The sequence below is a fragment of the Aquimarina algiphila genome (assembly GCF_947494415.1).
Lineage (GTDB): Bacteria > Bacteroidota > Bacteroidia > Flavobacteriales > Flavobacteriaceae > Aquimarina > Aquimarina algiphila.
In genome coordinates, this window is record NZ_CANLVC010000013.1 from 1 (window position 1) to 57671 (window position 57671).

51 protein-coding genes and 1 tRNA gene (1 of these 52 running past the window's edge) are annotated in these 57671 nt (G+C 31.6%); 23 read left to right on the plus strand and 29 right to left on the minus strand.

Annotated features, from left to right (window positions below):
• The 8 genes from PQF96_RS26965 to PQF96_RS27000 form a co-directional block, all read left to right on the plus strand.
• Nucleotides 1-1598 (plus strand): DUF7507 domain-containing protein (locus PQF96_RS26965; RefSeq protein WP_271770069.1); only part of this gene is annotated, 1598 nt, incomplete at its 5' end.
• A 52-nt stretch (nt 1599-1650) separates the two neighbouring features.
• A complete protein-coding gene (locus PQF96_RS26970; RefSeq protein ID WP_271770071.1) occupies nt 1651-2607 on the plus strand; it encodes a PorP/SprF family type IX secretion system membrane protein in 957 nt (318 codons plus the stop codon).
• A 27-nt stretch (nt 2608-2634) separates the two neighbouring features.
• A complete protein-coding gene (locus PQF96_RS26975; protein ID WP_271770073.1) occupies nt 2635-4596 on the plus strand; it encodes an OmpA family protein in 1962 nt (653 codons plus the stop codon).
• Nucleotides 4597-4748: 152 nt separating this feature from the next.
• Nucleotides 4749-5267, plus strand: coding sequence for an isopentenyl-diphosphate Delta-isomerase (gene idi / locus PQF96_RS26980; RefSeq protein ID WP_271770075.1), 519 nt, complete (start codon nt 4749-4751; stop codon nt 5265-5267).
• Nucleotides 5264-5674, plus strand: a complete 411-nt coding sequence (locus PQF96_RS26985; RefSeq protein WP_109437967.1) for a 6-pyruvoyl trahydropterin synthase family protein — start codon at nt 5264-5266, stop codon at nt 5672-5674. Before idi ends, PQF96_RS26985 begins: the two co-directional genes overlap by 4 nt.
• 2 nt (nt 5675-5676) lie before the next feature.
• A complete protein-coding gene (locus PQF96_RS26990; RefSeq protein WP_271770077.1) occupies nt 5677-6138 on the plus strand; it encodes a peroxiredoxin in 462 nt (153 codons plus the stop codon).
• Nucleotides 6139-6227: 89 nt separating this feature from the next.
• Nucleotides 6228-6494, plus strand: a complete 267-nt coding sequence (locus tag PQF96_RS26995) for a hypothetical protein (RefSeq protein WP_109437969.1) — start codon at nt 6228-6230, stop codon at nt 6492-6494.
• A 59-nt stretch (nt 6495-6553) separates the two neighbouring features.
• Nucleotides 6554-6627, plus strand: a tRNA-Thr gene (locus PQF96_RS27000).
• A gap of 207 nt (nt 6628-6834) precedes the next feature.
• Here PQF96_RS27000 and PQF96_RS27005 read toward each other — a convergent pair.
• The 6 genes from PQF96_RS27005 to PQF96_RS27030 form a co-directional block, all read right to left on the minus strand.
• Nucleotides 6835-7050, minus strand: a complete 216-nt coding sequence (locus PQF96_RS27005; RefSeq protein ID WP_109437970.1) for a hypothetical protein — start codon at nt 7048-7050, stop codon at nt 6835-6837.
• A gap of 137 nt (nt 7051-7187) precedes the next feature.
• Nucleotides 7188-7928, minus strand: coding sequence for a DUF4369 domain-containing protein (locus tag PQF96_RS27010; RefSeq protein ID WP_109437971.1), 741 nt, complete (start codon nt 7926-7928; stop codon nt 7188-7190).
• Between the two features lie 59 nt (nt 7929-7987).
• Nucleotides 7988-9292: a DUF819 family protein gene (locus tag PQF96_RS27015; RefSeq protein WP_271770079.1), complete on the minus strand. Its 1305-nt coding sequence runs from the start codon at nt 9290-9292 to the stop codon at nt 7988-7990.
• 63 nt (nt 9293-9355) lie between these two features.
• Nucleotides 9356-11260, minus strand: a complete 1905-nt coding sequence (locus PQF96_RS27020; protein ID WP_271770081.1) for a M61 family metallopeptidase — start codon at nt 11258-11260, stop codon at nt 9356-9358.
• A gap of 2 nt (nt 11261-11262) precedes the next feature.
• A complete protein-coding gene (locus PQF96_RS27025; protein ID WP_271770083.1) occupies nt 11263-12069 on the minus strand; it encodes a Cof-type HAD-IIB family hydrolase in 807 nt (268 codons plus the stop codon).
• 39 nt (nt 12070-12108) lie between these two features.
• Nucleotides 12109-13035, minus strand: coding sequence for an alpha/beta hydrolase (locus PQF96_RS27030; protein ID WP_109437975.1), 927 nt, complete (start codon nt 13033-13035; stop codon nt 12109-12111).
• 295 nt (nt 13036-13330) lie between these two features.
• Between PQF96_RS27030 and PQF96_RS27035 the strand changes: the two genes are divergently transcribed.
• A complete protein-coding gene (locus PQF96_RS27035; protein ID WP_271770085.1) occupies nt 13331-14113 on the plus strand; it encodes a S1/P1 nuclease in 783 nt (260 codons plus the stop codon).
• 38 nt (nt 14114-14151) lie between these two features.
• Here PQF96_RS27035 and PQF96_RS27040 read toward each other — a convergent pair whose 3' ends face one another.
• On the minus strand, nt 14152-15009 hold the full coding sequence (locus PQF96_RS27040) for a helix-turn-helix domain-containing protein (protein WP_109437977.1): 858 nt from the start codon (nt 15007-15009) through the stop codon (nt 14152-14154).
• 205 nt (nt 15010-15214) lie between these two features.
• Between PQF96_RS27040 and PQF96_RS27045 the strand changes: the two genes are divergently transcribed.
• The gene (locus tag PQF96_RS27045; protein ID WP_109437978.1) at nt 15215-15631 is read left to right on the plus strand and encodes a hypothetical protein; all 417 of its coding nucleotides are present in this window, start codon (nt 15215-15217) and stop codon (nt 15629-15631) included.
• 88 nt (nt 15632-15719) lie between these two features.
• Here PQF96_RS27045 and PQF96_RS27050 read toward each other — a convergent pair whose 3' ends face one another.
• Genes PQF96_RS27050 through PQF96_RS27060 form a run of 3 tightly spaced genes read right to left on the minus strand, consistent with a single transcriptional unit; the run spans nt 15720 to nt 17158 of the window.
• Nucleotides 15720-16331 carry an alpha-ketoglutarate-dependent dioxygenase AlkB family protein gene (locus PQF96_RS27050; protein WP_271770087.1) on the minus strand — a complete coding sequence of 204 codons (612 nt, stop codon included), beginning with the start codon at nt 16329-16331 and terminating at the stop codon, nt 15720-15722.
• Nucleotides 16332-16349: 18 nt separating this feature from the next.
• Nucleotides 16350-16697: a DoxX family protein gene (locus tag PQF96_RS27055; protein WP_271770089.1), complete on the minus strand. Its 348-nt coding sequence runs from the start codon at nt 16695-16697 to the stop codon at nt 16350-16352.
• On the minus strand, nt 16697-17158 hold the full coding sequence (locus PQF96_RS27060; protein WP_271770091.1) for a hypothetical protein: 462 nt from the start codon (nt 17156-17158) through the stop codon (nt 16697-16699). The genes PQF96_RS27055 and PQF96_RS27060 overlap by 1 nt, the downstream gene beginning before the upstream one ends.
• A 280-nt stretch (nt 17159-17438) precedes the next feature.
• Between PQF96_RS27060 and PQF96_RS27065 the strand changes: the two genes are divergently transcribed.
• Complete coding sequence (locus PQF96_RS27065) at nt 17439-18503, plus strand: M12 family metallopeptidase (protein WP_271770093.1); 1065 nt, start codon at nt 17439-17441, stop codon at nt 18501-18503.
• 100 nt (nt 18504-18603) lie between these two features.
• On the opposite strand, the gene PQF96_RS27070 is transcribed toward PQF96_RS27065, so the two are convergent.
• From PQF96_RS27070 to htpG, 5 genes are all read right to left on the minus strand, one after another.
• Nucleotides 18604-19458 (minus strand): DUF6503 family protein, encoded by an 855-nt coding sequence (locus PQF96_RS27070; protein WP_271770095.1) that lies wholly within the window; start codon nt 19456-19458, stop codon nt 18604-18606.
• 142 nt (nt 19459-19600) lie between these two features.
• On the minus strand, nt 19601-21259 hold the full coding sequence (locus PQF96_RS27075) for a serine hydrolase (RefSeq protein ID WP_271770097.1): 1659 nt from the start codon (nt 21257-21259) through the stop codon (nt 19601-19603).
• A 130-nt stretch (nt 21260-21389) separates the two neighbouring features.
• The gene (locus PQF96_RS27080) at nt 21390-24650 is read right to left on the minus strand and encodes a DUF2723 domain-containing protein (RefSeq protein ID WP_271770099.1); all 3261 of its coding nucleotides are present in this window, start codon (nt 24648-24650) and stop codon (nt 21390-21392) included.
• A 98-nt stretch (nt 24651-24748) separates the two neighbouring features.
• Nucleotides 24749-25738, minus strand: a complete 990-nt coding sequence (locus PQF96_RS27085; RefSeq protein WP_271770101.1) for a helix-turn-helix domain-containing protein — start codon at nt 25736-25738, stop codon at nt 24749-24751.
• A 133-nt stretch (nt 25739-25871) separates the two neighbouring features.
• Nucleotides 25872-27761 carry a molecular chaperone HtpG gene (gene htpG / locus PQF96_RS27090; protein WP_271770103.1) on the minus strand — a complete coding sequence of 630 codons (1890 nt, stop codon included), beginning with the start codon at nt 27759-27761 and terminating at the stop codon, nt 25872-25874.
• A 258-nt stretch (nt 27762-28019) separates the two neighbouring features.
• On the opposite strand from htpG, the gene PQF96_RS27095 reads away from it, so the two are divergent.
• The 6 genes from PQF96_RS27095 to PQF96_RS27120 all read left to right on the plus strand — a co-directional run bounded on the left by PQF96_RS27095 (nt 28020) and on the right by PQF96_RS27120 (nt 34783).
• Complete coding sequence (locus tag PQF96_RS27095; protein ID WP_271770105.1) at nt 28020-28682, plus strand: TetR family transcriptional regulator C-terminal domain-containing protein; 663 nt, start codon at nt 28020-28022, stop codon at nt 28680-28682.
• A gap of 24 nt (nt 28683-28706) precedes the next feature.
• Nucleotides 28707-30014 carry an ABC1 kinase family protein gene (locus PQF96_RS27100; protein WP_109437989.1) on the plus strand — a complete coding sequence of 436 codons (1308 nt, stop codon included), beginning with the start codon at nt 28707-28709 and terminating at the stop codon, nt 30012-30014.
• 365 nt (nt 30015-30379) lie between these two features.
• A complete protein-coding gene (locus PQF96_RS27105; protein ID WP_271770107.1) occupies nt 30380-32434 on the plus strand; it encodes a tetratricopeptide repeat-containing sensor histidine kinase in 2055 nt (684 codons plus the stop codon).
• Nucleotides 32427-33059: a response regulator gene (locus PQF96_RS27110; protein WP_109437991.1), complete on the plus strand. Its 633-nt coding sequence runs from the start codon at nt 32427-32429 to the stop codon at nt 33057-33059. The genes PQF96_RS27105 and PQF96_RS27110 overlap by 8 nt, the downstream gene beginning before the upstream one ends.
• A gap of 111 nt (nt 33060-33170) precedes the next feature.
• Complete coding sequence (locus PQF96_RS27115; protein WP_271770110.1) at nt 33171-33443, plus strand: T9SS type A sorting domain-containing protein; 273 nt, start codon at nt 33171-33173, stop codon at nt 33441-33443.
• 332 nt (nt 33444-33775) lie between these two features.
• A complete protein-coding gene (locus PQF96_RS27120; protein WP_109437993.1) occupies nt 33776-34783 on the plus strand; it encodes a 3-oxoacyl-ACP synthase III family protein in 1008 nt (335 codons plus the stop codon).
• A gap of 291 nt (nt 34784-35074) precedes the next feature.
• Here the strand turns inward: PQF96_RS27120 and PQF96_RS27125 are convergent, their stop codons facing one another.
• Nucleotides 35075-37444 carry a TonB-dependent receptor domain-containing protein gene (locus PQF96_RS27125; RefSeq protein WP_271770112.1) on the minus strand — a complete coding sequence of 790 codons (2370 nt, stop codon included), beginning with the start codon at nt 37442-37444 and terminating at the stop codon, nt 35075-35077.
• A 439-nt stretch (nt 37445-37883) separates the two neighbouring features.
• On the opposite strand from PQF96_RS27125, the gene PQF96_RS27130 reads away from it, so the two are divergent.
• Nucleotides 37884-38246: a CoA-binding protein gene (locus PQF96_RS27130; RefSeq protein WP_271770114.1), complete on the plus strand. Its 363-nt coding sequence runs from the start codon at nt 37884-37886 to the stop codon at nt 38244-38246.
• On the opposite strand, the gene PQF96_RS27135 is transcribed toward PQF96_RS27130, so the two are convergent.
• Nucleotides 38223-39680, minus strand: coding sequence for a sodium:solute symporter (locus PQF96_RS27135; protein ID WP_271770116.1), 1458 nt, complete (start codon nt 39678-39680; stop codon nt 38223-38225). The genes PQF96_RS27130 and PQF96_RS27135 overlap by 24 nt on opposite strands.
• Nucleotides 39681-39746: 66 nt before the next feature.
• Nucleotides 39747-40433 carry an ABC transporter ATP-binding protein gene (locus PQF96_RS27140; RefSeq protein WP_109437997.1) on the minus strand — a complete coding sequence of 229 codons (687 nt, stop codon included), beginning with the start codon at nt 40431-40433 and terminating at the stop codon, nt 39747-39749.
• Nucleotides 40434-40676: 243 nt separating this feature from the next.
• Between PQF96_RS27140 and PQF96_RS27145 the strand changes: the two genes are divergently transcribed.
• A complete protein-coding gene (locus PQF96_RS27145) occupies nt 40677-41273 on the plus strand; it encodes a PAS domain-containing protein (protein ID WP_271770118.1) in 597 nt (198 codons plus the stop codon).
• A 127-nt stretch (nt 41274-41400) separates the two neighbouring features.
• On the opposite strand, the gene PQF96_RS27150 is transcribed toward PQF96_RS27145, so the two are convergent.
• The 4 genes from PQF96_RS27150 to PQF96_RS27165 form a co-directional block, all read right to left on the minus strand.
• Nucleotides 41401-42525: a nuclear transport factor 2 family protein gene (locus tag PQF96_RS27150; RefSeq protein ID WP_271770120.1), complete on the minus strand. Its 1125-nt coding sequence runs from the start codon at nt 42523-42525 to the stop codon at nt 41401-41403.
• Between the two features lie 131 nt (nt 42526-42656).
• Nucleotides 42657-43703 (minus strand): helix-turn-helix domain-containing protein, encoded by a 1047-nt coding sequence (locus PQF96_RS27155; protein WP_271770122.1) that lies wholly within the window; start codon nt 43701-43703, stop codon nt 42657-42659.
• A 103-nt stretch (nt 43704-43806) separates the two neighbouring features.
• Entirely contained in the window at nt 43807-44316 is a 510-nt protein-coding gene (locus PQF96_RS27160) for a hypothetical protein (protein ID WP_271770124.1), read from the minus strand.
• 103 nt (nt 44317-44419) lie between these two features.
• Nucleotides 44420-46288, minus strand: a complete 1869-nt coding sequence (locus PQF96_RS27165) for an ABC-F family ATP-binding cassette domain-containing protein (protein ID WP_143917422.1) — start codon at nt 46286-46288, stop codon at nt 44420-44422.
• 167 nt (nt 46289-46455) lie between these two features.
• Here PQF96_RS27165 and PQF96_RS27170 point away from each other — a divergent pair, with 167 nt between their 5' ends.
• Nucleotides 46456-47916, plus strand: a complete 1461-nt coding sequence (locus tag PQF96_RS27170; protein ID WP_271770126.1) for a C-type lectin-like domain-containing protein — start codon at nt 46456-46458, stop codon at nt 47914-47916.
• Between the two features lie 93 nt (nt 47917-48009).
• Here PQF96_RS27170 and lnt read toward each other — a convergent pair whose 3' ends face one another.
• Nucleotides 48010-49590 carry an apolipoprotein N-acyltransferase gene (gene lnt / locus PQF96_RS27175; protein WP_271770128.1) on the minus strand — a complete coding sequence of 527 codons (1581 nt, stop codon included), beginning with the start codon at nt 49588-49590 and terminating at the stop codon, nt 48010-48012.
• Between the two features lie 154 nt (nt 49591-49744).
• Between lnt and PQF96_RS27180 the strand changes: the two genes are divergently transcribed.
• Nucleotides 49745-50506 carry a CDP-alcohol phosphatidyltransferase family protein gene (locus PQF96_RS27180; RefSeq protein ID WP_271770130.1) on the plus strand — a complete coding sequence of 254 codons (762 nt, stop codon included), beginning with the start codon at nt 49745-49747 and terminating at the stop codon, nt 50504-50506.
• A gap of 14 nt (nt 50507-50520) precedes the next feature.
• On the opposite strand, the gene lptB is transcribed toward PQF96_RS27180, so the two are convergent.
• From lptB to PQF96_RS27200, 4 genes are all read right to left on the minus strand, one after another.
• On the minus strand, nt 50521-51261 hold the full coding sequence (gene lptB / locus PQF96_RS27185; protein WP_109438005.1) for an LPS export ABC transporter ATP-binding protein: 741 nt from the start codon (nt 51259-51261) through the stop codon (nt 50521-50523).
• A gap of 80 nt (nt 51262-51341) precedes the next feature.
• Nucleotides 51342-51692 (minus strand): carboxymuconolactone decarboxylase family protein, encoded by a 351-nt coding sequence (locus PQF96_RS27190; protein WP_109438006.1) that lies wholly within the window; start codon nt 51690-51692, stop codon nt 51342-51344.
• Nucleotides 51693-52526, minus strand: a complete 834-nt coding sequence (gene tatC / locus PQF96_RS27195; protein ID WP_109438007.1) for a twin-arginine translocase subunit TatC — start codon at nt 52524-52526, stop codon at nt 51693-51695.
• Nucleotides 52526-53494, minus strand: coding sequence for a KpsF/GutQ family sugar-phosphate isomerase (locus PQF96_RS27200; protein WP_143917418.1), 969 nt, complete (start codon nt 53492-53494; stop codon nt 52526-52528). Before PQF96_RS27200 ends, tatC begins: the two co-directional genes overlap by 1 nt.
• A 235-nt stretch (nt 53495-53729) precedes the next feature.
• On the opposite strand from PQF96_RS27200, the gene PQF96_RS27205 reads away from it, so the two are divergent.
• Nucleotides 53730-55934: an ATP-dependent DNA helicase RecQ gene (locus tag PQF96_RS27205; protein ID WP_208746792.1), complete on the plus strand. Its 2205-nt coding sequence runs from the start codon at nt 53730-53732 to the stop codon at nt 55932-55934.
• Between the two features lie 65 nt (nt 55935-55999).
• Here the strand turns inward: PQF96_RS27205 and PQF96_RS27210 are convergent, their stop codons facing one another.
• Nucleotides 56000-56182 carry a hypothetical protein gene (locus PQF96_RS27210; protein WP_109438009.1) on the minus strand — a complete coding sequence of 61 codons (183 nt, stop codon included), beginning with the start codon at nt 56180-56182 and terminating at the stop codon, nt 56000-56002.
• A 420-nt stretch (nt 56183-56602) separates the two neighbouring features.
• A complete protein-coding gene (locus tag PQF96_RS27215; RefSeq protein WP_271770132.1) occupies nt 56603-56833 on the minus strand; it encodes a hypothetical protein in 231 nt (76 codons plus the stop codon).
• 331 nt (nt 56834-57164) lie between these two features.
• Between PQF96_RS27215 and PQF96_RS27220 the strand changes: the two genes are divergently transcribed.
• On the plus strand, nt 57165-57671 hold the 5' portion of the coding sequence (locus PQF96_RS27220; protein ID WP_271770133.1) for a peptidylprolyl isomerase. The gene runs 426 nt beyond the window's last position; only the first 507 of its 933 coding nucleotides appear in the window; its start codon is at nt 57165-57167; the stop codon falls past the right edge of the window.

Here is a 57671-nt window from a genome sequence, read left to right on the forward strand (position 1 = left end):
GAGATGGCGTTATTATCCCAGCCGGAGTAACGAGCTTTACAGTAACGAATGGCGGAGAAGAAGATACTATCGATGAGACTGATGAGACCTATACACTGAGTGTTGGCGGTACAACAGGTACCGGAACGATAGAAGATAATGATAACGCACCAACGATTGCCAGTGTGACTAGCGAATCAGAGACCGAAGGCACTGACTTAGTGCATACCGTTACCTTAAGTAATGGGAGTTCAAGTGTGACCAACTTCCCTTTTAGTATTACTGATGTTACAGCTACTGTGACTGCTGATTATGATACCCCACCTACTTTTAGTAATGGTGTAACACTCAATGTTGCCGGAGATGGCGTTATTATCCCAGCCGGAGTAACGAGCTTTACAGTAACGAATGGCGGAGAAGAAGATACTATCGATGAGGCAGATGAGACCTATACACTTAGTGTTGGCGGTACAACAGGTACCGGAACGATAATAGATAATGATGAAACATCTTCATTGTCTCTAATAAAAACAGCGATAACAGATGGGTTTTTAGCAGGGGATGTGATTACATATACATTTACTGTAAGAAATACCGGAAATACTATAATAAGTAATATAGTTATTGATGATGTTTTGACACAAAGTGTAAATCTGCCGGTTGTACCAAGTACATTAGCTCCTAATGAAACAGGAGTGGTAACCGCAACTTATGCAATTACTCAAGCTGATATTAATTTAGGAGAGGTAATTAATAGTGCCACGGTAATTGGACAAAACCCAAGTAATGATGATGTTGTAGATGTATCAGATAGTGGAGATGAAACTATTGATGAAGATGGGGATGGTGATCCGACAAATGATCCAACAATTACCATAATAGAACAATTACCAAACCTTGCATTAACTAAGTTAGGAGTATATGTAGATGCAAACGATGATGAAGTACCTAATGTTGGAGATGAAATTAGATATACATTTACTGTGGAAAATACTGGAAATGTGGACATTAATAATATAATATTAGAAGATCCATTACCAGGAGTGGTGATAGAAGGAGGACCGATTGATTTATCAGTGGGGCAAGCACCAGATACAGCTACTTTTACAGGAGTATATATTCTAACAGAAGAGGATATCTTAAATGGGAGTGTGACAAATCAGGCAACTGTAACAGGGCAAGATATAAATGGTAATGATGTCATAGATGCTTCTGATGATCCATTAAATGATACTGATATTGACTTAGATAATGATGGGGATGCAGAAGATGAAACTATTACTCCGATTGGTGATATATTCGATTTGGAAGACGATATTGTAATATATACCGGAATTAGTCCTAATGGGGATAGTGTTAATGACGAATTTAGAATAATTGGCTTAGAGGATTTCCCAAAAAACACATTACAAATATTTAACCGTTGGGGAGTTAAGGTGTTTGAACGCGATGGCTATGAACAACCAGGTGTTAGTTATTTTGTTGGTATTAGTGAAGGAAGAACAACAATAAGAGAAAAAGAAGAACTGCCTGTTGGAACCTATTATTATGTGCTACAGTATGAAAATAATAATGGAATAAGTAAGTCTAAAGCGGGTTACCTTTATATAAATAAATAAATGTATTTGGAATATTATATATTTGTTATTCCCTAAATCGAATTAAATACTTATGAATAAACTATTAACAATATGTATACTGGTGGCTTTTGGTTTCTCCATGACTACCGTTAGTGCTCAACAAGATGCGCAATATACACAGTATATGTACAATACTATTAGTGTTAATCCTGCATATGCAGGTAGCCGAGGTGTACTTAGTATAATGGGATTGCATAGAAGTCAATGGGTAGGTTTAGACGGTGCCCCACGTACACAAACCTTAACTCTCAATACTCCAATTGGAGACAGCGAACGTTTAGGTCTGGGGTTATCTATAGTAAACGATGAAATTGGACCAACTGATGAAACATATTTTGATATTGACTTTTCTTATACAATACCAACATCAGATACAGGTAAACTAAGTTTTGGAATAAAAGCAGGAGGTCATCTTTTAAATGTAGATTTTCAGCGATTAACGCAGTTTAATGGTAATGATGCTTTGTTTGAGAATAATATAGACAATAAATTTAGTCCTAATGTAGGGGCTGGAGTTTACTATCATACAGATCGTTTTTATGTTGGTTTAAGTGCTCCAAACCTTTTAGAAACAGATCACTTTGATGAGAGTACAACAGATAGTAATAGTACTGCGGTAAGTTTCTTAGCCGAGGAAAGAATAAATTATTATTTAATAGCAGGTCATGTTTTTGATATAAATCAAGATGTTAAGTTTAAACCGGCTGTTTTAACTAAATTAGTCTTTGGAGCGCCATTACAAGTAGATCTTTCTGCTAATTTTTTATTGTATGATCGTTTAACCTTAGGAGCAGCATATCGATGGAGTGCTGCAGTAACAGGTACAATTGGTTTCCAAATATCTGACTCAATGATGATAGGTTTTGCATACGATAGAGAAACTACACAGTTAGGGCAAACACAGTTTAATGATGGAAGTTATGAAGTTATGTTGCGATTCGAGCTCTTTAAAAAATACAATAGAATGTTAACCCCACGTTTCTTTTAATGACGTTTTAAATGTAAATAGTAAATCATGGTCAAATATTTACTTAAACCAATATTGGTTTTTATATTTCTTTTTTTTGTGAGTAATACTCTTATTTCTCAGGAGAAAAAAATGCAAAAAGCCAAAAGTCAATATGATAGATATCAATATATTGATGCTCAGCAAACATATCTTAAAGTTGTTAAAAAAGGATATAGAAGCGCAGATCTTTTTATGAATCTAGGTGATAGCTATTATTTCAATAGTCAATTTGAAGAAGCATTAAAATGGTATGGAGAGTTAGTCGATTCTTATCCAGACCAGGTAGAACCAGAATATTACTTTAGATATGCACAAACCTTAAAAAGTGAAGAAAGATATACAGACTCAGATAAATATATGCAAAAATTTACTGAGCTTAGTGATAATGATCTTCGTGCTGAGTTGTTTAGAAATGGATCAGATTATCTGGAAAAAATTGAATTTCAATCTGGAAGATATGAGATAGAAAACTCATCTGTTAATTCCTTGTTTTCTGATTTTGGAGTTGCTTTTTTTGGTAAAAAGATAGTATTTAGCTCTTCTAGAGATACTTTAGTTTTTAATAAAAATGTTCATCAATGGAATGATCAGGCTTTTCTGGATTTGTTTGAAGCAGAATACGATTCTGTAAATAATACACTTTCTGAAGCAAAAAAGTTCGGAGGAAAATTGAATTCGAAATTTCATGAGTCAACACCAGTTTTTACAAAAGATGGGCGAACTATTTATTTTACAAGAAACAATTTTGAAAAAGGTAGGTTTGGACGAGATCAAAAAGGAACGAATAAATTAAAAATCTATCGTTCATATAAAAATTCAAAAGGAGGATGGACTACCCCACAAAATTTACCATTTAATAGTGATGAGTATTCTGTTGCTCACCCAACTTTAAGTTTGGATGAAAAGACATTATATTTTTCTTCTGACATGCCAGGAGGTAAAGGATTGTCTGATTTGTATAAAGTTGATATTAATGCAGATGGTAGCTTTGGTACTCCAGAAAACTTAGGAGAAAGAATAAATACAGAAGGTAAAGAAACATTTCCTTTTATTAGTGTAAACGATGATTTCTATTTTTCATCAAATGGACATCTTGGTTTAGGTGGTTTGGATATATTTGTTACACGTCTTAACCCAGAAACTAAAGAAGAAAAACTAGTAGTTAATATAGGAAAACCTGTAAATGGTTCAAAAGATGATTTCACCTTTATTGTCAATGATACTTCAAAAAGAGGGTATTTTTCATCTAATCGTCAGGGAGGAAAAGGAGGAGATGATATCTATAGTTTTGTACAGACAGAGGATTTAAAAGATTTTTGTGAGATTACTATAGCAGGGTTAGTTACTGATAAGGATACTAATGAATTGTTACCAGGGACTAAAGTTTCTATTTATGATAATAACAACACACTTATTGAAAGTTTTGTGGTTGGCGATGATGCAGCTTATTCACAAATTGTAAAATGTACATCTAAATATTTTGTACGAGCCGAGAAAGAAGAATATGTGACTTTAGAGAAACTTGTGAATACTTTGGATAAAACACAGACTTTGGATGCCCCACTTGCTTTAGAAAAGAAGATCAAATCGGCTGATATTGGAGATGATTTAGCAAAAGTCTTATCTCTGAAACCTATTTATTTTGATTTTGATGGAGACTATGTACGAGAGGATGCCGCGATCGAACTGGCAAAGGTTATAGAAGTCATGAATCAATATCCAGAGATGAAAATAGAAGTAAGATCACATACAGACAGTCATGGTGATGATGCATACAATTTGGATTTATCAGAAAGAAGAGCAAAATCAACAGTGAAGTATATGATCAGTAAAGGAATATCATCTGATCGATTAGAGGGTAAAGGATATGGTGAAACCAAACCAATTAATGATTGTGGTAATGATACTAATTGTAAAAAAGAAGAATATCAGTTAAATAGGCGAAGTGAATTTATTATTGTAAAATAATTTATAACTTTTATCCTATTGTTTGTAATATAAACGTCTTACTATTGTAAGGCGTTTTTTATATTGTATATCAATTATCAAATTAGGTTTGATATATCATATAGATTATGAATTGCAGGTATGATTTTGTAATTTTGAGGTAATAAAATACAATGAAAGAAGAAAAAGTTATTTTAGTTAACGAAAATGACGAGCAAATTGGGTTGATGCCCAAATTAGAAGCGCATCAAAAAGCAGTATTACACAGAGCTTTTTCAGTGTTTATTATTAATGATAATAATGAATTAATGCTTCAGCAAAGAGCTCTTCATAAATATCACTCACCTGGACTATGGACAAATACATGTTGTAGTCATCAAAGGAACGGTGAAAGTAATATCGAAGCAGGAATACGGCGATTGCAAGAAGAAATGGGATTTACTACAGCGTTAAAAGATTCTGTTTCATTTATATATAAAGCGCCTTTCGATAATGGATTAACAGAACATGAATACGATCATGTACTAATCGGAAAATATAAAGATGATCCTATTATTAATCCAGATGAAGTTGCGGATTGGAAGTGGATGCCTATTGAAGCCATAAAACATGATATTTCAGAACATCCTGAAGTATATACAGAATGGTTTAAAATTATTTTCGAAAAATTTTACTCACATATAACCTTATGAGGATTAAAGCATGTAGAAAAGCGCATTTTAATGCAGCACATCGACTGTATAGAAAAGATTGGAGTGATGAAAAAAACCTTGAAGTATTTGGTAAATGCAGTAATCCAAGATACCACGGTCATAATTATGAACTTATTGTAGCATTAATAGGTGACATTGATCCAGAAACAGGGTATTTGATGGATCTTAAGATTCTTAAAGATTATATCAAAACAGAGGTTGAAGAGTATATGGATCATAAAAATCTTAATGAAGAAGTAGAAGAGTTTAAAGATACAAACCCTACCGTAGAAAATATTGCTGTTGTAATATGGAATAGATTACGAAACAAGATTAATTTAGTATATGATTTGGAAGTTACGTTATATGAAACTCCTCGTAATTTTGTAATATATGATGGTAAATAATTATGGGGTTAAAAGTAGGAGATAAGGTTCCAGAATTTAGTGCAGTTAGAGATAATGGAGAAGATTTTCAGAGTTCTGACATAATAGGTAAAGAAGCTGTAGTGATTTATTTTTATCCAAAAAACTTCACTCCAGGTTGTACAAAGGAGGCTTGTGATTTTAGGGATAGTTATGCCGATTTTAAATCATTGGGAGCAGAAGTAATTGGAGTTAGCTCTGATGGAATAAAATCACATACAAGGTTTAAGAAAAAATATAATCTTCCTTATACTTTTTTATCAGATTCGAAAGGAAAATTAAAAAGACTTTTTGGAGTTAAATCAGAATTATTAGGTCTGTTGCCCGGAAGAGAAACTTATGTTATAGATAAAGAAGGAATAGTACAATTAAAATTTAATAGCATGAATGCTTCCAAGCATTTGGGTAAAGTAATTGCCAAAATTAAAGAAATCATGGCAGTGTAGTCCATAAAAGAGATAATTTAATCACTAAAGGAGTTTTTACAAACTGATATTAAATTGAAAACACTAATTTTGCATAAAACAAATTTGAAATGGCAAACAAAAGAGATCTTAAGAAAGATATAAACTACGTTTTAGGAGATATTATAGAAGAAGTTTATGTGTGGGAACTAAATAACCCTGGAAAAGACAATGCATCAGGAGAGGCTATTATTGATGAAGCAATAACGTCATTTGATGGATTTATGGCAAGAGCAAACGAACGTAAACTTGAAAATCCAGCAAAACATTTTAAATCGCTTCGAGAAGATTTAGAAAAAACAGCTAAGGCTCTGGTAGAAAAAGTAAATTCTTTATAAAATTTTATTAAAAAATATTTGTAAAAAGGGTTGTAGAAATTATATTTGCAACCGTTTTTGCCGATATAGCTCAGCTGGCTAGAGCAGCTGATTTGTAATCAGCAGGTCGTGGGTTCGAGTCCCTCTATCGGCTCTATAAAGTTCTAAATGTAAAAGTTTAGAACTTTTTTTATTAATAAACTATCCGCTTTTGAGGACGAGAAGTAGTCGAAGGGTTAGTTCTATATAAAAAAGTCCTGAATATATGTATTCAGGACTTTTTTTATCCGATTGATCTTTAGATTTTTCTGTTTTAGGAAAACTCAATGTCAAAAAAACAAAGTGAAATTCTAAACATTTTTTAAATACAGCAACCGTTTGATGCGTGATATGAACACCCTGGAGTATAAGTAGCTCCACAACTAGGGTTGTTTAATGCAACATGAGTTGTTGTACAGCATTGTAATGCCGGATCACAACATCTTCGAAGTATTGGTCTAAGACCTCCATTAATTGCTTTTTGCTGATCCTTTTTCAGTTTTTTTGTTCCTTCTAAATTTAAAATGGTTTTTAACATGATTCTTAGGTTTTAAGTTTCAATGTTAAATTAAGAAAAAAAGTAATCAATGAGATACTGGAATACCTCAATTAACAATTTATAACAAAGACTTATAAAATTTACTTAAAAAAGGTTTCAGAAATTAAATTGGATTATTATTTTAATGAATCGTTTTGAGCTTCAATCAATGCTTCTTTTGCTTTTCGATCTTTGATATATTTGATCAATTGCTTCCCATAAAGTGATTTCTTTACTTTTGGACTTAGTGATTTTGCAATAGTATCCAAGAATTTTATATTAGCATCATAAACCTCATTAAGCGTTATATAAGGAGCTACTTCTAGTTTTCTGTTGTTTACAGCAAAATTAATGGTATATAGATACTTTTGGCGTACTAACTTTTTGTATGCCTCATCATTTTCCATTAGTTTTTCCTCGTCTTTTTGCTTACTAGCTTCAAAATCCTCTTTAATTAGCCTTAGATTTCGTTCATTAAATCGTTTAAGCATTTTTTTATACTCAAGAAATTTCATCTGATTTTTACCACCAGTTATTTTTATATCATTTTCAAAATCATTGAGAGAAGTAGTAATGGTAATCTCTCCAGGTTCTGCAAAGAAATCAATACGGTCATTATATTGTGCTCCATCATCTTTGTCAAGATATAGATAATGAATTTCTGGTTCTTCTATTTCAGATGTAAACATAAACTCAGAATTTCCTTCTATTACAATAGAATCTATATTTACTAAAATTGTATCCTGGATTCTCTGTAAGTAAATAGTACCTTTTTTTAACCCTTTTATATTACCTGTAATGGTAACGTTTCCTTTTTTAGGAGAACTACAGTTCATTAAGAAAATGAATGAAAATAATATGATCGAAAAATACTTCATTTATAATTTTTTGGTTTTTTAATTGGGATCACAAATATGCTACAATTTAGATTGAAATACTAACTTCCAGAAGCGATTTGCATCAATATTGTACATAAAATAGCACCATAAGTACCTACTACATATCCAAAAACGGCTAATAGTACACCAACGGTTGCTAATGAAGGATGAAATGCAGCAGCAACTACTGGAGCAGAAGCGGCTCCTCCCACGTTAGCCTGACTACCAACTGCAAGGAAAAAGTAGGGAGCTTTTATCAATTTGGCTACACCTATAAGTAGTACAGCATGAATAGTCATCCACACTAAACCAATGGCAATAAGTCCTGGGTTTTCGAAAATCATACCTAAATCCATTTTCATACCAATTGTAGCTACCAAAATATAAATACAAATACTACCTAATTTACTAGCTCCTGCACCTTCATATTCCTTGGCTTTGGTAAATGATAATACAATACCAATAGCCGTTGCAATTGTAATCATCCAGAAAAATTTAGAAGTGAATGATGCTAATGCAGAGGTTCTATCATTAAAGATTTCAAAGTTATTAGATAAGAGATTAGATATTCCGTCAGCTCCCCAGTGTGCTAGTCCTACAGTCACAAATGCTATAGAAAGCATAATCATATAATCTGTTAAGGATGGGTTTCTTGTAATACTATCAGCATAGGTTGATACTTTTTGTTTAAGAGCTTCAATAGCACTATTGTCTGCCTTTAACCAACGATCTATGCGATTACTTTTTCCGATACCAATTAATAGAATAGCCATCCATATATTAGCTACCACAATATCTACTAATACCATACCTCCATACTTGTCGGGATTGTATTCATAAATTTCTAGCATTGCCGCTTGGTTAGCACCACCACCAATCCAACTGCCAGCAAGCGTAGATAAACCTCTCCACACCGCATCAAATCCTGCTCCACCTACAGTTTCTGGCGAGAATATAGAGATGAGTAGTATAGCCAAAGGGCCTCCAATGATAATACCAATTGTTCCTGTAAAGAACATAATTAATGCTTTTGGACCTAAGTTAAAGATACTTTTAAGATCTATACTTAATGTCATTAATACCAATGAAGCAGGGAGCAAATATCTACTGGCGATGTAGTATACATTAGAAGACTTTTCGACTAAATCTCCATTTGCATCTAATTCCTTCCAGTCTGGAGAGATGATACCTAATGAATTAAAAATTGCAGGAAGTAAATAACATAATAGCACTGTAGGAACAAATTTATAGAATATGGTCCAGAATTTTGTTTTAATAGAAGAGGTGTAAAATACCAACCCTAAACAAAGCATTATAATTCCAAAAACAATAGTGTCATCTGTAAAAAAAGGTGAATTCTCCATTATGAGGTATTTAATTTTAAATGATATTGTTTATGAAACAGATTAATTTAGAAATTATAACTTTTAATCATTAATCCATTTCTTTAATACTATTTTTTGTTGTTCAGAAGCGTTTGGGTTGAGCTCAATTATAATTTTTTCTACGGTAGGTTCGATTACTTTGGATTTAAGAATTATGATCTCATCATTCCTTTTGATCTTAAACGTTATTTGATCCCCTATTTTCCATTTATTAGAATCACCAAATAAGTCATAGATATTCTTAAGCTTATATTTTTTCTTATTAATACTCAGTAAAACATCGCCTTGAGTAACTCCAAGCCCTTTTAAAAAACTATTAAAAGGGGTGTCTGAAGTAAAAATAACTTCCTTGGTAGCTTCCAGCCCTGTTACAAATGGTTGTTGTTCAAAGATGAAATAGGAAGATGGAATGTTTTTTAATCCATATTTTACCCCAGCTTTTTTCAAATAGAATTCATAATCAATAGGAGTGTTTCCCACAACGTGTTGCTGTAAAAATGCACTAATTTCTGGGTAAGATACTTTTTCTATGGTTTTGATCAATTCATCATCATCAAATGGAACATCAATACCATATGTAGTCGATAGATTTTTGATCAAATCTAATATACCATAAGAACCATTACTTTTTTCGCGCATGATAATATCAATACACATAGAGATTAATGCGCCTTTTTCATATACATTCCTATAATTTTTACGATACGGATCTTTAAGAATGTTTTTACTCATTGTAGTAAAAGACATGGTATTATCAAATGCTTTAGAAGCTTCTATTTTCTCATAGATCCTTTCAAAAAAGTCTTCTTTGGAGATCAGGCCTTGCGAAATTTGAAATAATAGGGAGAAGTATTCTGTGGTACCCTCATACAGCCATAAATGTTTAGACATTTTAGGTGTATTATAATCAAAATCACGAATTTCCTTAGAATGTATAGTCAAAGGTGTTACAATATGAAAAAACTCATGTGACACGACATCGGTAAGGGATTTATTAAGTCTATCATATGAAAGCGACTCAGGAAGGACAACCACTGTAGATGTATTGTGTTCTAGTGCTCCAAAACCTCTCGCATCATTTGATTTTGAAGAAGAAAGATACAGTAAAATACTATATTTTTGGGTCGAATTAATATTACCAAGAAAATTCTTTTGTGCCCTGATCACACGTTCGATCTGGGGCATTAATCTCTCTGCTTTATGAGTCGAATTATTAGAGTAGACGCTTAGTAATACGTTTATTCCATTTACAGTAAATGTAACTGTATTCTCTGCATTAGAATACATAATTGGATGATCTGCAACTTCTGCATATCGGTCAAAACTAAAGAAATCAATCTTATCTGAAGCTGGGTTAGCTTCAGCATTTTTTATGATGTTTTTTTCAAGTGAAGTAGAAGCCTTTAAAGATTCAGGGTGTTTTATAAATAAATTGTATTTGTTTTCTTTCATTCCATCAAAATAACCAATGAATGCGTACAGATTTAAAATGAAATTTTTGTCTTTCAAAATATTAGAACCTGTAGGCGAGAAAACATCATGAGTAGTTTCAGAATCAAAAGTATCGTTGACCCAATATGTTATTTTGCTAAGTTTACTTGCATTATTTATTTTCCAACGATTATCACCAAATTTTTGTGCATATAGTGGATTACCTAAAGCATCATAGGCTTTGAAATCTTCAACATATTTTCCATAGCTATTATTTTGATAAGTCCCGGGAACGATTTTTGGAAGATAGTAGCTTAAAGTATCTGCATCCAGATTGTTTACTTTGATTTCTACTTTTACTTTATCATCTACTACATTAATAAGATCTATTGAAGCAATAATGGGCAAAGTATTTATTTGGGCTATAGGCTGCTCTGTTGTTTTACAGCCCGAGGACAGGTTAAATATAGCAAATGCAAATACTAGTGTTGTTATTTTTTCAATCGTTCTTTGCACAGTTATAGAATATTTTTTTTAATATAGGTTGCTACTCCATCTTCTTTTCCAGAAAGGGTAATACTATCTGCTATTTGTAATGTTTCTGGTTTTGCATTTGCCACAGCCACACCAGTACCTACTGCTTTAAGCATAGCAATATCATTATAATTATCTCCAAATGCAACTGTATCTGCGATAGGGATATTAAAATGAGAGTTGAGCAAAATTTCAATTGCTGTTAGTTTTGAAATACTTTTATGTGCTATTTCAATGTATGTAGCTTTAGAACGATAGAGATGTAATATATCTCCAAAATTTTGTTCTAAAAACAAATACGCTTCGTCAATGTAAGTTTCTTCACCCATACACATAATTTTATGTGCGCCTATATTATGATCTTTCCATTCCCGAATTACACTTTTTGTAGGTTTTACAGTGGGATTGACTTTTGTATTATTTGCTTCTCGATTAGCCCAAAAATCCATTTTTGGGACATACCAATCATCATTGTGATATAAACTAATATGAAATTTTTGCTCGCTATTAAAATCATTAAGCTTTTCAATAATATCTGGTGTGATAAAAGTTGAATGAATAGGTTTATGATCAACTAAGATTAAACCACCATTATAGCATATTATAGGTTCTGTTGTAATATCTAATTCTTGTTGTAGGTGAATCATTGCGCTGGGCATACGAGAAGAAATCAGTATTACAGGTATTGTGTCTTTAATTCTTTTAATTTCTGAAATCGTGAATTCTGAAAGTTCTCTTTCAGCGTTTAATAACGTTCCATCAATATCAGAGAATACAATGCGATGTGGCATTAAGCGTTTTGGGATTTGGTTAAATAATTTTCTAATACACTATTGATTTACAAAGTTAGCGATACTGCTGATAACTTCTGGCATAATTTTTCGCCAGGATTCATTATAAGATTTATGATTTTCTAATCTATTTCCTTTAATTTCTTTTAAAATATGATTCATGTTCTCTACAATAGTATACTCTGCCTGGGGAGCAGATTCTTTTAATTTTTCTGCTTGTGATAATTCTACTTGTATATCTTTATCTCCATGAATAATTAATATTGGTATTTCTAATTTTGAAATTTCTTCTGACGGATCATATTGTATCCATGATCTCATAAAAGGTTGTAGATTATATCCAAAAATAGATTCTAGAGCAGGATCATAACCTGTAGCTCTTCCGTTTTCTTTTAATTGCTTAAATGCTACAGATGCACTTTTATCTAATCCAGGTGCTTGTCTTGCTATTTGTTCTATAATTACCTGATCGATAGATAAAGCATTACCAGCAATCGAAATGAAACCATCAACATTAGTTTGAGCAGCTATCATTCCTACTAGTGAACCTTGACCATGACCCAAAAGAATAATTTTCTTATAGTTCTTGTTTTTGGTAAAATAGTTCACCACAGATTTAGCATCTTCGATATAATGATCAAGAGAGATTTCATGCTCCCGGATGCCTAGAGCGTCTATTCTAAAAAGTCTTTTGTCATATCGATAGGTTGCTATTCCTGACTTAGCTAATTCATACGCCAATCGCTTAAATGTATCATTTTTAGACATTCTATCGTTGCCATCTCTATTAATAGCACCAGAATCCATTATAAAAATAACCAAGGGGACATCCTGATCAGAATAGGGTGTTACCAAAGAACCTTCTAAAAACTTGTTTATTTTAACTATTGCAGAATTAAATTCTTTCTCTTGAGCCATGCAGGTAAAGGTCATCAGGATAAGAAATAGAAAGACTTTGTTTTTCATGGTTCCATAGATTTATTATGAGGTAAATAAGAAATAAGTGTTTATTATAATTGACACTAATAAATGAAACGATAAACTGGGTGGCATATTTTGATTTGGGTAAATTGCTTTTTTATAGTTTTCAATTCTAAGAGTTATTATCTCATTATTTTTTAACGTAACACTAACATACCCTTTTTTATCTTTGCTTCAAAATTATAAATAATGAAATGAGTATGGATGCGATTTTTTGAGGTTTCGAAAATAATTTCTATACAAATTATCCTATCAAAGAACTAAAAACAATAAACAATACATGAAACATCAATATAAGATACTTCTTATTCTATTAATAATTACTACTTCTGGATTTTCTGCAGAATATGATTGGGGTAAAAAAGGACATCGAGCTACAGGTCAGATTGCAGAAAGATATTTAAGTAAGAAAGCAAAACGCAATATAAATAAGCTTCTAAAAGGACAAAGTTTAGCTTTGGTTTCTAATTTTGCAGATGATATTAAAAGTGATAAGAAATATAAAGGATATAGCCCATGGCATTATGTCAATTTTTCTTTTGATAAAAAATATGGAGAGGATACCCCTAGCGAATTTGGAGATTTAGTACAAGGGATAGAAAAATGTATTATGGTACTTAAAGATGAACAATCATCTGAAGCAGATGCAGCATTTCATTTGAAAATGTTAGTGCATTTTATTGGAGATTTACATCAACCTCTTCATGTAGGTAGAGGAGAAGATAAGGGTGGAAATGATATTCAGGTGCGTTGGTTTAGAGATGGATCCAACTTGCATCGGGTTTGGGACAGCGAGATGATAGAGCATTACGGGATGAGTTATACAGAATTATCTGTTAATACAGATATGTTGTCTAAAACTCAATTAGAAGCGATTCGGGATGGTTCGGTTTTGGATTGGGTTCATGAATCGCAAGCGTTAGCAAAACAAGTATATAACTCGGCAGAAGTAGGTGAAAAGTTAGGATATCAGTACATGTATAACTATTTTCCATTGGCACGTAAACAACTACAAAAAGGAGGAATACGATTGGCAAAGGTTCTAAATGAAATTTTTGGTTAGAGAACACAAAAAGAAACAATAAGAGTTTGTGTTGATCACTAGCTAATAGTGATTTCTTTACGATATTGTTTTGGGGACATAGAAAAATGTTTCTTGAAGGTCTTAGTAAGGTGACTCTCATCCGTATATCCTAATTGATATGCAATTTCTGCAATGGTAAATTCGGTATGTTGTAAACGATATTCGACCAATTTCATTTTATATTTTGTCACATACTGATGGATAGACTCTCCTGTTTTTCTTTTAAAATAAGTGCTAATAGAGCTTTGAGACATGTTAAATTTATCAGCCAGAAAACCTATCTTAGTAAGATCATTATCATAAACATGTTGTCTGATATGACTTAAGATTAAATCAATTTTGCTATGTCCAACAGGAACATCTCTATGATTAGAATTATATTTTTCAGAAATATTACGAACAATTATGCTTAAAATAGTACTTATTGCATTTGAGATAATCTCTTGGTAATATATTTTCTCATTTTTAAATTCTTCCAAAACAACATTATGAATATCCCAAATAATGCTTCTGTCTTCTTCATGAGATATAACATCTCCGGGAATGATGTTAGGATGATGGAGCAGTTGTTCAATACGCTGTAACCAATATTTTCTATCGGGTAAGTTGATTTTACCAGAAAATAAAAGCTCAGTGAATTTAAAATATGTGAAATTAGTACGTTTTTCGATTTCGAAGTGATGAGTATCTTCTGGAGCTAATAAAAAAATGTCATTTTCTTTATATGAAAATCTAATATCATTAATGGTATGGTAGCCATTTCCTTTGTCGATAAAAATGATTTCAAAATAATTATGATTATGAGGTTCTGCTTCCCATTCATCAATAGAATATTGATGTACCACAAAAGTCTCATGCAAGGTATAACGGTTCATAACATTTTTTTAACATTTTAAAGTTACAAAAATAAAATCAATAAAATCAGAATTCTTTTTTACTTGTATTTTATAACGAAAACGTTGGAGTGTGTTGATAACTAGTGAGTTGTTGGTGCTTTGTACAAGTTATAAATAAAATTATACAAGTATGAAAATTGAATTAGAATCTAAATTTGCATTTTAAAATTTAACACAAATCCGCATGAAACATAAAATTTTTATATATCATGTTATCAGGGTAGCTTTTGGAATGTTTTTGGTCTTGTATAGTATATATAATGTGATCAAATATTCAGAATTTTTAGAGCGATTAGATCGATACTTTAGTAATGTTACCGTATTTGATACGACTATAATAGAGAGTTTGGCTCCATTAGTTCCTTTTGAAGAGTTTATTATTGGATTTTTTATCACTCTAGGAATCTTTACAAGAAAAGCTCTAATGGCGGCTATTATTTTATTTGGGTTTTTTGCACTGTTTTTGCTGGATGCAAATTATATAAATTGTGCAACTGTTCATTTATTATTTAGTCTATTAGCTATACTACTATTAAAGAAAGACAATTATGATTTAAATACTGTGAATTTTGATAAAGATTCACATCAAATTATACAATAATATAAAGATATTAGCCTCGTTGCAGCGAGGTATTTCATAAATTGATTTTGTTTGAACGTAAAAAAACCTTGTTGCCGCGAGGTTTTTTTTATTTAATTACTCTAAAGGTAATATTGATTCTAGGACGAATGACTTTTTTTGTTTTTGGTATCTGATGAAGCCAGTATTCTTGTGTTTTTCCTTTCATTAATAGCAGGCTCCCATGCTGTAATTTGATTTTGTGTTTTTGGTTTTTATCTTTTTTATTTTTAAAATGAAGCCATCGTTCTTCACCTAAACTTACAGAACCTATAACAGGGTGTTTTCCAAGTTCTTTTTCATTATCAGAATGCCATCCATTACTATCTTGTCCATTACGATATAAATTAAGTAAACAAGTAGTGAATGTAATCTGACTTATAGGTTCAATTTTTTCCTTTATCAAAACTAATTCCTTAGTAAATGGTTTGGGATACATAGTGATGTTAGAATAACTATAGGATTGATCATTGTCAGAGTAAAGAGCTGTAAGACGTGGTTGAGGATATGTTTTTCCAAAAACAGTAATATTGTCTTGTTGCCAGTCTATTGTTTTTAATAAGGTTTCAAAAAGGACGTCAGATTGATTACGGCTAAAGAGTTCAGGATAATATACCACATCTGCATCTGGCATATCTAGCTTTATGAAATCGTTTTCTGCAGAAAATAAATCTAAATTCATCGAATTAAAGGAGAAAAACTAAAGATAGGAATATACCCAATAAATCAACACAAATTGAAGTAATAATCTAAAGATTAAAACAGGTTTTGGAAGATTTAATCCAGCTTTTTTGTTGATAAGCATATGAATATGCACAGGAAAAAATAAAACTAGCATTATGATGATACTCCAAATAGAAATCGTTCTGGTTTGTTCAAATAATACTCCAATACCTACAAGAATTTCGGCAATACCACTTAAATAAACGAGGAGCCTGTGATAAGGGATATACAGAGGCATTATTCTCATAAATGCTTTTGGACGAACTAAATGAAAAATTCCTATTAGACTAAAGATAAAGGATACGATATATAAGTGCCAACTCATTAAACTCCAGATGTTTTTTCTTTACCCGCTTCGCTAAGTGCAAAATCTTTACTACGGGTCATTTTTTTAATAAAACTCACTTTTCTAAAACGCAAAGCAGACCAATCATTATCTATAGAAACTTGTCGAACAGGTTCTAAATTATAATCCCCTAGAACCCCCCAGCCATAATCACGATTAATTTCTGAAGTATATTTTTTAGAGGTTTTCTTTGGATAAGCAAACCACAGAATTGCATCCCCAACAAGTTTGGGATATACAGTTTCTATGCGATTTTCAATTTGTGTTTTTTGAGTAACAAAAACAAGTGCAAAATCAACCTCTGAAACCTGAATAAGTGATTCTTTGATGACAACATCCTTAAGGCAATCTAATTCTTTACAAAACCCTTCAGGTTCATTTAAGATCAATATCTCATCCAATAAAGGAGGTAGCTGTAATTTTTTAAAAAGCGGAGTCATGATAAAGAGTATTTAGAGAAAAAAATGTGCCTCTTAAAGATACAAAAAAAAGCTGTCACTTAAAGAGTATAAAATTTAAAAGATAGAATTTGTCTTTTCAAACTCTGCTTTGAATAAATAATCTAAGATGTAAATATTTGTTTGAAATATTGACTTTTTGGATCTAGGTATTTTTGAAGATTAGAATTCGATACACTCAAAAAGAATAATTGTTTTTACCTAAAACAATAAAAACCAAAATACTACAGTTAACACTATTACAAACTTAAATATATTAATTATGAAAACAACTTTTAGAAGCTCTCTAGTAGGGGCTTTAGCATTCGCTGCGTGCATGACATTCACCTCGTGTGAAGATGAGCAATTAGACAATTCTCAGGAACAATTAGATAATCAATTAGTCACAGGAAAAGACTTCCTTCAGGAAGTAGCTTACCCTGACACGACAGGAAAATTGGTTACAATTCAACTTAACGGGGAATCTGTCGAAGTAGAAAAAATTGGAGATGAATATATCATGCAGGGAGATATGCATGTTATCCCTGATGATATGTTACCAAAAGACGCAAAAAGTACAGGGCGTACTACGCGTCGTTGGCCAAATAACACGGTATATTATGATATACAAAGTAGTTTGCCTAATCAAGCAAGGGTTACTAATGCAATTGCGCATTGGGAGGCAAATACAGACCTTACCTTTGTAAGAAGAACAAACCAAACTGCTTATATTTATTTTAGGACAGGTAGTGGATGTTCATCTTCTGTGGGTCGTACAGGAGGAAGACAAAACATTAATCTTGCTAATGGGTGTTCTACAGGAAATACAATTCACGAAATAGGTCATGCGGTTGGATTATGGCATGAACAAAGTAGAAAAGATAGAGATCAGTATATCACTATTAATTTTCAGAATATACAATCAAATAGAGCATTTAACTTTCAAACTTATGTGCAACAGGGTATTGATGGAGATGAGTATACTAATGCATTAGATTTCAACTCTATTATGTTATATGGCTCTTTTGCTTTTTCGGCAAATGGACAACCGACAATTGTAAGAAAAAATGGATCCACGTATAACGCACAAAGAAATGGACTTTCTGCTGGAGATATTTCTGGAATTAGTGTTATGTATCCAGGCAATGGTGGAGGAGGTAATGATATCTGTGAAGGAGTTGCTCCTTGGTCTAGTTCACAAAGTTATCAGCCTGGAGATCGTGTAACCTATAGAGGTTATTTATTTGAGCGTACTACATCTGGTTGGACTAGAATAGGACAATGTGGTACTTCTAAATCTGCACCAACTCAAGATTTACCAGATCTTAATGATGTAGCAAAGAATTAGTAAATCTAAATCTAATTTGGATGTAATTAATAGATATTAGAAATTAAAATCCCTCTAAAATTCTTAGAGGGATTTTTATATTTTCTAATGACTATAAACATCAAAGCATAATCTCTTTAGCGTTTTCTGGAGTCTCAAATATTGTACCTTCATCTTCGAGAAAAGTAATATCGGTAAGGGTAGCTTCTCCAATTTTATCAGTGGAACCTTTTTCTTCAGACCATCCATAGAACTCCCACTTGGTTGCGAATGGAATCCCATCTATTATTTTGAACTCTTTATACTGAATTATATGAGGATCCCCTTCTGCTTTTGATGTATCATCTTGATTTCCAAAAGTAACAATATAAGCAGCTGCTTTTAAAGTATGATCATTAGGATCAGAATAGATAATATACCAATCTTCTGATGAATCACCTATTCCTTTTTCAAAAGTAAGCCTTGCCGTTTGATGTTCTACTTCATTTAAAGTCTTAACGTTTTGTAGCTCCCATTGAGTACCCGGGTCATCTAATTTATATGGAAATCCAAAGAAATACGTCCATGTAAACATATCAAAACGTGCTCCTTTATCATTTGCCTCTTTAGGGCACAAATAAACCTTTTGATTTGTATAGATTAATTTGCTATCATCTTTTTTATCAATTCTGATTTTGGTAGCATTGGTCAGCATTGTAATTTTTCCATCTAAGCGTTGTTTTCCTCCAAAATAAATATCTATATTAAAACTAACAGCTTTATGTTTTAGAAATGCTGTTTTTTGATGTGCTTTTTCAATTTGTAGAATATAATTATCCATTATAGATAGAGCGCCATCACCAATACCACCATCTGGTTCTACAGGAATAGCCTCTGGAGTATTATCCTTAGGATCGATAGATTCATTTTCTTCTTTTGTGCTTTTATTACAGCCAAGAATAGTAATTGTTATAATTAAAATCCATAAATTTTTCATATAAAATAGTTTGTGTTATGAATGTTAAAATTACTAAAACCAAATACATGAAAAATAATAATTATGAAAACTTAACAGATACAGAACTATGTGCTGAGCTCTATAATATGCTATGTGGCTCAGTGCATAGTTCAAATAAATTTTATTTTTTTCGCTTTGCAGGTATCTTTTGACCTCCTTGATGTAAAATAACACTGGTGGCTTTGCCGTTTTCTTTTATGAATTCTAGTGCTGCTGGAAATTCTTTAACAAAGAATTTAGTTTCTGTCTCTGGATGTATTTCAAAAACTTCTTGTCCCGTAGCTTGAGAAATTAGTTTTCCATTTTTTAATGTTATATTAAGATCAAATCCAGGTTTGATTTCGTAAATACCAACATATTGTTTCAAGATTTCTTCTTTGATTTTGATTTCGGCCTTTTCAACTGGAATTGGTTTGTTTGTCTTTATTCCTTTAGAGATTCTATTTGAGTCTCGATCTGTAAATATCACTTTTACAGAATCGTTAGAGATATCGAATTCATATTCAGAAAAATTATCTTCAAAGAAAAATGAAGTCTTGTTTTTAGGAAAAATTTTAAAAGCAGTACTTCCTTGTCGTTTACTGTATAATTGATTGTCTTTTAGTGTGATAATTCTAATTACTTTGTCTTCGAATTCATAAACACCAACAAATTTTTCTAATTCTTTTGGAGATATATTGGTATTTTTTTTAGAAGTTTTATACGGTTTTCCAATTGCCATTGCTGCAATTTTTTTAGTAGGATTACCAGGGCTATTGCAATTGCAATTAGTAAGAGTGGCTACATAAACATCTTCTTCGGGAATATATATTGCATAAGAAGTATATCCAAAAATACCTCCACCGTGTTGAATAGCAGGTACTCCATTAACATCATATGTTAACCAACCATATCCATAATTAGTATACTCACCATTTGCAATAGGGTAGTTAGTATGTGCTTTTTGTAATGTTTCTTTTTTAATTAAAACATTTTGATTTAATGCAGTTTGCCATTTAAATAAATCCTCTGTAGTACTCATTAAAGAACCAGCAGCATATGGTAAAGTCATACTGATACGATCAGAATTGATATAACCTTCTCGAGTTTGATATCCCGCTGCGCGATTCATAATTATTTCGTTTTTATGGCCATATCGAGAGTTGCCCATTTTTAATTTTTTAAAAATATGTTGCTCTATAAAATCTTCATAAGTTTGTGAAGCAACTTTCTCTATAATATGTCCTAAAATGATATATCCAGAATTATTATATTTCCATTGTTGTCCTGGATCAAAATCCATGGGTTCATTTTTAAAGTAATTAATCAATTCTGTTGGAGTCATATCTTTTGATTTGATCTCTGAAAGATTCATTTCAGTGTAACTTTTGATTCCAGAAGTGTGATTTAAAAGATGGTGTAGTGTGATTTTTTTTCCATGAGTCGGATAATCCGGAATGAATTTGGTGATTTCATCCTTGACGTTAAGTTTACCCTGCTCGACTAGCATTAGAATAGCTACTGCTGTAAATTGTTTGGTGATAGAACCTATTTCAAAAACATTATCGGTTTTCATAGGGACATTAAGCTCTATATTAGATAACCCAAAAGCTTTATGATAAATAACCTTTCCTTTTTTAGCAACCAATATTGAAGCTCCCGACCCATTGAGTTTATATCGCTCGATTAAAAGCTTATCGAATTTTTCTTCCAGATTTTGTGAAAAAGAAGGACGAGATATTATAAAAATTAATACCAGTAGAAAAGAATTGATTTTAAATGTATGTTTTGCTAACTTCATGATATCTGTTTTTGATTGATATCAATGTATGACGGCTATTATTATTTCTGGTTACAAATGATTTTATGTTGTTGATTTATATTTATTAGTAAATCAATACTGTTTTATAAAACCATAATATCTGTATACCTCAATCTTTAAATTGAATGTTTGAATCCCTTTCTTGTTCATTATCAGATTCATGCTCTATATAATCGCTATCACCATATAAACGTGAGAAGAGTGAGATGTATGTATTAAATTCCTCTGCCTTAATGTCTGCAAATTTATTGTCTTTGGAGATAAATAAGATATCTATTAAATTTCTATAATACTCTATTTGTGTAACAATCTCCTGGGCATATTCATATTGATCTTTAATTGATAAATTTCCATAATAGATTAATTGTTCCTGGTATTTTTTAGTGATAGTAGTGTAAAGATCTCTTGCTTTTTCTTTCTCATTGATGCTATAGTAACTGGATACAAAAGGGTGTAGTAAGGTATAGTACCCGTAATACTCGACTGGAGTTTTTTGTATCCCAAGATCTAAAATTTCTTTTGCCTTATTTATTTTATTTTCTTCAATTAACTCTTCTGCTAATCTGCTTATACTACTTCTATAACTAATACCATTTCTGCGGGTTTGAGGATCATGATATATAGTTGCACTTTCTCCATTACCCCAATCCCAATTTTTAACTATTGGGTACATTGCTTCAGTATCAATTCTACCCATTTCATATGGATTTTTAGGATCTATTTTGGTTTGTATAGGAACAAGTTTATAAACCAATCCATCTAACTGTAAATACTCTTTCATCCATATATAATCATCATCACCAAAACTACCTCCAGAAAAATAAATAGGTCGTTCCCAGTTATTATTTGCTAGAATATCTAACATCAGTAATCTATGTTTTAGCAGATAATCGCCTTTTAAATGAATATCGATATATGGAACAATTTTATCAGCATCTTTACTAGAGACAATCCCATTTTTTAATACAGCTTGTTTATCTACAGGAATTCGTATATGTTGTGTAGGGAATGTGTTTACTCTTTTTCCACTTTGCAAATCTCCTTTGGTTCTTGGATCGTCAGATGCTATCCACTTTAACCAATTTTTGATCAGCATGGTGTCTTTTGTAATGGGTTTATGATAAATCACATCATTATTGCCATAAGCATAAAATTTATGTGTAAGTTGTGATGAGATAGGTTTACTTTTATATGCGGCTTTTTTCATTTGATCAGTATACCAATCTGTTCCTAAATATGCAGAGATTATGACTCTTATGTCAGTTCTGTATTCTTCGATATCCTGAACATACCATAATGGAAAAGTATCGTTATCACCTATAGTAAATAGAATTGCATTCTCTTGACAAGAGGATAAGTACATTTTTGCCATAGATTGGGCAGTATATCGATTAGAGCGATCATGATCGTCCCAATTTTGAGTAGCGAGCATAATAGGTCCTGCTAACAGACAAAGAATAAGTACCAGTGGAGTTGCTATTTTTGGTTTTATAAAATTCTTCATTGTATTAAATAAAGCATATAACCCAATTCCGATCCATATGGCAAATACATAAAAAGAACCTACCAAGGCATAATCACGTTCTCTAACTTCAAAAGGTTTTTCGTTTAGATATATCTTAAGTGCTAGGCCCGTAAATAAGAAAAAAACAAATAGAACCCAGAAATTCTTTTTATCATGTTTGATTTGGTAAACAAGCCCTATTAAACCCAATAAAAATGGCAGGAAATAGTATGTGTTTCGTGCTTTGTTTTTTAAAACATCACTAGGTAATTTTTTTTGAGATCCTAAATGGATTTCATCTATGAATTGTATTCCACTTAGCCAATTTCCGTTTTGATTAGTTAATTTTCCTTGAATATCATTTTGCCTTCCTACAAAATTCCACATAAAATACCTCCAATACATATATCCCATCTGATACGTAAACATAAATTTTAAATTATCCCAAACTGATGGCCTCTCTATATCGAGATAATTTCCAAAAGATTTAAGAAATTGATCATAATCTTCGTCATCTAGTTTACCATTAACGTACGCTTTACTAAAATCATTTACGGTATTAAGTATCTCTTTTTCTTTATGAAATTCTGGCTTTATTGTGAATTTAATAGGGCCGGTAAATTTCATATAATTAACTATATGTTCTGTGCTCCACATTCTCGGAAAAAATGTTTTGTGGCGATCATCAAGATTTTGTTTAGCGTTTTTCCAATCATTAACTATGTTATATTTTCTGGTTTTTTCATCTTTTTCATATTTTGGATTGTCGTCTTCATATGGATTATTTTCATCAAGGTGGGCATAAATTTCAGTGAACAAAGGACCATAAAACAAATGAGTTTTTGGATATTGTTCTAAGTTATAATATGCTAGTAGTTCTCGAGCATTATTGGGATTATTTTCATTAATTACCGTACCTGCATTAGCGCGAATTGGAATCATTACCCAACTAGAGAAACCAATCAGGATAAAAAGTATGGATAGTACTATGGTATTTAGGAAAGGATATTGTTTTTTTCGAGTATGCTTAATTCCCAGATAAAAAAGAACAGTTACTATACCTCCTGCGATAATAGTCCCAGAATTAAAGGGAAGTCCCATCACATTAATAAAGAAAACTTCAGAAAGACTAAAAAACTTTAGTGTGTATGGTACTAGTAGCTTAAAGATGAATAGTAATATGGCTACTGCTATAAAATTACCAATGATAAAATTTTTTGGAGTAATGTCTTTCCAATTTTTAAAATAATACAATAATCCAATTGCTGGGATAGATAATAATCCCATAAAATGAATACCAAATGACAATCCAACAATAAAGGATATTAAAATTAACCACTTATTTCCTCGTGCTAAATACATGTCTCTCTCCCATAATAAACCGAGATAAAACAACAATGCCAAAATACATGTTGCCATAGCATATACTTCTGCTTCTACTGCGTTAAACCAAAAACTATCGGTAAATGTATATGCCAATGAACCAACAAACCCACTGCCTAAAATTATAATAGCTTTGCTATTGTTTAAGGCACTATCCTTTGATTCTAGCTTACGAACAAGGATAACTATGGACCAAAACATAAATGAAATAGTAAATGCACTTGCGATTGCCGAGGTACAGTTAAGTGTCATAGCAATCTCTTTGGGGTTAGAAGTGAAAACCGATGCAAAAGCACCTATTATCTGAAAAAGTGGAGCCCCTGGAGGATGTCCTATTTGCAATTTTGATGAAGTAGCAATATATTCTCCAACATCCCAGAAACTATTTGTAGGCTCTATTGTAAGTAAATAAACACTTAAAGAGATGATAAAAACTACCCACCCTAATATTTTATTCCACTTTTGAAAACTAAGTTCATTCATTTATTTTGATACCATTTTATTATGGATCAAATAAATATGATAATTGATGTAGTGTCTAGTTTTTTGTGGCTGAATAAGGTACTAGTACGGGTCTGATTTTACTTTTTAAGTAATAAATCCTGTCTGTTGGAAATGTTTAGCTTGCTGTAAATGTTAGTAATATGAGTTTTTACAGTGCTAAGACTAACAAATAGTTCATTGGCAATTTCTTTGTTGCTTTTTCCTGAAATGATGAGGTCCTTTATAATTTTTTCTTGCTTACTTAGTGGAGGGATAACTACTGCTTGTATTTTTCTTTTTGATTTTATGATAAATACAATTAATGCGATAATAATTAATAAGGCAATACTACCAATCCATAAACTCATTTTATAATCCTGATTCTTAATTTCTTTGGTAATGAATGAGAGTTTATGTTCTAGATATGCATATGCAGATGGATCAAGGTCACTTGATTTTAATTCTTTAAGTAAATCCAAATAATAACGTGGATTGGCAATAACATCTTTTTCTAACAAGTCCTGATCATCAAGTTTTTTAATACCTATAAGTTTAACCAAAAGTATCTGTAAAGAATCTTTTACGTATCCTTTGGTTTCCAGAAGATATTTTTTGGTATCAAAATCGTCTGTCAGATTTTGATAAGTAGCCTCGAAGTTTTTTAGTTTTTGCCATTCTTGATCTGCTTCATTATTTGTTGCATACTTCCCAAATAATAATTCTCCTTTTGTAAAATGTATGGTGTCCTTTTTGGATAAAATAAAGAACTTGAAGTTTTTAATTTTGCTTAAAAGAACATCTTTGTCATTCAAGGATATTGGATTCAGTTGAACTTTATAAATCTCATCTTTTGAAGTAAATAAACTTTGATCGAAAGCAAAAAAACCATCTTTGTTAAGTGATGAAGAAGCAATAGTAGTTGCATTATAAGTAGTACTGTTTTCTTCAAGTTTGATATGACTTAAATATACTTTTTGTTCCCATTGATCAGGGTTTTTAATATGTACATATCCAGAAACAGAATTTTGCCCCAAGAGGTTTATGCTACTAAATATAAAGAATACAAAAAAGTAATTTAAGTTCTTCATTTTGGTATTATATTGAAGATCATTACGAATGTAAAAGTTTTGAAGTTTAAAACAAAAGTATACGATAAAAAAACCGCTTTAACTATTTATGAATAGCAAAGCGGCCTATTAGTTTTAAGTAAAAAAATATTTTTTACTTGATCATTTCGTAACTACGTTTAATAAAATCAGTCAATTCTTCTCCTTTTAATAAATTTTGAGAAAGTCTTGCAAGATCCAGAGATTGTTTTATCAAACGCTCTTTTTTCTTTTCTGTTTTAGTACTGGCAATTTGTCCAATCAATTCATGATTTGTATTGATGACCAAATTGTACATTTCTGGCATATTACCCATACCAAACATTCCGCCACCACCGCCAGTTTGTTGCATCTCCTTCATACGACGCATAAACTCTGGTTGAGTGATCATAAAAGGAGAAGCATTACTATCCATTGCTTCTAATTGTACGGTATATTTTTCTTTAGGAACAACTTTTTCTAGATCAACTTTTAGCGCTTCTTTTTCTTCATCAGATAATTTAGAAATCGTTTCTTCATCTTTTTTGATAAGATTGTCAATATGATCAGCATCAACTCTGGCAAAAGAGATATTTTCTTTGCTTGTTTCTAATTTTTGGATTAAGTGAGAAACAATAGGAGAGTCTAAAAGCAATACTTCATACCCTTTATCTTTGGCAGCAGTTATATATGCATGTTGCTCATCTTTATTAGAGGCGTATAATATTACAGTTTTATTATCCTTGTCTGTTTGACTGTCTTTGATTTTTTCTTGTAACTCCTCAAAAGTTAGATAGGTATCATCTACTGTTGGGTAAAGAGCAAACTTATCTGCTTTTTCAAAGAATTTTTCTTCAGAAAGCATTCCGTACTCGATTACAATTTTAATATCATTCCATTTTTGTTCAAAATCTTCTCTATTGTTTTTAAACATAGAGTTAAGCTTATCTGCAACCTTACGTGTGATATAACTAGAGATTTTTTTTACATTACCATCTGCCTGTAAATATGAACGAGATACATTAAGAGGGATGTCAGGAGAGTCAATTACTCCGCGAAGCATAGTAAGAAATTCAGGAACAATACCCTCTACGTTATCAGTAACAAAAACCTGGTTCTGATATAATTGAATTTTATCTTTTTGCATTCCCATATCCTGACCTAATTTTGGGAAATATAAAATCCCCGTTAGGTTAAATGGATAGTCTACATTTAGATGAATGTTAAAAAGAGGTTCCTCGAATTGCATAGGATACAATTCTCTATAAAAACTTTTGTAATCTTCATCCTGTAGATCAGCTGGTTGCTTTGTCCATGCTGGATTAGGATTGTTAATAATATTGTCTACTTCCTGGGTAGGAGCAGGATCTTCTTCTTTAGAATCTTCTGGCTTTGGTAAAGTTTCAGTCTTGGTTCCAAACTTTATAGCTACCGGCATAAATTTATTATACTTTACCAGTAATTCGTTTATTTTAGAATCTTCTAAGAATTCTACATCATCTTCACCGATATGAAGAATAATTTCTGTTCCTCTATCAGTTTTGTCATGTGCTTCTATGCTATATGTTGGTGATCCGTCGCAAATCCAATGTGCAGCAGGCTCATCTTTATAAGATTTAGTAATGATTTCAACTTTATCGGCAACCATAAAAGCAGAATAGAACCCAAGTCCAAAATGTCCAATAATTCCTGAGTCTTTTGCACTATCTTTATATTTTTCAAGAAATTCTTCTGCTCCAGAAAAAGCTACTTGATTAATATATTTTTCTACTTCTTCTGCAGTCATACCAATCCCTTGATCGATAATATGCAATTGCTTCTTATCTTTATCTATTTTAACTTCGATGGTTGGATTACCATACTCTACATTAACTTCTCCAATACTAGTTAAATGTTTTAGCTTTAAAGTAGCATCTGTTGCATTGGAAATTAGTTCTCTTAAAAAAATCTCATGATCAGAGTACAAGAATTTTTTTATTAAAGGAAAAATGTTTTCTACAGATACATTAATACTTCCTGTTGCCATTTTTATAATTTTTTAATTTGATTATCATCTTCTGATTGGATGTAGTCAAAAAAAATACCAATACAGCATATCTGACAAACTGACACAGAAAATAGTTTTTTAAGATATGTTGTAATGATTTCTTGACATTTAAGACTAAGATCATGTTGGATTAGAATTTCATTTTTTTTGAAACAACTTTAACATATTTTTTGTTTAACTTATTTATAAAAAAGTTGAACAATTAGTATATTTACATACTAATTTAAAGTGTGAAATATGGCTACATCAAAGAATAAAAAAGTTACCAGTCAGACTATTATATCAAAATATATGAATTATGTTTTGGAAAATGACGGATATCCTAAATCTGTATATAGATTCTGTAATGATATCAATATAAAGGAAGAAGAGTTTTATGCATTTTTTGGAAGCCTGGAGAGTTTAGACAGAGCAATATGGAATGCTTTTTTTACCACTACGATTGATGCAATGAATAATAATGAAGATTATGGAAGTTTCTCTAGTAGAAATAAATTTCTGACATTCTTTTTTACTTTTTTCGAAATGCTAACCTTAAATCGTAGCTATGTTCTTTTTGCGCTTAAGCGTTATGATATGCCTTTCGAAAACTTAAAACAATTAAAAAGTTTGAGAGACCATATAAAAGGTTTTGCCACCGAACTAATTGAAGAAGATAATGATGAAAAATTATTCAAAGTAACTAAGAATCCTGTTAAACTATTTTCTGAAGGAGCTTGGTTTCAGTTTTTGTTCTTATTAAAATTTTGGGTAGATGATGAATCTGCAGGGTTTGAGAAAACCGATGTTGCTATAGAGAAGTCGGTGAATACCGTATTTGATTTATTTGATAATACTCCTTTAAATAATGTGTTAGACTTCGGGAAGTTTCTATGGAAAGAAAAAACGATGTGGAATTAATGAAAGAACGAATTTAGAAACTGTATGAAAACAATTGACAAAATACCTACTACCAAATTAGGTAGAACTGCAGAACTCGTAAAAACGGGAGTGAAGGTAGGTGGGAATTATCTAAAATACTACGGTAAAAAGGCTGTTAATCCTGATTTAACTAAAGAACAGTTAAATGAAGATAACGCTGCTGATATATACAATGGATTGAAAAATTTAAAAGGGAGCGCTCTTAAAGTAGCACAAATGCTTTCTATGGAAAAAAACATTCTACCCAATGCCTATGTAGAAAAGTTTTCTTTATCACAGTTTAGTGTACCACCTTTATCTCCTCCATTGGTTAGAAAAACATTTAAAAAATATCATGGGAAATACCCAGAAGATCTATATGATTCGTTTGCAACTCAATCTGTAAATGCTGCAAGTATCGGTCAGGTACATAAAGCTATTAAAGACGGGAAAAAACTTGCTGTGAAAATTCAATATCCTGGAGTTGCAAACAGTATAAGTTCTGATTTGGCGATGGTAAAACCCATCGCCATCAGAATGTTTAACTTAAAAGGAAAGGACTCCGAAAAATACTTTAAAGAGTTAGAAGGAAAATTACTTGAAGAGACGGACTATATATTAGAAGTTAAGCAAAGTAAGGAAATAACAGGGTCTTGTGCTAAGATTCCCAATTTGCGATTTCCAAAATACTATGAGGCACTATCTAGTGAACGTATCATCACTATGGATTGGATGGATGGACTTCATTTAAGCGAATATGCAACACAAAATAATGATCAGGAAAAAGCAGATAAAATTGGTCAGGCATTGTGGGATTTTTATATGTATCAAATGCATATTCTTAAGGCAGTGCATGCTGATCCTCATCCAGGAAATTTTTTAGTTGATAAAGATGATAACCTTATTGCGATTGACTTTGGATGTGTAAAGAAAGTGCCATTAGAATTTTATACTCCTTATTTTGAATTAGCAGAAAAGAAAAATATTGATAATCCGGAATTTTTTAATAAAAAAATGTTCCAATTAGAAATCCTCAGACAAGATGATTCCCCTGAAGAAAAAAGATTCTTCTCAGAGTTATTTCATGAAATGTTGAGCCTTTTTACAACACCTTTTAATGTAGAGGAATTTGATTTTGCAGATGAGACATTTTGGAGAAAGATAACAGAATTAAGTGAAAAATATTCTAAAGACACAGAGTTAAGAAAAATGAATGGAAATAGAGGAAGTAAACATTTCTTATATATCAATCGTACGTTTTTTGGCTTGTATAATTTGTTACACGATCTAAAAGCAAAGATCCAAGTAAGGAATTATGAAAAGTACCTATAGTCGGTCATTCGACTGACTTGGTTTGTTTATTTATTGGTTAGGTTGTTAGAAAGATGTGCTGTGGTTGGCACATCTTTCGCTTTTATTAGTGAAACTATATTTTGAAAAATTGCGGAGCAATGTATTTAAAATAGATAGTTGAACTCATCCCGATTTTTCAGTGGAATCTCAAGTTTACCACCTCGAAGCTTATTTACTACATGTTTTTAGCTTAAATAAATTGGAATATAGCTGTTCTTTATATGATTTCTATTTAAATTATTGTCATGAATCTATTAAATATTAAAAAATGATAGTAATGAAATATGTTGATATAATTTAAAAATACATTTATCGTATCTTCACATCTTAGAAAACCCCTAAAAATGTTTAGAAGTAAAATATACACATTTACTCTTGTTGTTGTGCTTCACTATTGTGCATTTTCGCAGCAGAAAGAAGTCATAGTTGATTTAATAGATAAAGTAGAAAATGCAACCAACAAAAATGAAAAACTTCAGTTGTTGGACTCCTTATCTGGAGAAATTGGTAAAATGCATGATAAAGATTTTGAATTTTATAAACAAAATTTTTCCAAATATACGCTTCAATATATAAATCTAGCTAAACAATTGGATAGTATTGATTTAGCTGCTTTTAGGACCTCTAAACTCACTTATCATTATCTTCAAGTGATAAATAAACCCGATTCTGCTCTTGTTATTGTAAATAATATTCTCGGGGATAGTAATAAAATTAAAAATAGAATTAATTTGGGACACCTGTATGTGAAAAAAGCAGGGGCAAACTACCAAATTGATGATTTAGAAAAGGCAATAATAGATTATAATAATGCCGAAAAAGTTTATCACGAAACAAAGGACACCATTTATGAAGCTGATGCGGTATATTTTAATGGACAGGCAACAGAACGATTAGGTAGACTTTCTCAAGCAGTGATAAAATATCAGACTGCTAATACATTGTATACTGCGATGAAAGATACAGCGTATATGGCATATAGTGGATTGGCGATATCAGGGATTTTTAGTCAACTTTATCTTTTGGAAAAATCTTTTGAAGAAAGAAAACGGATTAGAGCGTTGCTAAATAGTCAAAAGAACAAAGACTATAGAGCTCTTTCAGAGTTAAGTATAAATGATGCTCGTGATTTTGTAAAAACAAAAGAATATATAAAAGAAGGCGAAGCATATCTCAAAGCCCTTGAATTAGCACAAAAGGGTAAGTTAAGTGTTTTTGATTTGTTTAGGATAAGAGCCTATGTATCTGGGTTTTATTCAAAACATGATAAAACTGAAATTGCTCAACGATATTTAGATACGCTAGAGTTGACGCCAGAATTAGTGAAGAATCCGTATGATCGAATGTTTTATTTAAAAGCTTTAGGAACACTTAAAAAAGCTCAGGGAAAATATAATGAAGCTATCCCCATATTTGAGGAAGAACTAGAGATTTTCAAAAAATCTAATGATTTACAAAGTCAAGTACACATCGAAAAAGAACTTTATGAGTCAAATAAGGGAGCAAATAATTTTTCTGATGCTATCATTCATTTAGATAGACATCTATTGTTGAAAGATTCTTTATATAATATTACTCGTTCTAATAGTGTTATTTATTATCAAACACTTTATGAGACTGAGAAGAGAGATAGTAAGATTGCTATCCAAAAAGCTAACATCGATATGTTAGAAGCAAAGGATAAAGCGAAGAAAAATTTATTAATATTTGGAGGTATAGGTTTAAGTCTATTGTTCATATCTATATATTTATATAGAAATAGAATGTTATTGGTAAAGAATAAAAAATTACAACAATCCTTTTTACAAGAACTTCTACAAACACAAGAACGGGTTGGTAAACGTATTTCTAAAGATTTACACGATAGTGTCGGTCAAAGTTTGTTGTTGGTCAAAAATAAGGTTCTTCAAAATAAGGATCAAAAGACAGCGAGTATTGTAGATGGAGTAATTGATGAGGTACGTGCAATATCTAGAAGTTTACATCCGTTTAAGCTAGAAGAACTTGGCCTCACAGTAACACTACAAAGTAGTGTAGAGATGATTGATGAGAACTATGATATATTTATTTCAGCAGAAATTGATAATATTGATACGGTTTTTGATCAAGAAAAAGAAGTTAATATTTATAGATTAGTGCAGGAGAGTTTTAATAATATTCTCAAACACTCTAATGCAAGATCTGCAGAAATTATAGTAATCAATAAAGAAACTGATGTAGAGATAATTATCAAGGATAATGGTAAAGGTTTTGATGTTTCTAAAGAAAAGTCATCTGTTTCAAAAATTGGCCTTAAAACATTAAGTGAACGATCAAAATTCTTGAAAGCCAGCTTTAAAATACTTTCAGAGATTGATCAGGGAACCACACTTATATTTAATATACCAAAGCATGTTTAAACCTAATATACTTATCGCAGATGATCATCCTTTGCTTTTAAGGGGGTTAGAAGAGTTTTTAAAAGAAAAAAAATATAATATTATTAGCACTCATGCTGATGGACTCTCTGCGTATAATGCAATTATAAAAGACAAACCTGATATTGCTATTTTAGATATTGAAATGCCTAACCTTACCGGGGTTGATGTTGCAAAAAACTGTAAGCGGCATGGTATGGATACCAAGGTTATTTTAATAACTCTTCACAAAGAGAAAAAATTCTTTGAAGAAGCAGTAAAATATAATATTCATGGGTATCTGTTAAAAGAATTTGCCTTAAGTGAAATAGAAGCCTGTATAGCAAGTGTTTGTAGAGGAGAACCTTATTTTAGTGAAAAAATATATAAACGATTTACCCATATAGGAGAAGGAAATTCTGATATAGAAAAGTTAACTCCATCAGAAATAAAAATTTTAAAGCGTATAGCAGAAGAAATGACTAGCACTGAGATAGCAGAGCTATTGAGTATTTCGGTAAGAACTGTAGAAAAACATAGAGCAAATATTATTAGGAAACTTACCCTGGAGCAAAAACCTAATGCTTTGCTCATCTGGTCACAGAAAAATAAACAGTTATTATTGTGATGTATACACATATATTCTGATGTAAGATTACGTAGAGCTACGTATGTTATAGCGCCTCATGTATTTATATCTTTGCTTATATAATATTTAAAGAGAAAACAGATTAATGTAATGTTGGATGTTAATACTGAAATATATAGTTCTAGAGGTAGTACTTTTTTAGTGTATCCAAACCCAATAAAAGGAGAGATTTATATTGATCGCACAACTAATTTGTCTACTGCTCGATGTAGCATTTTTGATCCAAAAGGGCATTTGGTTAAAGAAAATAAAAAATTATCAATCAGAAATACAATCTCATTTGTATCGTTCCCAGCAGGGATGTATACGATTAAGATATGTGATGAAAATAGAACAGTTATTAAGAAATTTCTAAAACTCTAGTTTTTAGGAAGATTGGGGGAATGGGGACTATCGACTTTAGTTGGTGGTCTCTTTTTTGTTGATCTGTTTGTTGTTTTCTAGGGTATTATATAACAATATGTACTTTACAGTATTTTTTAAGCTCAGATTTTAGAAAAATTACTTAGAACTCTTAGTAAATTTTAAAGTTCATTTTCTTTATATCGCTACTATGTGGGTATTTATAATTGTATTTGTTATGCGTGCATATAATATAATTGCTGTTTCTTTTATCAAGATGCTAAGAATACATATATTGTCCGCCAGTTTTTAATTAAGCGTAAAATAAAGCACAATACACAATAATTAACTATATGTATACTTCAAAAATATCTGGATTGGGATATTATGTTCCTGAAAATGTGGTGACAAACGATGACCTTTCTAAAATAATGGATACCAATGATGAGTGGATTCAGGAGCGAACAGGTATAAAACAAAGACGTCATATCAAAAAAGGTGATGGTAATAGTACTTCTGTAATGGGAGTTAAAGCTGCAAAAATTGCAATAGAAAGAGCAGATATTTCTAAAGATGATATAGAATTAATAATTTTTGCTACACTTAGTCCTGACATGTATTTTCCAGGAGGAGGAGTACGGGTTCAGGATATGATGGATATGAAAACTATTCCGGCATTGGATGTTCGTAATCAATGTAGCGGATTTGTATATGCAATATCTGTTGCAGATCAGTTTATAAAAACCGGAATGTATAAAAATGTTTTGGTTATTGGAAGCGAAAATCACAGTGGAGGTTTAGATATGACTACCCGTGGACGAGGAGTTTCTGTTATTTTTGGTGACGGCGCAGGCGCAGCTGTATTGACAAGAAGTGAAGAAGAGGGTAGAGGAATTTTATCGACACACTTACATAGTGAGGGGGCACATGCAAAAGAATTATCTTTAGAAGGGCCAAGTACAGAACATTGGGTTCCTGAGATTATTGCAGAAGACCCACAAGAGAATATTCCTTATTATCCATATATGAATGGTCAGTTTGTTTTTAAAAATGCTGTAGTGCGTTTTTCAGAAGTAATTAATGAAGGATTACAGGCAAATAATCTTACGGCGGCAGATATTAATATGTTAATACCACATCAGGCAAATTTAAGAATATCTCAATTTGTACAAAGACAATTTAAACTATCTGATGATCAAGTATACAATAATATTCAAAAATATGGAAATACTACAGCTGCTTCAATTCCGATAGCACTTACTGAGGCATGGGAAGAAGGCAAAATCAAAGAAGGAGATTTGGTGGTGTTGGCGGCCTTTGGAAGCGGATTTACATGGGGTAGTGCTATTATAAAATGGTAGTATTGTAAATCGATGACTAGGCTAGATGATAAATTAAAACGAAAAACGCGAAGCAATTAAGCTTCGCGTTTTCTTATCTAATAACTCGGTTATTAATTTTTTAAAGGCTAATTCAAATAAATCATAACCATGATTACTATATTAAACGTAACAAATTGCAATGTGTTACAGAATTTGTTGTTTTTTTACATTTTTTTAACGTTAATTTAGTTTTTGAGGAATCTGTATTGAATTTAACACATTCATTAAGCATTGTTTTTCTTATTAACATATTTATTAAAAAAAGTGCTGTTAAAGTATGCCTCCACCTGATTTTTCGTTATTATCTCTGCGTTTCCTAGATGCCTTTCTGTTTTTTCCACTTCCAAACCTATAGGATAGCCCTAAAAAAACAGTTTGTGTTTCTCCTTGAAATTGCCCATTTTGTGGGTAAGGATTGTCTCCAGAAAATCTAAAACGCATTGTATTAAAAATATCATTAAAGTTAATACTAGCCGTTCCTTTGCCTTTCATGAAGTTGTATCGAGCTCCTGTATTTACAAAGTAAAACGGTTTAGTTTTAAATAATACACCTTCTTGTTCTCCACGGTAAAATCCAAAAACTTGAAAAGTTAAATTTTTAGTAGCTTTAAGACTATTGTTAATTCTAAAATTATAGATTACGGCATCAACTTCACGGTTTACATTTTCTACTACTCCTTTTTGAGTTTGCCCATAAAGATCAAAACTTGCATTAAAACTCCACCAATTGGTTACTTTATAATTACTTGAGATTTCTATACCATAGGCAGAATTGTTTTCAAAATTATCAAAAGTTAATATTTGACCTTCTTCTACATCTGGATTCTCTATTAGTACTTGATTGATTTCATCATTGATTAATCGATAAAATACTCCTCCAGTAACTGAGCCTTTTTCTAATTTTCGTGTATAATTAGCTTCAACAGAATTAGTAAATTGTGGATCAAGAGACGGGTTTCCTAAAGAAACAATTCTTGGGGTGCTCCATTCTCGTATTGGGTTTATTTGATTTAAACCAGGTCGATCAATTCTACGACTATAACTTAACTGATAGCTGTTCTTTTCTCCAGGAGTATAATTAAGATATCCTGATGGGTATACAGTAAAAATATCGTCTTCAAATATTTTTTCACCATTAAATACAGCTTCTACTTCATAGTTCTCTATTCTAGCACCTAATTGATATGACCATTTTTCAAAATTCTGACCAAATGTTGTGTAAAATGAATGGATATCTCTATCATAACTATATTTTGAATCCTGAAAAAGAGTAGATTCATAATCATTATCGGTTCTTCTTAATCGAGTCTCATATCCTATTTCTAGTTTGGTCTTTTCTGATAAAGGGTTTACATAGTCCAGGTTAATTGTCGTATTTTTCCTTTCGTTATTAATGAGATCATTATAGTTTGGTAGTGAATTGTTTCCTCCTATAAAAAGAAAATCATCATCACTATCACTTTCAAAAACATTATAATCGACTTCAAGTTCTATATTATGTCCTTCTTTCTTAAAGTCATGTTTATAGTCAAAATTATAAGTAGAGCCTAAATTATCACTATCACTTATTAAATCTTGTGTTAAGTTGCTTTGATCATTATTTAAGAAAATAATGTCTGTGGATCCCTTTGTTAAACCATCAAATAGATTTTGATTGGTATATACAGAGACAGTATTGTTATCATTAATAAAGAAATCCATCCCGAATTTAAAGAGATGTGATTTATTATTATCTAAAAATTGAAAATCTGTTCTGTAATTTTGATCTTCTCTAAAAACAAAACCTGCATTTAGGTTTTTGGTAATATTATTACCATAGTTACCATAAAAATTTATTTTACCTGTTCTATAATTTAAATCGACAGAACTATTAAAACGAGCATTTTTATCATAATTAAGCCCTAGATTAACATTACCATTAAATCCTATGTTGCTATTTTTATGTAATACAATATTAATAATACCACTCATTCCCTCTGGATTATATTTGGCAGAAGGATTTGTAATTAATTCGATTTTCTTAATAGAAGTTGACGGAATTTGCCTTAATAGTTGAGAAGCGTCAATGTTAGTGGGCTTACCATCAATAAGAATACGAACATTTTGATTTCCTCTTAAAGCAATATTACCATCTTGGTCTACATTAACTGAAGGTATATTATTCATGATTTCTGCTGCACTACCTCCAGTTGTGGTTAAATCTTTACCAACATTAATAACTTTACGATCAATTTTTTGTTCGATAGTAGTTCGTTCTGCTACTATAGTTACATCGTCTAAAGCTTCAGCGGCTTCCTCTAGTGTAATAGTACCTAGGTTAAGATCTTTGTTCTTTTTTGAAATCTCGATACCTTGGGAATATGTTGTGTATCCTATAAATTGAACTTTTAAAGTATAATTTCCTTTCGGAATATCGGTAATTAGGAAATCTCCGTTTTCTGTTGTAATTCCGCCTGTTATTACTTTACTAGCTCCATCATTAATTACAATTGTGGCATAGGGGATAGGTTGGTTTAAGTTCTTGTCGATAACTTTTCCTTGGATAGTACCTACCACAGCTTCATTACCGGGTTGAGCAGAAAGCAGAAGGCACCAAAATGAGAAAAGTAATAAAACAGTTTTTTGATTAAGTGTTTTCATTTTGAATGTTTATTTGATTGATATATGCAATGCATTGTACTTTGTATAACATAATACAGATGCGAATTTTTTACTAAAATTAGCACGGTGATTAATCGTGTATAAAGGTTAGACGACCTTGTCTAAGTTCTGTTACATCTAATTTTAGACTTTAACATTATATTAAATAATTAAAAACCGCCCTTTGAAAAAAGGGCGGTTTTCTATAATAACCAAATAGTAACACTAACCATCAACTATGAATAAAATTTGATTATTATTTAAGTAACTAACTAACTAAATTTATGAAAATTCATATCTTTTATAAGTAAGACGTACCACATAGATTTGTGTTACACTCATCTTTTGTTTTTAACATTTTTCAAGTCATTTTTAACGTTTTTTACTACATTTGAAGCCTTAAAAGATACCTTTCGTTTAAAAAAACAAATACTATTTTATGCAGAAAAAAACATTAGTTCTTGGTGCTTCTTTAAAGGAAGATAGGTATTCAAATTTTGCAATTCATAAATTAGTAAGTCATAACCATAAAGTTACTGCTGTTGGTTTGAGAAAAGGAGAGGTAGCAGGTGTTCAAGTTGATACAGATATACAGAATATAGGTGATATTGATACCGTAACTTTGTATTTAAATCCTAAGAGACAACAACCTTATTATATTCCTATTGTTAACCTACATCCAAAAAGAGTGATTTTTAATCCGGGGACAGAAAATCCAGAATTTTATAAAATTCTTAGAGAAGCTAATATAGAGATAGAGTTGGCTTGCACTCTTGTGTTACTTTCTACGAATCAATATTAATCCAAAAAATGTAATTAGACCATTAAGAGGTAGTAATTCATAACCTATTTCATATCCTCCAATTAATTCGGGAGGAATATTAGATATTCCGATTATAATCAAAACTGAAGCTAAGGCTACTATCCAGCTATATTGATCATGGATTTTATATTTTGTAAAAATCCCAAAAGAAAATAAACCTAACAGAGGTCCATAAGTATAGGTTGCTACGGTTAATAAGTTACTTATAACATTTTCTGTAAGTACATGTTTAAAAACAATAATGACTAAAATCAATAGTATACTCATACCAACGTGAGTCCTTTTACGAATTCCGGTTTGTAACTCTTTGTCTTTTTTCTCGATGTTTAGAAAATCTACACAAAATGATGTGGTCAATGAAGTTAGTGCACTATCTGCACTACTATAAGCTGCTGCTACCAAGCCAAGAATGAATGATATAGCTAATATAATTCCCAATCCTCCATTTATGGCTATTTCTGGGAATAACAAGTCTGTTTTGGCTTTTCCATCCATTAGGGGGGTACTTACATCAAATTGATCTGAATAAATAAATAACAGAGCACCTAAAAGAAGAAAAATAAAATTAACTACTATTAAAACCAGACTAAAGGAAATCATATTCTTCTGAGCTTCTTTTAAATTACGACAAGTAAGGTTTTTTTGCATCATATCCTGATCTAATCCGGTCATACAGATAGTAATAAACATACCGCCTATAAACGATTTTAAAAAATGCCCTTTTGCCAGAAAATTATCTAAGAAAAATATTTTATTATAGTTGGCTAATTCGTCAGAGTTTAAAAATTCTGAAAAAGACCACCCAATTTTATCATTGATGTAAAAAATAGCCATTCCAACAGCTATCAACATGAATAATGTTTGCAAAGTATCCGTCCAGACTATGGTTTTAATTCCACCTCTAAACGTATAAATCCAGATAAGAATGATAGAAAGTATTACAGTGATTTCAAAAGGTATATTCCATTCATCAAAGATATATTTTTGTAGCACTATAGCTACAAGATATAGCCTGAAAGATGCCCCCAGGACTCTGGAGATAAAAAAGAAAAATGCTCCGGTTTTATAACTTACAATACCAAATCTCTGTTCTAAATATTGATATATTGAGGTTACATTTAATCTATAATATATTGGCATCAATATGTATGCAATGACAAAATATCCAAATAAATACCCCAAAACCACCTGCATATAGCTAAACTGTGATGCTTCTACCCATCCAGGTACAGAAATAAAGGTTACACCGCTTAGGGAGGCTCCGATCATTCCAAAAGCAACAATATACCATGGTGATTGTCTATTGGCTTTAAAGAAAGCATCATTTCCTGAATTTTTCCCTGTAAAATATGAGATAAGAAGGAGGACCCCAAAATAAGCCGCAATAAGGAGTAGAATGTGTAAAGGTTGCATGAATTTCGGTTAAAAATGATTCCCAAAATACAAATTAACCAGAAACCCTAGAGTATAAATTTAAAACTATTTATTTCTAACATCACTTTCGATCATACCATCTCGCAAACGAATTACTCGATGCGCGTGTGCTGCAACTTCTTCCTCGTGAGTTACTAGAATAACGGTGTTGCCTGCAGCATGGATATCGTCAAAAAGCTGCATAATCTCTAATGAAGTTTTAGAGTCTAAGTTACCGGTAGGTTCATCTGCTAATATTATAGAGGGTTTATTAACTAATGCCCGTCCAACAGCGACACGTTGTCTTTGCCCTCCTGATAATTGATTAGGTTTGTGATCCATACGATCAGAGAGTCCAACATCTGTCAATACTTCTTCTGCTCTTACTATTCTGTCTTTTTTAGAAGAGCCGGCATATACCATGGGCAGCGCAACATTATCAAGAGCAGTAGTTCGAGGAAGTAAATTAAATGTCTGAAAAACAAAACCAATTTCCCGGTTTCGGATATCTGCCAATTCATTATCTGTCATTTGGCTAACATCATTTCCATTTAAGTTATAAGTGCCATCGGTCGGTGTGTCCAGACATCCCAAAAGATTCATAAGAGTAGATTTACCAGAGCCTGATGGCCCCATAATTGCTAGGTATTCTCCACGTGCAATATCCAGGTCAATGCCTTTTAATACATATACAGTTTCTTGACCCAGTTGAAAATTTCTTATAATTCCTCTGATTTCTATGACATTTCCCATGTAGTATTATTTACAAATGGTTAAGATACAATTTTAGACTATATGACGCAGTAGGTAAAAAGTTGTTACATGATGAAGTGCAAAATATTCTCGCTTCTGATAAGATTTAAGCATAGGCTTAGCGTTAAAGCTGAGTTAAAACCTGATAGCCCTTTATTTTCTGATTATTAATATGATTTTTGTCATTTTTCATGGTGAAGCTTAAAATTAGTTTTGCGCAAAACATAACTAACATAAATAAATATGAAAGCACTTAAACGCCCTGAGCCTATCAATGTAGAAATTGCCTTAGATCCTAAGGAAACTATAATGAGTAAAACCAATCCTAAAGGAATTATAGAATACGCGAATGACTATTTCATGCAAATTTGTGGATATGAAGAACAAGAACTAATTGGTCAGCCTCATAACGTGATACGTCACCCCGATATGCCTAAAGTGATTTTTAAATGGTTATGGGAACATTTATTAGCAAAGAAAAATATACATGCTTTAGTGAAAAATTTAGCAAAAGATGGAAGGTATTATTGGGTGATTACCGATTTTGATGTAAAAGTAGATGATGAAGGGCAAATAGCTTCATTTTTTGCAAGAAGAAAAGCTCCACCTAGAGATACAATAACAGCAATAGATAGTCTGTATAAAAAACTATTATCAATAGAGCAGGCAAGTGGTGTCGAAACGGCAGAAAAATATTTGATTGGTTTTCTCGAAGAAAAAAATATGACCTATGGTGAATATATAGAAGAAATTTGTTTACCCGAAGAGAAAAGCACGTATGATCCAAAGGACTTACAATACCACAAACGTAGAACTGTATTTTCAAGAATGTTTAGGTAGTATTAATGGTATATGATATAGAATTATATTTGATTTAAGGTTTAATACCTTTTAATTCGTAAGGCCCAAACTATCATAAAATAGCTTGGGCTTCTTTTTAAGAGACTCTTTATGAGTTTCAATAAACTTATTTAATATCTCTACTGGATAATACTTCTATGATTTTTTGTGCAACAATTTCTGAGGATAAATGATTCTGACCTGTAATAAGATTTCCATCAACTTCTATATGAGGTGTATTTCTTGGTGAAAACTTAAATGTTCCTCCTCTTTTTTCAATAGTTTTTTGAATAAAAAAAGGAAACTGTTTATAGTATTCTTTATTAGGATTTTCATAGCTGTCTGGATAACCATTAACACGTTTTCCTTGCACAAGATATTTTCCATCTTTTGTTTTTAAATTTACAATTCCAGCAGTCCCATGGCATACAGAAGATATAATACCGTTATGTTGTTCATATATTTCCATTGCTATTTCCTGAATATTCTTATTTTCTGGAACGCCATACATAGCGCTACCACCACCAACATAATAGACAGCCTTGTAGTTTTTTGCATCTATTTGTGCAGGTTTTTTTGTATTTTCTAATGCTGCCATAAAATCATTATTGTATAAATATTCTTTTTGTAACTGATCAGAAGTGTTGATATATGCAAGTGGTATTGCGCCTCCTTCGGGACTTACAAAATCAATAGTATAACCAGCCTTCTGAAAGGTGTGATATGCGTTAACAATTTCAGAAAAACTATTACCTGTGTTAAGTTTAGAGTTTCCATAGAAATGAGCATTTGATACAATGAATAAAATATGATCAGCATTATTTTTGTCAAATGTTCTTTTAGAAGCTGATTTACTCATGATCACCCATGATCCTTCTAATTTTTTCATTAAAAAAAGATCTGTAAGACGTAGTTCTCTCTCAGGAATTAAAATTTCTACTTTGGCAACGGCAATATCGTTTTCTCGATCGATGTTGAGTATTCTTCCCGTTCTTCCGCTAAATTTGTTTTGTTCTCCTTTTTCATACCAACTAATATACTCACTTGAGGGTACTACCCAAAGTTCATCATTTTTGTTATTTAGATACAACTTTGCATCTTTATAAAATGCTTTACCTATTTGTTCAGGTCTTCTATAAGAAGTTCCTTCTATATAATGATTCAAAGCGTCAGCAATGAGTTTTTCTTCAGATTGAGCTTGGGTTGTACCAAAAAATGCTATGCAGGCTATTGTGTAAAAAAGATTCTTCATGTTTTTATTTTTTTAAAGAACCACAATAATATAGGCTATCGTTATAAAATCAGTAATATTTTATAATTCAGGTGTGCGGTTTTATAATATTGGACTTAGAAAATGTAAAAAAAACAGGGTTTGTTTACTAGTTAAGACTGTGCAGATTTGTACTGTGTAGGGGTCATGCCTGTAAGTTTTTTGAATGTAGAATAAAAAGTTGATTTAGAATTAAAGCCACATTCATAACCAATGGATTCTATAGTGAATTTATCCTTATTTGATAATAATATTTTAGCTTCATGTATTCGATATTCGTTAACAAATAAAGAAAAACTTTTATTCAAATTATCATTTATGAACTGAGATAAAAGATGTGTTTGTATATGAATTTGTTTTGCCAGATCAGGTAATTTAAGATTAGGGTTTTTATATAGTTTTTTGGACTTCATTGTTTCTTCTAATACTTCAAAAAGTCTTTTGGCTTCGGCTTCTTCTATTTTTTTGTCTGCATACTTTGACGGTTCTCTAAAGAGAATAGCGTATTTTTTTTTACGGAAGAATAATATCAGAAGTAATAAATAGAATACAAAAGAAAATGAAAGCGCACCTACTATATATGAAGTGTATGATACTGTTTTATAAGCAATCCAAATAATGAGGTTACCAAAGTAAACACTTGTTATCCATATTTCTGCACTGTTTAATTTATTGTGCTTTGTAAACATTTTTTTGATCACTTTTCTTAAAAGAAAACCTGAAGCTAAGATGTATCCAAACCATTGATAATAAATTACTTTTACAATATAGAATCTCCAAAGGTTAGGATAATCTTCATAAGGATAGCTATAACCAATAGCGAGTATAATAATAAACAAGAAAAGAAAGTGATATTTCCAGGAATGGTCGATCTTTTTTGAAGAAGGATTTAGTATAGATTTCAAATAAAAAAATAAAGAAGGACCGATAAGAAAACATGCAGATAACCCTATTTGAAGATAGATTTTAGAAAGCTCTCTATTAAAGTAATAAAATATAGATTTCCAAATTCTAATACTTAATACCGTTAATAATGTTCCCAGAAAATAATTAGAAATGTGTTTAGGCTTAGCATAAAAGAAAAAATATATAGCTAGAAGTGTACTATTAAAAACTCCAATTGCACTAAAAAAGAATAAAAACTGACTGTCGAAATTCATATATAGGAGACGATAAACTAATATTTATAGGAATGATAAAATTAAATAGAAAAACTAGTAAAAGAAAATGAGCTCGGTATTTATATATCAATTAGAAAACCTTTTATGCTCTAATGACAAAATGTTCTTTAGCCTGCTCTCTTCTAAAAAAAACAAAACCCAGATCAAAAATATCTATAGTTACTGTTACTTTTGGGTGATTCTTTATTTGCTCCCAGGTAGATATGTTTTGTAAAGATAGATGTATGCCATTAATGAGTAACAAAGAATCATTATGAATGTTTGAAAGTATAACTTCCAGACTATGGTTATTATATTCTTTTATATTCATATATATGAAATCATAATTGCTTTTACTTATATCTTTTGATATGGACAATGAATTGTTTAATAATAATGTTTGATAGGGAAGAGGAGAAGTGTTTTCAAGTATAGCAATTTGTTTATAGTTTAAATATGTGATTAATCGATCAATAAGTTTCAGGTTTTTGAAGCTTATGTTAGCATTTATATAGTTTTTTTTATAAATAGATTTGATTGCCGGGTATAGTGATTTGTGTTTTTTGTCATAAAAACATTTGGTAACCAGAGTATATACAAATGGAGAATGCACTCCGTGTTGATTTGTAGATTTTAAAAGGTATCTGAGGTATGTTTTTAGTTTAAAGTACATTCTAAATCAAAAACCTTATAATTTAAGATTTATATTTTTCATATTATCCTTCCATCTTTTCTGAAAGTTCTAACCAACGCATTTCCCCTTCTTCTATTTGCTGAATAATGTTTTTCAATTTCAATGATTCTTCATTAATCTTTTCTGCGGGTAACGTTCCTTCAGCAAATAAATTTTCAATTTCCTTTTTTTGAATTTCTAATTTTTTAAGATCGCGTTCAATTCTATTAAATTCTTTTTGTTCGTTATAAGAAAGTGCTGCTTTGTTATCTTTTTTCCAGGTGTTTTTTGCTTTTACCTCGGTATTTTCTGATTTTGTTACTTCTGGTTCTTTACTATTTTCATAGATACGATAATCTGTATAATTTCCTGGGAAATCCTGAATGATACCGTTACCTCTAAAAACAAACAAATGATCTACGATTTTATCCATAAAATAACGATCATGGGATACAACGATGAGACAACCAGGAAAATCTAATAAAAAGTTTTCCAGGACATTAAGAGTTACAATATCCAGGTCGTTGGTAGGTTCATCCAAAATTAAAAAGTTAGGATTTTGAATCAGCACAGTACAGAGATATAATCTTTTACGCTCACCACCACTTAGCTTTTCTACGAAGTCATATTGCTTTTTACGATCGAAAAGAAAACGTTCTAATAATTGTTGAGCAGAAATTTGTCTTCCTTTTTTTAAAGGAATATAATCTCCAAACTCTCGAATGACATCAATTACTTTTTGACCTTCTTTAATTGATATACCACTTTGGGTATAATATCCAAATTTTATAGTGTCTCCTTTAACTATTTTTCCATGATCGGGAAGTATTGATCCTGTAATCATATTTAGAAAAGTAGATTTTCCGGTTCCGTTTTTACCAATTATACCAATACGTTCTCCTTTTTTGAATACGTATTCGAATTTATCAAGGAGAACTCTGTTATCAAAACTTTTGGATATTTTGTGGAGTTCCAGGATTTTACTTCCCATTCGCTCCATATTAATCTCGAGTTGTACTTCGTGGTCATTACGGCGTTTATGCGCTCTATCCTTGATTTCATAGAAGTCATCAATTCTGGATTTTGATTTTGTTGTACGTGCTTTTGGTTGACGTCGCATCCAATCCAGTTCTTTTTTATAGAGTTGTTTTGCTTTATCCGTACTTATTTGTTCGTTAATAACACGAGCTTCTTTATTGTCTAAGTAGTATGCATAATTTCCTTTATAGCTGTATAATTGACCATTTTCTAATTCTAAAATTTCGTTACATACGTTCTCTAGGAAATAGCGGTCATGAGTAACCATGAATAATGTGAAGTTCTCTTTTGCGAAATATTCTTCTAGCCATTCTATCATTTCTAGATCCAAATGGTTAGTAGGTTCATCTAGGTATAAAAGATTAGGTTTGCTTAACAAAATATTAGCCAGGGCTAACCTCTTTTTTTGTCCACCTGATAATTCGCTTACTTTTTTACTTAGATCTTCTAATTTAAGTTTGAAAAGTATCTGTTTATATTGGGTTTCAAAATCCCAGGCATTTATAGCATCCATTTGTTCAAAAGCTTGCTGGTAACCTTCTACATCATCTGGGTTTAGTAATGCTTTTTCATAAGCATTAATCACTTGGAGAATATCGTTGTCTGAAGCAAAAATAGTTTCCTCAATAGTAAGATTAGGGTCCAGATTAGGTTCTTGAGGTAAGAAGGCCACTTTTAGGTTTTTACGATATACGACTTGTCCTTCATCAGGATCTTCATCTCCTGCAACAATATCTAATAATGACGTTTTACCTGTTCCGTTTTTGGCTACAAAACCAATTTTCTGCCCTTCATTAATTCCAAAAGAGATATTCTTAAAAAGAATACGTTCACCAAATCCTTTAGCTATATTTTCTACCGATACGTAATTCACTTATTGATTTTAAAATTGACGCAAAGATAAATAGAAATAGATTCTGTTTTAGAAAAGATTTTTGTGGTTTAATTACTTTTTGTGGATAAGAATTCTTAACTTTCATCGGTTATTATGAGCATTACATCGATGATGTGGTGGTATTAACAAACCCCAAACCCCTACTTATGCGTTCTTATCTAATCATAATAGTACTATTTAGTACTATATTTCTGTTAGAAGCACAGGAAACGTATATCGATAATTTCGGTACGGTTTCTTATGCAAATAATGATGGGACTGCAAATTGGGCGGGCAATTGGGCAGAAATAGAGCCCTTTGCTACCGATGACGATCCATTTGGTGGATTTATAAGGATTACTGGTAATAGATTACGGTTTAGGTTTATATTTGCTGGGGATGAGCAAATTCAACGAACAGCTGATCTTACTGGTGCTGCCACTGCTACGCTTTCTTTTGATTGGGAAACATTTAGTCTAGAAGCTGGTGAGACAATTGATGTTCAAATATCAAGTACAGGAGGAGCTCCTTTTACTACCTTGGCTAGTTTTGGAAATGGAGTAAATACAACAGATACTTTTACTCAAGATATTTCAGGATTTATTTCAGCAAATACCACCATACGATTTATCAATACTAATAATGATTGGAATCAAGGAAATGATCGTTTTTTTGTAGATAATTTACAAATAGAAACTTTTGTAAATATGGCACCTGTTATTACAGTTTCTGGAGATCAACATTTTTGTCCAAACGCCACAAATTCTATACCTGTAGTACAAACAGTTAGTATTACTGATGTCGATGATACAGAGTTGGACCAAGTAACTATACAAGTTTCTACAGGGTATCAAAATGGACAAGATGTATTGACATTAACAGGAGTTCATCCAAATATTACTGATAGTTGGGATGTTGTCGAGGGTAGATTAACATTAACAGGTCCGACTACTTTGGCTGAGTTTGAGGCTGCTGTTCTAGCAGTTGAGTTTTCTTCTACACCTCCAGTTGTAACTGGTTTACGCGAGTTTTCTGTGGTTTTAGGTTCTCCTTTGTTTTTGCCAGAAACTGGCCATTATTATGAATTTGTTCCTTCTTTGGGCATTCGATGGGACGATGCAAGAGATGAGGCAGCACTAAGAACATTTTTTGGTCTTCAGGGATATTTAACAACCCTTACTAGTGTTATAGAAGCAACATTTGCAGGAAGTCAAATAACGGGAACGGGATGGATTGGTGCTAGTGATAATTTTGGAACAGGAGAAGGAGAATGGCGTTGGGAAACAGGACCAGAAGCAGGGACAGTTTTTTGGAATGGAAATCAAACAGGAGCTGTAGCTCCTGGTGAATTTGCATTTTGGAATAATAATGAGCCTAATGATTGTTGTTCGGGGACAAATGGAGAAGAAAACTATGCTCATATAACTGATAATACTATTGGTATTGAAAATTCATGGAACGACTTACCTATTACGGGAGGGGGAGGAGCATATCAAGCCCAGGGATATATTGTTGAATATGGTGGGCTTCCAGGAGATCCTGTACTTCAGATCTCAGGTGTTACTAGATTGCGAATAAGTTGTTCAGTAATTACGAATAGAAGTAAAACGTATCGTGTAAATAATTAGTAATTAGTGTTTATTTATAGTTGATTGATAGGTAAGAATATGTTGATTGATTTTATAAATACGTTTAGATAGTATCCTGATCAATTCTTAGTATTATTTTTTTTGCTTACGTCGGGTAACAGAAAATAGAAATATAAAAATTGAAAGGAAAATAGCAACTCTAGCAATATAGTTTCCTGCCTTTACATAAAATGTAATTTTCTCATTGACTTTTAATGTTCCTTTTAATGTTCCTTGTTTTTCATAACCCAAAGAGGAAACAATATCTCCTGTTTGATTAATTATTGCAGAAATACCTGTATTTGCACTTCTGGCAATACTTCTTCGGGTTTCTATGGCTCTTAGTTTTGCATAAGAAAGATGTTGTTTATGTCCTTGGGTATTACCCCACCATGCATCATTTGTGATAATGGCTAGAAAATCTGCTTTGTTTCGAACATAACCAGTTACATATTCTCCATATACGCTTTCATAACAAATAATAGGAGCTACCCCAATACTATCGTTTGTGAAAAATACTTCTCGATCTTCTTGAGTGGTTTTTTTTGCTACTGTTCCTCCTAGGTCAATCATAGCATCTCCGACGATTGGTTTTAATAAGCTTTGATATGGAAAATTTTCTACGCCAACCACAAGTCTGCTTTTGTGATATAATTCACTGCTTCCATTTGGTCTAACAAAAAAAGCTGAGTTATAATCATCATAATAAATACCTTCTTTATACGTATTGGTCTGCTTACGAATTTTATTTGGATTATTAAAAACGTCGATCATTGATATCCCCGATAAGAAATGAGCGTTAGGATAAGAGTCAAGTAATTTTTTACCAGTGTTTTTTGCAATAGATCTGGAGAAGTTATTTAACCTATTATTATCAGCAAAAACAGTTTCAGGTGCAATAATAAAATCTGTATTTGAAGTAGCAGCAGATCTTGTTAATGAGTCTAACAAAATACCGATACGAGTATCATTAGTATTGTATTTCTCAGTATATGGGTTGATGTTTGGTTGTAAAATTACAACTTCAACATCGTGCCCTTTTTCTTCATAGGTGTTTAGAATAATTATCGAAATTATAATAGGTATTGAAATGATTATCCCATTGCGAATTGCAGATCTATAGAGAATAGTTTTATCCTTGTGCTCTAGGAAAAGTAAGATGCTTTTAAAAGTAATCATGTTTACAGTCCATATCCAAAGAGACCCGCCAAAACTCCCGGTATATTCATACCATTGGATCCATGATGTGAAGCTAGCGAATCCATTCCCTAAATTAAGCCATGGCCATGAAAACTCCCATCGTAAATGAAGATACTCAAAACTCATCCAAAGACAAACCAAAAAGATACTACTTACCATAAATGTGGTCTTTTTGGCTACAATATGATATGTCAAAAAGACAAGAGCCATGACTAAGCTATTTACAAGAACGGCAAACCACATTCCAAAAGCTGTAGAATTATAAAGCCATCCAGTAGAGATGATATTCCAGGTAAAGAATGTGAGATATGCCAATCCTAAAACCTGACTTTTACTATATTTATTCTTACGAATATTAAATTCAGCAATAAGTAGAGGGATAAATCCAAAGAATAAAAATAAAGGAAAACCATAAGTAGGCCACCCGATGGTAAGTAGGAGTCCGGAAATAATGGACAATACAATGTTTCTCATAAAAAAAGGCTTCCTTGTTAAAGACGAAATTAAACTTATTTAGTTACAATTAATAAAATTGAATACTTCTTTTTTGTTAAGCTTATTACTTCATATTTTAAATCTATATGAACAGACCAAAATAGTTTGCTATTTTTACACAAAATCAAATTATATGTGGATTAAAAAGCAGGTTCCAAATATCATTACATTGTTTAATCTTTTTTTTGGATGTATTGCGGTAATTTTTGCAGTCGGTGGTAATCTGGAGTTAGCTGCTTTATTTGTTGGATTAGGAATTTTCTTTGATTTTTTTGATGGTTTTGCCGCTAGAGCTCTAAATGCGCAAAGTGAATTAGGACTACAATTAGATTCATTGGCAGATATGGTGACAAGTGGAGTTGCGCCAGGTATAATAATGTATCAATTACTTTCTCAAGTTTTTGGAAAACCTTTTTATGTAGTTCCTAATTCCTGGGATTTTGAACAAACTTTTGCTAGTTTTGACTTGTCATACATATCTTTAATAGGTCTATTTGTAACATTAGCTTCTGCATATCGATTGGCTAAATTTAATATTGATACTCGTCAAACTACATCTTTTATTGGTTTGCCAACTCCGGCAAATACACTATTGATTATGAGCTTACCTCTTATTCTTAAATTTCAATCAGACCCTTGGATTGTTGCAATTTTACTTAATAAATGGTTTTTAATAAGCTTAACTTTTATTAGTTGTTATCTTTTGAATGCTGAAATTCCTTTATTTGCTTTAAAATTTAAAACATGGGGATTCGCAGAAAATAAGGTTAGGTATATTTTTCTTTTGTGCACAATACTGTTAATTGTAGTATTGAAATTTATGGCAATACCATGTATAATACTCTTATATGTATTAATGTCTTTATTTTCTAAAGGAAAATCTGTAAGTGAATAGAGGCTAGGTAATATTTAAAAATCTAATTTCTTTTTACGAAGTTCAAAGTTTTGACCTAGATATACTTTACGTACCATCTCATCTTCTGCAAGCTCTTCTGGAATACCCGCTTTTAGAATACTACCTTCAAACATCAAGTAGGTTCTATCTGTTATTGCAAGTGTTTCTTGTACATTATGATCAGTAATTAGAATTCCGATATTTTTGTTTTTAAGTTGTGCAACAATACGTTGTATGTCCTCTACAGCAACAGGATCTACACCAGCAAAAGGTTCATCCAGAAGTATAAAGTTAGGATCTGTAGCTAGTGCACGAGCAATTTCTGTACGACGACGCTCTCCACCACTTAATAAATCTCCACGGTTTTTACGAATATGCCCCAAGCTAAATTCTTCAATGAGCGCTTCCATCTTATGTAACTGTTCTTTTTTACTAAGAGATGTAAGCTGTAATACACTCAAAATATTGTCTTCTATACTAAGCTTTCTAAATACAGAAGCTTCCTGAGCCAAATAGCCAATTCCATTTTGAGCACGTTTATACATTGGATATTTGGTAATATCGGTACTGTCTAATGTTATTTTTCCACCATTTGGTTTTACCAAACCAACGATCATATAAAAAGAGGTTGTTTTACCTGCACCATTTGGTCCCAAAAGTCCAACAATTTCTCCTTGATTTACTTCAAGAGAAATTCCTTTTACTACTTTTCTACCTTTATATGATTTTATAAGATTGTCTGCTTTCAACTTCATATTAGAATGACTTCGTTACAATAGGGGTGTTGCTAAAATGAGCTCGTAAATTTACATTATTCTTTTGAACCGTTCTAAACTTAAGATTTTTTTGCTTCTAGGGCATCCCAAAATTCATATGCACGGCGTAAATGAGGAATAACTATAGTACCCCCAACTAAGGTAGCAATACTAAGTGCCTCAACTACTTCTTCTTTTGTTAGCCCTTCTTTATGACAAGTTTCTAGATGATAACGTACACAATCGTCACAGCGTAATACAGCAGAAGCTACTAACCCTAACAATTCTTTAGTTTTTACATTCAAAGCGCCTTCCATATAGGCATTAGTATCAAGATTGAAGATTCTTTTAATTACTTTATTATTATCTTCAAGGATGCGAGAGTTCATCTTCTCTCTATATGCGTTGAAATCATCAATTAAATCACTCATTTATGCGGTTTTTTGAAGTTTTTGCTTTTCTTTTTTTATAACAACTTTAGAAATTATAATACTAACTTCGTATAATATTAAAATGGGTATAGTTACAATAACTTGACTTGCAATATCAGGAGGCGTAATTATCGCAGATAATATTAACACAATTACCAAAGCAAATTTTCTGTATTTTTTTAAAAATTCTGGAGTGACCAGACCTACTTTGGTAAGGAAAAACATGATAACAGGTAATTCGAATATTAATCCGCATGCTATGACAGATGCTCTTACCAAGGCAATATAGCTATCAATATCAAATTCATTAAGCACTTCTTTACTTACTTGATATCCTCCTAAAAAATTAATAGATAATGGTGTGATTACATAGTACCCAAAAAGTACACCTAAGAAAAATAAAGAAGAACAAATGATAATAAAACCTTTAGAAGTTTTTCTTTCATTGTCATATAATGCTGGTGCGATAAATTTCCAAAATTCATAAAGCACGTAAGGAAATGCTGCAATAAACCCAGCAGTTATAGAAGTCCAGATGTGAACAGAGAATTGTCCGGCTACTTTTCTACTTTGTACACTAAATGGTAATTCTTTAAAACATAGACTTTCATCTAGACCTAATAGTTTTGATAAATTGCAGAGTCCATTATAGGTTGGGAAATCTGCTTTTTTTGGGCCGAAAATTAATACGTCAAAAATAAATTCTTTAGCCATAAATGCTGCAATTGCAGCAATTAATACAGCTACAGTAGCTCTAATTAAATGCCAACGTAACTCTTCTAGGTGATCTAGAAAAGACATGGATTGAGGGTCTTTTTGAGTGCTGTCTTTCATTATAAAATGCCTTCTCTCATTAGATCATGAATGTGAATAAAACCAGCATATTTTCCATTTTCTTCGGCTAATAATTGGGTTATCGAATTTCCTTCCAATTGTTCTAGAGCATCTACAGCCATAGCTTCATTATTAATACGTTTGGGGTTAGGAGACATAATATCTTTAGCAGTCAAACCTTCAAAAGAAGATGTATTTGTTGTAAGCATTCTACGTAAATCACCATCAGTAATAATACCTACAATAGTACCGTTTTCTGTAACTGCTGTAGCTCCCAGCCTTTTCTCTGTCATTTCTACAATTACCTCATTTATATTAGAGCTAGGAGATACTTCTGGTTTTTCGTTTCTAGAGGTAATATCACTTACTCGTAAATATAGTTTTTTCCCCAGAGCGCCCCCAGGATGATATTTAGCAAAATCACGGCTAGAGAACCCTTGTAGATATAATAAGCAAACAGCAACAGCATCTCCCATAACAAGTTGTGCCGTAGTACTAGTTGTTGGAGCTAAGTTGTTTGGACATGCTTCCTTTTCAACAAAGGCATGTAATACATAATCAGCTTCTGTACCTAAAAAAGACTCTTTATTCGAAGTAATACCTATCAATGTATTTTTAAAACTTTTGATTAAAGGTACCAATACTTTTATTTCTGGAGTATTTCCACTTTTAGAAATACAAATGACAACATCATCTTCAAGAATATTACCTAAGTCTCCATGAATAGCATCTGCGGCATGCATAAATACGGCAGGAGTACCCGTAGAATTCATCGTGGCAACAATTTTTGAAGCAATAATAGCACTTTTGCCTATTCCTGTTATTATGACTCTACCTTTAGAGTGAAGAATACTTTCAACTGCGTTAGAGAATTCTTCATCAATTAGTTCTTCTAAATGGGCTATTGCACGGGCTTCTTCGGCAATAGTTTTTTTGGCATATGAGATTATAGTATCTTGGGTGTTCAAAATTTAAAAAATTTGCGTGTTATAAATAAAGATTTTATTATCTTTAATTTACGCAAAGGTATACAATACCTTATTAATTTTAAATACTGTCAAAAAAAAGCATGTTAAATTATACATTGTTTATCTTTGACATTCTAAAATTGAAACGAAAATATCCACTGGATCTGTATTGGGGAAACAGATTTTAGTGATAGTTAATCTTTATTTAATTGGTATATAAAAGTTAAAAAGTTTAATGAATTTGAGCGAAACTGACCTACAAAGTGCTTTAAAAAAACATTTTGGGTTTAGTCAATTTAGAGGACTACAGGAAAAGGTAATACAAAGTGTATTAGAGAAACAAAATACATTTGTTATAATGCCTACAGGCGGAGGGAAATCCCTATGTTACCAACTGCCTGCTTTGATGTGTGAAGGAACTGCTATCGTGGTTTCTCCGTTAATTGCACTAATGAAAAATCAAGTCGATGCTATTCGAAGTATTTCATCGGTTGAAGGTATAGCACATGTACTTAACTCATCTCTCAATAAATCAGAGGTGAAAACGGTAAAAGGAGATATAATGAACGGTGTTACTAAGTTATTATATGTAGCTCCAGAATCGTTAACCAAAGAAGAATATGTAGATTTTTTAAAATCCCAGAAAATTTCTTTTTTAGCTGTTGATGAGGCTCATTGTATCAGCGAATGGGGTCATGATTTTAGACCGGAATACCGTAATCTCCGTAATATTATTAGAAGAATAGGGGAAGATATTCCTATTATCGGTCTTACTGCTACGGCTACCCCAAAAGTGCAAGAAGATATTCTTAAAAATTTAGCGATGAGTAATGCCAATACATTTAAGGCATCATTTAATCGACCAAATTTATTTTATGAAATACGACCTAAAACAAAAAATGTAGATGCTGATATTACTCGTTTTGTAAAACAAAATAGCGGTAAAAGTGGTATTGTATATTGCCTTAGTAGAAAACGAGTAGAAGAACTTGCACAAACATTAGAGGTTAATGGAGTAAAAGCTGTTCCTTATCATGCTGGATTAGATGCTAAAACCAGGGCAAAACATCAAGATATGTTTTTGATGGAAGACGTGGATGTAGTAGTAGCTACAATTGCTTTTGGAATGGGAATTGATAAACCCGATGTACGTTTTGTGATCCATCATGATATGCCAAAAAGTATAGAGAGTTATTACCAAGAGACCGGCCGTGCAGGACGTGATGGTGGAGAAGGGCATTGTCTTGCATATTATGCTTATAAGGATATCGAAAAACTAGAAAAATTTATGAGCGGAAAACCTGTTGCAGAACAAGAGATTGGTCATGCTCTGTTACAGGAAATAGTTGCTTTTGCAGAAACCTCTATCTCCAGGCGTAAATTTATATTACATTATTTTGGAGAAGAATTCGATGAGGTCAATGGAGAAGGAGCAGATATGGATGATAACATCCGCAATCCAAAGAAAAAACATGAAGCACAAGACGAAGTAAAATTACTTCTAGAAGTGGTTAGTAAGACAGGAGAAATTTATAAATCCAAAGATTTGGTCAATACACTTATTGGTAAAAGTAATGCATTGATTATCTCTCATAAAACACACCAACAACCTTTCTTTGGAAGCGGGAAATCTAGAGATGGGAAATATTGGATGGCTCTTGTACGTCAGGTATTAGTCTCTGGATATCTTCGTAAAGATATTGAAACGTATGGTGTCATTAGAATTACTAAAGAAGGTAAAGACTTTATAAAAAAACCGACAAGTTTCATGATGACAGAAGATCATATTTATGATGAAACTAATGATGATTCTATAGTAACAGCAGCAAAATCAGGAGCAAAAGGAGGTGGTGATGATAAATTAGCTGGAATGTTACGAGATTTAAGAAAAACAGTAGCTAAAAAATTAGGAGTACCACCATTTGTAGTATTCCAAGATCCTTCTATTGATGATATGGCTCTTAAATATCCAATTAGTGTAGAAGAACTAGCAAATGTTCATGGAGTTGGAGAAGGGAAAGCAAAAAAATATGGTTCTGCATTCGTAGAATTGATTGCAAAATATGTAGAAGAAAACGATATTATGAGACCTGATGATTTTGTCGTTAAAAGCACAGGTGCTAATAGTGGTCTTAAACTATATATTATACAAAACGTAGATCGTAAGCTACCATTGGATGATATTGCTGCCGCAAAAGGCATGGATATGACTGCTTTTATTAAAGAAATGGAAGCTATAGTATATAGTGGTACAAAACTTAATATAGGATATTGGATTGATGAAATTCTAGATGAAGATCAGCAAGAAGAAATTCATGAATATTTTATTGAAGCAGAAAGTGATAAAATAGATACTGCAATAGAAGAATTTGATGGAGATTATGATGATGAAGAACTTCGTTTATATCGCATAAAGTTTATTAGTGAGGTGGCGAATTAATTATTCAGTATTTTTAATACTTAAAAGAGACAACCTTTTTAGATTGCCTCTTTTTGAATAATAATTTAAGCTTCATGATCTAATGGATTGCAAATAGGTAATCCATGGATGTTACAATAAAATGGTCCAGAAAAACAACCTGTTGATGGTCCTGCGCCACACTCTGGAGGTAATCCGCCATTAATTTGTTTCTGGACATTTTTCTTTATTGAATTAATACCTTTTAGATTTAAAATGTTTTGTAGCATAGTTTTTAGGTTTTTAAGGATTAACGATTCTTTTTGATAAATTTTAGATGTATACTTAAATTATATTAGTCTCAAAATACTCAAGTAAAAAATTAAATAACCACTTCAATTTATTTACAATATTTAGATTCTTTTTCTATAAACTGATAAGCGTTTACAAGTAAGATGTGAACGCAGTAGAAAAATAAATAAAGCGTTATGTTTATTAGAGAGTTTTATTCATATAGATAGGATAAACTATTCTCTTAATTAAAAACATATTAAGTTTTTTAACATGATGTAATTGTTTAATAATTAGTATGTTCGTTGAATACTTATAAGCACTCAAGGAATATGTCCGAGATTTAAAAAAGTTTTTAAGCAACAAACTACTTCTGATGAGTGGCTTGTGCTTTATTAAACTAATCTAAGATTAAACGTTTAATGACAAATCATACAAGTATTATTACCTAAATACACTCCGCCATATTGTGCACATAAAAAAGAACTTATATGAGTGCGAACCCTTCCTCCTGTATCACCACAAGGAGTATCAACAGATATTAACTCTTCTTTAAAACCTCCTTTGACTAATTTTTGTTCTTCTTTGTTTAATTTTTTTGCGTGATTTAATTCTAAAATGTTTTTTAAAATGATAGGATTATTTAACAATTAGTATGTTTCTTGAACATTTATAGACACTCAAGGTATATGTCTGATAAGCTTCTTTTTTGTTAATCGTTTTTAGAATGGAGCTATCTATTGATGAGATGAATATAATTTGCAAATAACAAATAGAGGTTCTGGATATTCAGGAAGTTGAAGATTCAGAACGTATTTTTAGGTTTTTTATAAAAAAATAAACCCTTTCAAGAAGATGTTGATCTTTAAAAATACTAAGTTGGAAATAGAGGGAGTATTATAATAACCTTTTGTTTAATAAAAGAATAGCATTTACTTATCTTTGCAACTCAAAAATTAAAACGTTAAAAAAGATATTGCTATGCAAGACGGATTATACGCAAAATTTAATACAACAAAAGGAAGTATCCTTGTTAATTTAGAATACAAAAAGACACCGGGAACGGTTGGTAATTTTGTAGGCCTTGCGGAAGGAACTATAGAAAATGAAGCTATTCCACAAGGGAAGCCATATTATAATGGACTTAAATTTCATAGAGTAATTGCTGACTTTATGATTCAAGGAGGAGATCCACAAGGAACCGGTGCTGGTGGTCCTGGATATCAGTTTGATGATGAAATACATTCAGATCTTAAACATGACGGACCAGGAGTTTTATCTATGGCTAATGCAGGCCCAGGAACAAATGGGAGTCAGTTTTTTATTACACATGTAGAAACAGCATGGTTAGATGGAAAACATACTGTATTTGGTAAAGTTGTAGAAGGATTAGATGTGGTAAATGCTATAGAGCAAGGTGATGAAATTGAATCCTTAGAAATAGAAAGAGTCGGTGCAGAAGCAGAAAGCTTTAATGCAGTTGAAACA

Bases quoted from the DNA above. Each gene is read 5' to 3' on its own strand.
- PQF96_RS26970 (WP_271770071.1), top strand. From the start codon at position 1,651: ATGAATAAACTATTAACAATATGTATACTGGTGGCTTTTGGTTTCTCC.
- PQF96_RS26975 (WP_271770073.1), top strand. From the start codon at position 2,635: ATGGTCAAATATTTACTTAAACCAATATTGGTTTTTATATTTCTTTTT.
- idi (WP_271770075.1), top strand. From the start codon at position 4,749: ATGAAAGAAGAAAAAGTTATTTTAGTTAACGAAAATGACGAGCAAATT.
- PQF96_RS26985 (WP_109437967.1), top strand. From the start codon at position 5,264: ATGAGGATTAAAGCATGTAGAAAAGCGCATTTTAATGCAGCACATCGA.
- PQF96_RS26990 (WP_271770077.1), top strand. From the start codon at position 5,677: ATGGGGTTAAAAGTAGGAGATAAGGTTCCAGAATTTAGTGCAGTTAGA.
- PQF96_RS26995 (WP_109437969.1), top strand. From the start codon at position 6,228: ATGGCAAACAAAAGAGATCTTAAGAAAGATATAAACTACGTTTTAGGA.
- PQF96_RS27005 (WP_109437970.1), bottom strand. From the start codon at position 7,050: ATGTTAAAAACCATTTTAAATTTAGAAGGAACAAAAAAACTGAAAAAG.
- PQF96_RS27010 (WP_109437971.1), bottom strand. From the start codon at position 7,928: ATGAAGTATTTTTCGATCATATTATTTTCATTCATTTTCTTAATGAAC.
- PQF96_RS27015 (WP_271770079.1), bottom strand. From the start codon at position 9,292: ATGGAGAATTCACCTTTTTTTACAGATGACACTATTGTTTTTGGAATT.
- PQF96_RS27025 (WP_271770083.1), bottom strand. From the start codon at position 12,069: ATGCCACATCGCATTGTATTCTCTGATATTGATGGAACGTTATTAAAC.
- PQF96_RS27030 (WP_109437975.1), bottom strand. From the start codon at position 13,035: ATGAAAAACAAAGTCTTTCTATTTCTTATCCTGATGACCTTTACCTGC.
- PQF96_RS27035 (WP_271770085.1), top strand. From the start codon at position 13,331: ATGAAACATCAATATAAGATACTTCTTATTCTATTAATAATTACTACT.
- PQF96_RS27040 (WP_109437977.1), bottom strand. From the start codon at position 15,009: ATGAACCGTTATACCTTGCATGAGACTTTTGTGGTACATCAATATTCT.
- PQF96_RS27045 (WP_109437978.1), top strand. From the start codon at position 15,215: ATGAAACATAAAATTTTTATATATCATGTTATCAGGGTAGCTTTTGGA.
- PQF96_RS27050 (WP_271770087.1), bottom strand. From the start codon at position 16,331: ATGAATTTAGATTTATTTTCTGCAGAAAACGATTTCATAAAGCTAGAT.
- PQF96_RS27055 (WP_271770089.1), bottom strand. From the start codon at position 16,697: ATGAGTTGGCACTTATATATCGTATCCTTTATCTTTAGTCTAATAGGA.
- PQF96_RS27060 (WP_271770091.1), bottom strand. From the start codon at position 17,158: ATGACTCCGCTTTTTAAAAAATTACAGCTACCTCCTTTATTGGATGAG.
- PQF96_RS27065 (WP_271770093.1), top strand. From the start codon at position 17,439: ATGAAAACAACTTTTAGAAGCTCTCTAGTAGGGGCTTTAGCATTCGCT.
- PQF96_RS27070 (WP_271770095.1), bottom strand. From the start codon at position 19,458: ATGAAAAATTTATGGATTTTAATTATAACAATTACTATTCTTGGCTGT.
- PQF96_RS27075 (WP_271770097.1), bottom strand. From the start codon at position 21,259: ATGAAGTTAGCAAAACATACATTTAAAATCAATTCTTTTCTACTGGTA.
- PQF96_RS27080 (WP_271770099.1), bottom strand. From the start codon at position 24,650: ATGAATGAACTTAGTTTTCAAAAGTGGAATAAAATATTAGGGTGGGTA.
- PQF96_RS27085 (WP_271770101.1), bottom strand. From the start codon at position 25,738: ATGAAGAACTTAAATTACTTTTTTGTATTCTTTATATTTAGTAGCATA.
- htpG (WP_271770103.1), bottom strand. From the start codon at position 27,761: ATGGCAACAGGAAGTATTAATGTATCTGTAGAAAACATTTTTCCTTTA.
- PQF96_RS27095 (WP_271770105.1), top strand. From the start codon at position 28,020: ATGGCTACATCAAAGAATAAAAAAGTTACCAGTCAGACTATTATATCA.
- PQF96_RS27100 (WP_109437989.1), top strand. From the start codon at position 28,707: ATGAAAACAATTGACAAAATACCTACTACCAAATTAGGTAGAACTGCA.
- PQF96_RS27105 (WP_271770107.1), top strand. From the start codon at position 30,380: ATGTTTAGAAGTAAAATATACACATTTACTCTTGTTGTTGTGCTTCAC.
- PQF96_RS27110 (WP_109437991.1), top strand. From the start codon at position 32,427: ATGTTTAAACCTAATATACTTATCGCAGATGATCATCCTTTGCTTTTA.
- PQF96_RS27115 (WP_271770110.1), top strand. From the start codon at position 33,171: ATGTTGGATGTTAATACTGAAATATATAGTTCTAGAGGTAGTACTTTT.
- PQF96_RS27120 (WP_109437993.1), top strand. From the start codon at position 33,776: ATGTATACTTCAAAAATATCTGGATTGGGATATTATGTTCCTGAAAAT.
- PQF96_RS27125 (WP_271770112.1), bottom strand. From the start codon at position 37,444: ATGAAAACACTTAATCAAAAAACTGTTTTATTACTTTTCTCATTTTGG.
- PQF96_RS27130 (WP_271770114.1), top strand. From the start codon at position 37,884: ATGCAGAAAAAAACATTAGTTCTTGGTGCTTCTTTAAAGGAAGATAGG.
- PQF96_RS27135 (WP_271770116.1), bottom strand. From the start codon at position 39,680: ATGCAACCTTTACACATTCTACTCCTTATTGCGGCTTATTTTGGGGTC.
- PQF96_RS27140 (WP_109437997.1), bottom strand. From the start codon at position 40,433: ATGGGAAATGTCATAGAAATCAGAGGAATTATAAGAAATTTTCAACTG.
- PQF96_RS27145 (WP_271770118.1), top strand. From the start codon at position 40,677: ATGAAAGCACTTAAACGCCCTGAGCCTATCAATGTAGAAATTGCCTTA.
- PQF96_RS27150 (WP_271770120.1), bottom strand. From the start codon at position 42,525: ATGAAGAATCTTTTTTACACAATAGCCTGCATAGCATTTTTTGGTACA.
- PQF96_RS27155 (WP_271770122.1), bottom strand. From the start codon at position 43,703: ATGAATTTCGACAGTCAGTTTTTATTCTTTTTTAGTGCAATTGGAGTT.
- PQF96_RS27170 (WP_271770126.1), top strand. From the start codon at position 46,456: ATGCGTTCTTATCTAATCATAATAGTACTATTTAGTACTATATTTCTG.
- lnt (WP_271770128.1), bottom strand. From the start codon at position 49,590: ATGAGAAACATTGTATTGTCCATTATTTCCGGACTCCTACTTACCATC.
- PQF96_RS27180 (WP_271770130.1), top strand. From the start codon at position 49,745: ATGTGGATTAAAAAGCAGGTTCCAAATATCATTACATTGTTTAATCTT.
- lptB (WP_109438005.1), bottom strand. From the start codon at position 51,261: ATGAAGTTGAAAGCAGACAATCTTATAAAATCATATAAAGGTAGAAAA.
- PQF96_RS27190 (WP_109438006.1), bottom strand. From the start codon at position 51,692: ATGAGTGATTTAATTGATGATTTCAACGCATATAGAGAGAAGATGAAC.
- tatC (WP_109438007.1), bottom strand. From the start codon at position 52,526: ATGAAAGACAGCACTCAAAAAGACCCTCAATCCATGTCTTTTCTAGAT.
- PQF96_RS27205 (WP_208746792.1), top strand. From the start codon at position 53,730: ATGAATTTGAGCGAAACTGACCTACAAAGTGCTTTAAAAAAACATTTT.
- PQF96_RS27210 (WP_109438009.1), bottom strand. From the start codon at position 56,182: ATGCTACAAAACATTTTAAATCTAAAAGGTATTAATTCAATAAAGAAA.